Here is a 54660-nt window from a genome sequence, read left to right as displayed (position 1 = left end):
TTAGGCGGAGCATATGGTGGAGCTGCTAGCGGTTTATTCTCGGCAATAGGTAGAGGCGCTTTTGTTAACTCATCTACAGAACTATACTCTCAACTTAAAGATAGATCAAAAGATGTGGATAAAGATAGAGTGTTTAGTAAATTATTTTTAGGTGGAGCTTTTGGTGCATTCGGCAATATAGCAGGAAATTTTGGTAAAACCATAAAAGTTGGTGATGGAAATTTGCAGACTGAGGCTGAAAGTATAGTATCAGTTGTTACAGGAACGGGTCAAGCAGTAGCCGATAGTATAAAAAGCAAAAATGACAAAGATAAAAAAGATAACAAAAAATGAAAAAATTTCTAATTATTTTTTTTGGTAGCATATTATGTCTCGGCTTTATAGTAATCCTAAAACTTCTCTTTGGAGAATACTACGGTGACGTTATTTTTGCTGGAATAATCTTGACCAATATATATTACATAATTAAAAACGGCATAAAAAAGAGTGACTTTCGGAAAAAGAATTTTAAAACAATGGACGTCACAATAGGTGGCGTCTCTTTGGTGCAGGCTATATTTGTATTTATAATGTGGGTTGGTTACAATGCCACAAGGGGATAAACATAAAAGTTGGTATAGTATCTTGTTGCAGGAACGGGTCAAGTAGTAGCCGATAGTATAAAAAGCAAAAATGACAAAAGACAAAAATGAAGAAATTCTTTAAAAAACTATTTTTTACACTTGTTGTCGCTATAATATTCGGTCTTGTTCTAAATGGCTTTTTGCATATATTAAAATACTTTTTCGGAGAAATTTATTATATAGATGCGATATATGCTATGTGTATATGCGTATCTTTATTTTTTATAGCAAAAAACGGTATCAAAAAAAGTGATCTCACTAGCGATAACATTAAACACATGGAGATAAAGTACGGTAGCGTAGCTTTATTCTACGCAGTTATCGAGTCTATCTTATGGATATTATTAATATACTTAAGAAAATAAATTTACAAGGCAAATTTGGTACATATATGGTAATAGGTGCTGGTAATTTACTATCAGCAATAGGTAGAGGCGCCTTTGTTAACTCATCTACAGAACTATATTCTCAGCTTAAAGATAGATCAAAAGATGTAGACGCAGAGAGAGTGGTCGGAAAAGGTTTTGCTGGTGGATTTTATGGACTGTTTGGTAGCATTGCGGGAGCAGGCGGCAAAACCATAAAAGTTGGCAATGGGGATTTGCAGACCGCAGCTGAAGCTGTGGCAAGTATATTTACTGGAATAGCTCAGGCAGCAGCCGATAGTATGAATAGTAAGGATAGTAAAAACAACAAAGACGATAAAAAATGAAAAATGGTTTTCTTCAATTTTTAATAATAATTGCTGGTGTGGCATTTTTGCTTATCTGCTTAAGAATATTAGTTTACTTCTTTGGAGAACACTATATTGATGCCATGGCTGTGTTGCTAATATTTGCCAATGTGTGTTTTATGATTAAAAACGGTATAAAAAAGAGCGATTTTAAAAAAGAATATATACAAAAAATGGAAATAAAAAGAGGCGGTATCGCTTTAATTCACTCTTTTTTAGTTTTTGTATTTTGGCTTCTTTACAATGCCACAATGAGATAAACATAAAAGTTGGTATAGTATCTTGTTGCAGGAACGGGTCAAGTAGTAGCCGATAGTATAAAAAGCAAAAATGACAAAAGACAAAAATGAAGAAATTCTTTAAAAAACTATTTTTTACACTTGTTGTCGCTATAATATTCGGTCTTGTTCTAAATGGCTTTTTGCATATATTAAAATACTTTTTCGGAGAAATTTATTATATAGATGCGATATATGCTATGTGTATATGCGTATCTTTATTTTTTATAGCAAAAAACGGTATCAAAAAAAGTGATCTCACTAGCGATAACATTAAACACATGGAGATAAAGTATGGTAGCGTAGCTTTATTCTATGCAGTTATCGAGTCTATCTTATGGATATTATTAATATACTTAAGAAAATAAATTTATAAGGCAAATTTGGTACAGATATGGTAATAGGTGCTGGTAATTTACTATTAGCAATAGGCAGAGGCGCTTTTGCTAACTCATCTACTGAGCTATACTCTCAACTTAAAGATAGGTCAAAAGATGTGGATAAAGATAGAGTGTTTAGTAAATTATTTTTAGGTGGAGCTTTTGGTGCATTCGGCAATATAGCAGGAAATTTTGGTAAAACTATAAAAGTTGGTGATGGGGATTTACAGACCGCAGCTGAAGCAGGAACAAATTTTCTTACTACAATCGGACAAGCTATTGCAGATAGTGTAGAAAGCAAAAAAGATAAAGCTAAAAAAGCAGAGAAGCAATGAAAAAGAATTGGATTGTATTTTTTGGATCAATAGCATTTTTTATAGTAGGTGCTATTTGCATAATAATCCTAAAACTTCTCTTTGGAGAACACTATATTGATGCCATGGCTGTATTGCTAATATTTGCCAATGTATGTTTTATAATAAAAAATGGTATAAAAAAGAGCGATATTAAAAAAGAATATATACAAAAAATGGAAATAAAAAGAGGTGGAGTCGCTTTAATCCACTCTTTTTTAGTTTTTGTATTTTGGCTGCTTTACAATGCAACAAGAGGATAAACATAAAAGTTGGCGTTTTGGATAAAACAACGTTTAAATCTGTTAAATTTAAGCAAGAGTTGAATGCAAAAATCCAAATGACATCAACAAAGCTAAACCTAAATTCTTTAGAATTTCTGGATTAAAAAGCCATAGGGAGAAATTTAGAGAATGGATATGATAGTAAATAAAAATAATAAGCAGCACCGTCTAACAAATGGGCGTTTTGTGCAAAAAGTGTGAAACAAATGAACTATTTAATAGGTTTTATTATTTTTGCCGGAGGGCTGTCTATACTCATAGATCCAACTCCACCGATAAATATTTTTGGTCTGCCAAAAGGAGATGTTATCCCTTATGGTCTAAATATACCAGTCGGATTGGTCATGGCGATGCTTGGCTTGCTTTTTATATATAGGGAGTTAAAAAAGTAGTTGAGGAACTGTAAATTTGACCCTTGTTGGCTTAAAGGCAATGAAAAATGAGTAATTTCTTTATATCTATTGGACTTTTAATAACTGCTATTCAAATTTTTACTAGCAAGAAAATAGCAAGAGCATATGATAGTACCGACTACTCTTTGATGGGAGATTTCTACTTGCTTTCTGGTGTGACGGCATTAGCGGGCGCCATATTATTTTTTTGGCTTGGATATAGGTCTATTAAATTTAAAAATATCAAGAAAGAATTTGAAGACAAATGGTGTAATAGCTGTGGCAAAGTCATTAAAGTCAGCAAAGATGTCTCTTGGTGCCCAGATTGTGGCAAGTCACTAACTAAATTTAACGACAAGCACGGTAAAAAAGCATCTAAAAAATAGCGTCATCTTATCAACCATGCAAATTTCATATAAATTCATTTAAAATTTAGGCGATATTGCCAAGATAAGAAGTAGAGCAGAGTTTATACTTGCCGATCAGTTTGGTCGAAAAAAGGAAGTTTGGTTGGGTAGATTTTGGGATGTTTTCATAAATGGCTTAATTGAAATAACAATAAAAAGTGGATCGCCACTATTATATTTGGTGTTGTTTGATGTGGTTGGTCTAGCTTCTTTTAGCATTTTTTTGAGCATGATTGTGTTTGATCTGTGTTGTTTTATTAAGCATGGATCTATTGAGTACTTTAATAAAAACACAATAATATCTTCTATTTTTGTATCTGCTATTTTTTGTGTGTTTTGTTTTTTGTATATTAATTATAGCTATGGGACATTGTTATATGTAGCAAATTTTTCACTTTTTCTAGCTGGAGCGGTTCTTGTTCTGACTATCTATAAGGAAGTAAAAGCAATGTCAATGAATTATGACAACACCACCAGAGCCAAACCCAAATTCTTTAGAATGTCTCGATCAAAAAGGCGTAAAGAAAATTTGAAAAATAATGCTAGAAAGTAGAAAATATGTTTAATCGCATAGGTGGCTTTTTTATAGGATTTATGTGCTTACTTTACTGTATCTCTATGCTAGCTAACAAAAATGTAAAAGTAGGTGAGAAGTTTTTTAAATTTGACGATGCTGGTTATTTATACTTACTACCAGCACTTGGATTTTTACTGTTAAGCATTTATGGTTTTTGGATGGCTTTTAGAAAAGAGCCGCCAGTCGTGCAAAGGCTAGAGGGCATGTGGTGCCCTGACTGCATGAAATTTTATAATATAGGTGAAACCACATGTGAAAAGTGCGGACAAGAGCTACTAAAATGCTATAACACACACTATGAAACAAGATCAAAACCAAAGAACGAGCCGCTGTTTAGGTCAAAATCTAGAAATAAAAAGCGAAAGTTAAAGAGATAGGAAAGCAATAGCGATCGAGAGGATGTTATAACAAAGTGAAAGAGAACAGATGAAATTTAGAAATTTTATATTATTTATAATCACTCTGGTTGGATACAGTGGTTGTTACTTTAAAACCGCAACTTACGAGATTTTTAAATACAAAAGAGATGGCGAGCTTTATGAGTGGAATAACCAAAATATCCCAAAATATCACAGTGAGCGTAGGGAAATATACGATGACAATAGATATATCTATAAATTTAATGGCGAAGATCCAAGATGTGTTTATGGTTATCTCACAAATAGAAATGACAAGATTGAGAAGGTTGTAGGGTGGGTTATATTGTCTGGAAAAGAGTATTGCAAAGAAACACCAGGAGTAGGGATGTGGATGTAGATAAGACTAACGACTTATGGAAAAATATATGAAATTTAGAAATTTTATATTATTTGCAGTCACTATAATCGGATTTGATGGCTGCTATATAGGCGAGCCAAGCTATGAGGTGTTTAAAGAAACATTGACGGCTAATATCGGAAATCCAAATATTTTACTTGCACAAAACAATAAAAGTGTTTATAACGAAGATAGGTATATATACGAATTTGAAAGACCAAAAGGATGTCACTACGGCTATCTAACCAACAAAGACGACAAACCAGAGAGAGTTTTAGACTGGGTTATATTATCTGGCAAGGAATTTTGCAAAGAAAGACGAGCTTGGGCTTTGTCTTTTTGATCTACTTTAGCGTTCTAGCTATCACCGTCCACTCATTTGTAAGCCTTTCAAGGCTAAATTTAGCATTTGCAGGGCTGGTTGATGGTAGTTTTATAACTTCATTTTTTGTCGCTTTTATGATCTCGCCCTCTAAGTATTTTTTGCAAATTTCGTAAGCCTTGCCGCCATTTGCATAGACTTGTGTGATCTTTGCCTCTTTAAATATCGGCTTTAAATTTGCAGGCACGATCTGGCTCATCTTAGCGTCGCTTGAGCCCTCTATCTCGCATGATATCGCAGCATCATATATCGCGATGTGGTGAGAGAGTAGAAATTTTATCTTTTCATCCGTGCTTTCTGGCACATCAGCATTTAAAATCCTAGCCAACACACGCCAAAAGCGGTTTTGCGGATTTGTATAATAAAAGCCAAATTTACGAGAGATGACAGAGGGAAATGAGCCTAGGATCAAAATTTTAGAGTTTTTATCAAAAATGGGCTTAAAAGGGTGCGTTTGGCTCATATTTTTGCCTTTTAAATTTATGAATAATTTTAGATAATGATATATAAAATTTGCTTTAGAAGTTAAATTTAAGGAGCCGCAGTGCCTTGGCGCAAGATGAGGTTTTTCGATAAGAGCTGGGTAAATGGCGATCTGGACGATGATAAGTTTGAAAAGAGGATAGAGGATTATGGCTCATATATAAGGTCTTTTTATGGCGAGCTAAAGATGCTTGAGAGAATTTTTGTAGATCTAAATTTTAGTGACGCAAAGATAGTATCTTTTGCCTTTATGAAAAGCGGCGCTAGGGTTAAATTTTATATCGGAGACTTGCAAAATGGCTACTGCGAGCTAAGCGTCATTTTTAAAAATTTTCATATAGATGATAGCGCTCTTGGAGAGATCATAGCCAGTGAAGTGGCTTTTGCGGAGAAGAAATTTTATTTTTCATATATGATGGACGATCTTAATGAGCGTCATTTTGTCTTTGATGAGATATGCAATATTAAATTTAAAAAAATTTCAAGCAAGATATATTCTAACTGCTAGAGTAAATTTTAGGTGCAAAGCACCTAAAATTTAATTGATTTCGTCGCTAAAGTCGGCTAGGCTTAGGCGTTTTAGCTGGCGGTAGCGTCTTTGCGCGTCGGCTTTATTTTTAGCTAGTAGCTCGTCTGCGTGCTCAGGGTTGGTCTTCTTAAGCGAGTTGTAGCGAACCTCATTTAGCAAAAACTCTTCATAAAGCGACCAATCAGGCTCTTTTGATGTGATTTTGAGCGGATTTTGTCCCTCTTTTAAAAGGCGCGGATCGTATAGGTATGTCGGCCAGTATCCGCATTTTGTGGCGAGTTCGCCTTGGCCACCAGACTGCGACAAGCCACCTTTGATGCCGTGAGCGATGCACGGAGAGTAGGCGATGATGAGGCTTGGGCCATCATACGCTTCGGCCGCTGCGATCGCTTTTATCACGTTTGCTTGGCTCGCGTTTGAGTTGATCTGCGCTACGAAAATGTTGCCGTAAGTCATCGCGATGTAGCCAAGGTCCTTTTTCTGAGCTGGCTTGCCGCTAGCTGTAAATTGCGCTATCGAGCCTGCGCGGCTTGATTTTGAGCTTTGGCCGCCAGTGTTTGAATAAACTTCGGTGTCAAGCACTAGCGCATTTACGTTCTCGCCGCTTGCTAGCACGTGGTCAAGTCCGCCAAAGCCGATGTCATACGCCCAGCCGTCGCCGCCGATGATCCATTGCGACTTTTTGACGAGAAATTTCTTAAGCTCTAAAATTTCTTTAACGCCTGGCGCGCTTAAATTTTGCTCTAAAATAGGCAATAAATTTTTCGTGATCTCTTGAGTTTTAACGCCATCATTTTTGAAATTTATCCAGTCGTTGTAAAGCGCTGAAAGTGCGTTTGGCACGCTATCTATGTTGTTTCTCATTATATCTTCGATGCGGTGGCGCATAGTCTCCATCGCTACGTTCATACCCATGCCAAATTCTGCATTATCTTCAAATAGCGAGTTTGCCCACGCAACGCCTTTGCCTTCGTCATTTGTGGTGTATGGAGTAGATGGAGCTGAGCCGCCATATATCGAGCTACAACCAGTTGCGTTTGCAACGATCATGCGCTCGCCAAAGAGCCTTGTTATAAGCGTGATATACGGAGTTTCGCCACATCCTGGGCAAGCGCCGTGGAATTCAAAGAGCGGCTTAGCAAAGCCAACGCCCTTAACGCTCTCTTTGTTCATGAGATCGTCTTTATAAGCGACCTTTTTAAATAGATAATCAGCATTTTCTTGCTCGTTTTTGCCTAACTCTTCTTCAAGCGGCACCATGACGAGCGATTTTTCTTTGCTTGGGCAGTTTTGCGCGCATAGCTCGCAGCCGGTGCAGTCTAGCGGGCTTACTTGGATTTTATATTTTAGTCCCTTGACCTCTTTGCCTTTTGCCTCTAGGTTGTGCTCTTTTACGCCATCTGGGGCTGCGCTAAGCTCGTTTTCGTCTATCAAAAATGGCCTGATGACAGCGTGCGGGCAGACAAATGCGCACTGGTTGCACTGGATGCAGTTTTGCTCGATCCATTTTGGCACCATGACGCCAACGCCGCGCTTCTCGTAAGCCGTCGTGCCAGCTTCAAAGTGGCCGTCTTCGTAGCCTATGAAAGCTGAGACTGGCAGGCTGTCACCGCGAGCCGCATTTATCGGTTTTACGACGTTTTCGATGAAGCTGTTGCCAATATATTTTTCATCTTTTTGATCATCATTTGCTAAATTTGCCCACGCAGGATCGACTGGCACTTTTATGAGGCCGTTTGCGCCAACGTCGATAGCGTTGTAGTTCATCTGCACGATCGCCTCGCCTTTTTTAGCGTAGGCTTTGTGCGCGTACTCTTTCATATATTTTTGCGCATCTTCAAATGGTATGATGTCTGCAAGCTTGAAAAATGCCGACTGCATTATGGTGTTTGTGCGGTTTTTAAGGCCGATGTCGTGTGCTAGCTTTGTTGCGTTTATGATGTAGAAATTTATATTTTTGCTAGCTAAAATTTTCTTAACTTTATTTGGCAGTTTGGCGATCGTCTGCTCTGTGTCCCAGATAGAGTTTAGTAAAAATGTGCCGTTTTCTCTGATGCCATCAATGACGTCGTAAATTTCAAGATATGCTGCGACTGAGCATGCTACAAAGTGCGGGTTTGAGACGAGATAGGTAGAGCGGATAGGCTTTTTGCCAAAGCGAAGATGCGAGCGCGTGTAACCGCCTGATTTTTTACTATCGTAGGCAAAATATGCCTGCGCGTAAAGATCAGTCTTATCGCCGATGATCTTAATAGAATTTTTGTTTGCGCCCACGGTACCATCAGCGCCAAGACCGTAAAATAAGCACTCTTTAACGCTCTCATCGCTTAGTGAAATTTTCTCTCCAGTCGGTAGCGACGTAAAAGTTACGTCATCAACGATACCAACTGTAAAGCCATCTTTTGGCTCGCTTTGGCTTAAATTTTCAAATACAGCTAGCATTTGCGCAGGATCGACGTCCTTTGAGCTTAGGCCGTATCTGCCGCCAACGATCACTGGAGCGTCCTTTTGGCCGTAAAATGCAGCTTTTATATCAAGATATAGCGGCTCACCAAGACTGCCAGGCTCTTTTGTACGGTCAAGGACGGCTATTTTTTTCACGCTCTTTGGCATCACGTCAAAGAGATACTTCGTGCTAAATGGGCGGTACAAATGCACATTGATGATGCCCACCTTTTCGCCTTTTGCGTTTAGATAATCAACGACCTCTTCAAGGGTCTGCGTCACTGAGCCCATAGCTACGATGACGCGCGTAGCCTCAGGGTCGCCGTAGTAGTTAAATGGCTTGTAGTCACGGCCGGTGATCTTTGAAATTTCAGCTAGATACTCTGCTACGATATCTGGCACTGCGTCATAGAAGCGGTTGCTTAGCTCTCTTGTTTGAAAGTAGATATCATCATTTTGCGCTGTGCCTCTTGTTTTTGGGCTCTCTGGATTTAGTGCATTGTCTCTAAATTTCTGTAGCGCCTCGCGGTCAAGAAGCCTGTCAAAGTGCGCGTAGTCAAGCACCTCGACCTTTTGAATTTCATGGCTCGTTCTAAAGCCGTCAAAGAAGTGTAAAAATGGCACTCTGCCCTTAATCGCTGCTAAATGCGCTACGCCAGCGATATCCATCACCTCTTGCACTGAGCCGCTTGCTAGCATAGCAAAGCCGGTTTGGCGACAGGCATATATGTCTTGGTGGTCGCCAAATATTGAAAGAGCCTGTGCCGCGAGCGAGCGAGCTGAGACGTGGATGACGCCAGGTAGGAGCTGTCCTGCGATCTTATACATATTTGGAATTTTTAAAAGTAGGCCTTGAGAAGCTGTGTAGGTCGTAGTTAGCGCACCAACTTGTAGCGAGCCATGCACCGTGCCAGCTGCTCCGCCCTCGCTTTGCATCTCGACTACTTTTACTGGCATACCAAATAAATTTTTCTTGCCCTGCGCTGCCCAAAGGTCAGTGTAGTCAGCCATAGGCGAGCTAGGAGTGATAGGGTAAATTCCAGCTACTTCGGTAAATGCGTACGATGCGTAAGCTGCGGCCTCGTTTCCGTCCATAGTTTTCATTATTTTTGACATATTTCCGCCTTAAAATTATCTTAAAAATGGCTTTATTATAAGGAAATAATCCAAAATTTGTCATTAATCTCTATCATTAAAAAATTAAAATTTATAAATAACTAAGATGTAAGTCAAATTTTAATATTGTAGAGGCAAAGTAAAAAGGATAAAATTTTGATAAATATTCATAAAATAGCCTATCTAAGGGTTATCGCGCTAGCTTTTGCAGCTTTTATATTTAATACAACTGAGTTCGTGCCAGTGCCGCTTTTAAGCGACATAGCAAAGGATTTTGGCATGAGTACGGCTGATACTGGGCTCATCATTACGATATATGCGTGGAGTGTGACGATACTCTCGCTACCATTTATGCTTTTAACTGCAAATTTAGAGAGAAGGTCGCTACTTTTAAAGGTTTTTATCATCTTTGTCGCTTCTCACGCACTTTGCGCGGTCGCTTGGAATTTCACGGTTTTAGTCATAGCTCGTGTGCTAATAGCCATCTCACACGCCATATTTTGGTCGATCACCGCCTCGCTTGCTGTTAGAGTTGCCCCTATCAATAAAAGCTCGCAAGCCCTTGGACTGCTGGCTCTTGGAACATCGATGGCGATGATACTTGGCTTGCCGCTTGGTAGGATTTTAGGCGATAGCTTGGGCTGGCGTGTCACATTTGGGCTGATAGGGATATTTGCTGTGGGCGTTGGCGCTTGGCTATATAAAATTTTGCCACTTTTGCCTAGCAAAAACTCAGGCTCGCTAAAGAGTTTGCCAGAGTTAGCAAGAAATGGCTTTTTGATGGTGATATTTTTGCTAACTGCTATCGTTATCAGCGCGCATTTTAGCACCTATAGCTACATCGAGCCGTTTGCTAAAGATATTAGTGGCTTTGATGGTAAATTTATCACTATATTTTTGCTTTTGTTTGGCGTCGCTGGTATCGTAGCAAGCGCGCTTTTCTCTAAATTTTATAAGCTCATACCAAATGCTTTTACAGCTATCTCAATAGCGATCATTTTAGCCTGCTTGCTTGCGTTAAATTTGATCGCTACAAATGAGACTTTGATGCTTGTGCTTGCCTTTATCTGGGGGCTTGGCATAGCTGGGATAAATATGAGCTTTCAGATAAAGGTGCTAAGCTTAGCCTCAAACGCCACGGACGCTGCGATGGCGATATACTCAGCTATTTATAATATCGGCATAGGAGCTGGCGCGCTCATCGGACATCAGACGATAGTCCGCCTTGGCGAGCAAAATATCGGCAACGTTGGTAGCCTTTTTGCAGTGGTTGGGCTTGTCATCTTTCTTGTTGCGGCGGCTAAATTTAAAAAGGCTGAGTAAATTTAGCCTCTTTAAACAACCAAAAACGTTACAAATTTCTACAAATAAGTGATAATAAATATCATAACTAAGAATAATTTTAGCTAAGCTTTTTTATAATCGTTATCAGAAAAACAAATAAAAATTAGGAGCTTGTTATGTCAGTTTTAGTTATCGGAGCAGATGAGATCACGCCTATTAAGGCTGTTTTGCATGATTTGGGGGCTGAGAAGATAGAGCACTGGGACGCTAGAAATGAAAACCGCGTAAATCGCAAGCCGATCCCGCAAGACACCGAGTGCGTGGTGATGCTAACTAGCTTTTTAAATCACAACACGATGAAGACCATTAAAACTCAAGCAAAAAAGAGAAATATCCCTATCGTTTGTGCGAAAAGAAGCGTTAGTTGCGTATTTTGCGAGTATTGTAAGGTCTTTGGCCTAGATAAGGAATTTGGATGCAAAGAATAATCGATGAAGTTCGGGTTTTTATTAGATATTGGCGAAATAACTCCAAGTATTTTTGCAAAGCTTGACAAGCTTTCGCGTGCGAAAATTTTTATCGCACTTTATAATGTTGGCGTTGAAAACGAACTAAAGATCCCGCTTTCTTACGCTAAATTTCTAAATTTCAAAGACATTTTTGAGGCTAGGATAAATTTCTTACTGCGTGATAAATTTTTAAATTTCAAACCAGTTGATAGCTTTTGCATACCTTCAAACGTCGTTATAAATGCTTATTTGAAAAATGATTTTAAAGGGCAAAGATTTGTAGCAAAAGAGCCAAAGATGGCAGCTGCAAAGATGATAAAGATGCTTTATAGAAGCGGGGAATTTGAGTTTTTCATTGACGCGGCGCAGATGTTTTGCCAGTTTGTTTATGATAAAATACGCCTCCGCCATCAGGACAAAGAGGTCGTGCTAAATGGCGGTGTCATCTCGGTCAAAAAAGATGGCAAAAATTTACTCAGCGTCATGCCAAGCTTTAAAAAAGTGAGCTTTGATGATATGAGAAATTTAAACGACGACATCGATGCAGCCGTTTGCGCGCTTGGTCACGAGTGCGAGATGGTCTATATCGTTTGCCCTAGAAATGAGGAATTTAGGCGGCACGTTGAGGTTAGGCACTGCTTTGCAAGAGGGTGCATAAAGCTCGTGCCTTATACGATTATTAGTAAAATTTTTTAAAAAGGATAGAAATGATAGGTATAGTTTATGGAAGCAGCATGGGAAATACCGAAGATGCAGCAAAACTTATAAGCGAGGGCTTGGGACTTGAAAACGAGCTTTTAAACGTCTCTGACGTGGATGCACCGAAGCTAAATGGTTTTGATAAGCTCATCCTTGGCACATCGACTTGGGGTAGCGGCGATCTTCAAGATGACTGGGATGCGTTTGATTTTAAAGCGTTAAATTTAAGCGGTAAAACGGTCGCAGTTTTTGGCATGGGCGATAGCGAGAGCTACTCTGATGAGTACTGTAATGGCATGGCAAAGCTTTACGATGAGGTCGTAAAAGCAGGTGCAAAAGTAGTTGGCGAAGTTAGCACTGATGGATATACATTTGATGGTTCTGATGCCGTAAGAAATGGTAAATTTGTAGGTCTAGCACTTGATGCTGATAACCAGAGCGACAAAACTGAGGGTAGAATTTCAGCTTGGATCGAGCAGATAAAACCATACTTTGCGTAATTAATTTAGCTAGATATTCTAGCTAAATTTATATATCCATAGCCGAGATGAAGCTTTTTATCCTCTCATTTTGGCTGTTAAAAAACTCATCTACCAAGCCATCAAAGGCGATCACACCTTTATCTAAAAACAAAATTCTATCAGCTATCTTTCTAGCAAAATTCATATTATGAGTGACGATGATCATAGATTTTTTCTCTTTTGCAAGAGATAAGATGACCTTTAAAACTTCAGCCTCAAGTTCCGGATCAAGCGCACTTGTAGGCTCGTCAAGTAGCAAAAAGTATGGATTTACAGCTAGCGCTCTAGCTATGGCTACGCGCTGTGCTTGTCCGCCTGAGAGCCTGTTTGGATAGGTGTCTTCTTTATGGCTAAGTCCAACTTTAGCTAAAAGCTCTTTTGCCTCTTTTATCGCTTCGTTTTTATCCTTTTTTTGAACGTAGATCGGAGCTTCGGTGACATTTTGAAGCGCTGTTAGGTGCGGGAAGAGGTTAAAGCTTTGAAAGACCATGCCTGTTTTTTTACGAATTTCTAAAAGCTCTTTTGAGCTAAGCTTCTCTTTAAAATTTACACTCCTGTCATCTACCTCTAAAGTGCCACTTTGCGGGATCTCAAGTAAATTTATGCATCTAAGAAGTGTTGATTTGCCACAACCAGATGAGCCAACGATCACAGTCGTTTGCCCCTCTTTGAAGCTTGTATTTATGTTATCTAGCACCAAATGATCGCCGTAAGATTTGCTTATATTTTTAAAATTTATAGCCATTAGACATACCTTGAGACAGCTTTTTCAAGCCTTGATTGAAGATAGGTTAAAAGTGTGCAAACCACTAGATAGATGAGCGCTGCTAGGATGTAGAGGATGAGTGGCTCAAAGGTCCTTGCTGCGATCCTTTGAGCGACCATAAACATATCTACCATCGTTATAGAAGCTGCTAGTGAAGTGTCTTTAACAAGGCCTATAAATGTGTTTGAAAGCGGAGGGAGCGAGATCCTCACTGCTTGAGGTGCGATGATGCGCTTTAAAATTTGATAGTGTGTCATGCCAAGCGATGTGGCTGCCTCCCACTGACCTTTTGGCACAGAAAGTATGGCAGCCCTTACAGACTCAGACGCATAAGCGCCCACGTTTAGGCTAAATGCGATAGTGGCCGCACTCCAAGTATCAAGCGTGACACCGATGCTAGGAAGCCCGTAAAATACGATGAAAAGCTGCACAAGAAGCGGTGTGCCACGAAATATCCAAACGTAGGTGGCAAATATAAATTTTAAAATTTTTATATTTGAAAGCCTCGCTACTGCTGTGATAATTGCGATGACAAGCCCTAGCGAAAACGAGAGCAAAGTAAGTGGGATCGTCACTTTTAAAAGTGCGATGATCATCGGTAGCGTCGAGCTTGAAACAAGCTCGATCACTCTATCTAAATTTTCCATTTTTGCCTTGTTGGTTTATAAATTTATTTTGAGACGTCTTTGCCAAAGTAGCTTTTAGAGATAGCTTCTAGTTTGCCCTCTTTTGAAAGCTCATTTAAAGCATTTGAAATTTGCTCTGCAAGCTCGGCGTTGTCTTTCTTAACAGCTGCTGCTGTGTAGTCTTTCTCATCAAGTGAGGCAGCTATCTTTACAGGTGCATTTGGACGCTCTTTTATGAAGTCGTAAAATACGATGTTATCTCTTACAACAGCATCTACACGTCTTGATATAAGAAGCTCCATGCTTTTAGCAAAACTGTCTGTTACGACGTGCTCAGCACCGTATTTTACGGCTACTTTCGCCCAGTTGCTAGTTGCTGAGTCGGCATCTTTTTTGCCTTTTAGATCAGCAAAGCTTTTTATGTCGTTATTATCTTTTCTAGTGATGATAGCGCCAAATGTCACAGTATAAGGCATTGAAAAAGCATACTTTTTCTTTCTCTCATCAGTTATGCTTACTTGGTTAAACACAACGTCTGCTTTGCCAGCATCAAATGCCGCTAGCATCGCGTCCCATGGAGCTGTTAGAAACTCAACTTTTAAATTTAGCTTTTGCGCTACAGCTCTTGCGATATCTACGTCGTATCCTACTAGCTCATTTTTGTCATTATAAAATGTAAAAGGCGCGTAAGTGCCTTCTGTTGCTACTGTTAGCACGCCATCTTTTATAGTTTTTGCTTGCAAATTTAGAGCCATTGCAAGCACTGCTACTACTTTTAATAAATTTGTAAATTTCATTTTGATCCTTTATTTTGAAATATCTTTCCCAAAATATTTCATCGAAATTTCGCTTATCTTGCCTTCGGCTTTTAGCTCATCAAGCGCTTTGTTTATCGCTTCTAGTAGCTCGGTGTTGCCTTTTTTAAGAAGTGCAGCTGTTGGCAACGGCTCATTGCTAGTATATGCGATCTTTAGCGGTGCATTTGGGCGTTGTTTGATGTAGTCAAAAAATGTGACGTTGTCATTTATCGTATCGTCAGCTCTTTTTGAGATGATAAGCTCCACGCCTTTGCTAAAGCCATCAGCCACGACCACTGTTGCGCCGTTTTTCTCAGCTATCGCTGCCCAGTTGCTAGTTGCAGAGTGCACACTTTTTTTGCCCTTTAGATCAGCAAAACTTTTGATGTCGTTATTATCTTTATGCACGACTATTACTGGATATGGCATGGTGTAAGGCACGCTCATATCATACTTTTTCTTTCTATCTTCGTTTATGCTAACTTGATTAAACACAACGTCTGCTTTGCCAGCGTCAAATGCCGCTAACATCGCATCCCATGGGGCTGTTAGAAATTCTATCTTTAAATTTAGCTTCTTTGCAACAGCTTTTGCGATATCTACGTCATAACCTACTAGCTCGCCCTTTTCGTCATAAAATGAGTAAGGTGAGTAAGTGCCTTCAGTTGCAACTATGAGCTCGCCTTTTTTGATAGTTGAAGCATTTAAATTTAAAGCTAAAAAAGCACCTGCGATAAAGCCAAAAATGGGCTTAAAATTCATTGATTCTCCTTATTTAGAAATGTCTTTGCCGAAGTATTTAAGCGAAATTTCGCTTAAAACTCCTTCTTTGCTAAGCTCATTTAGGGCATTATTTATCTTATTTAGTAGCTCTTTGTTACCTTTTTTAACAATCGCAGCCGTATACATAGGCTCATCACCAGCTTCGATGATCTTTATAGGGGCATTTGGATGTTGTTTGATGTAGTCATAAAACATCACCGCATCATCTATCGTATCATCTGCTCTTTTTGTGATGATCAAATTTATCTGATCGCTCAAACTATCGGCCACAACTAGCTTGGCGCCATACTTTTCAACGGTTGGTATCCACATGCTATTTACTGAATGCACGCTTCTTTTGCCTTTTAGATCAGCAAAGCTTTTGATGTCGTTATTGTCTTTATGCACGACGATGGCTGAGTAAGAGAGCATATATGGCACGCTGTAGTCATACTTTTTCTTTCGCTCATCGGTTATGCTAACTTGGTTAAATACCACGTCAGCCTTGCCAGCATCAAATGCCGCAAGCATCGCATCCCATGAAGCTTCGATAAATTTTGGCTTTACGCCTAGTTTTTCAGCCACAGCTCTTGCTATCTCCACGTCATAGCCCATTAACTCATCTTTTTCATTGTGAAATGAAAATGGCGAATAAACACCCTCGGTCGCTATCCTTATGACGCCATCTTTCTTGATCTGCTCGTAAGAATTTGCCAAGGCAGAATTTAAAGAGAGCAAGCAGGTAACTACGAAGGTTGCACCAAATTTAAAAGCACTAGAAAATTTCATACAAAACTCCTTATTAAGAAAAATAAAATCAATAATGGAATTTGCAAAAAAAGAAAATTTTTTAAGATTTATGCAAATGTCAGTCGCAACTGCAACCTATGTGATATTTTGGCGCTATTTTATCACAAAAATAAAAGAGCGGCGCCTCACTCCGCTAAAAGTGAGACCGCTAGAGCTTTAACGCCCTTAAAATCAACCTTGCCGCTTGCAAGCGTTGGGATATCATCAACGATAAATATATAGCTTGGCATCATTATCGGAGCTAAGTTGCTCTCTTTTAAAATTTGCTCTATATTTTCAGGCTCTGTGCCACTTTTTACTAAAAGTGCGATCGCTTCACCCTTTTTGCTATCTGGCACGTTTGCACTGCTAAAGACTACGTCTCCCCCAAGCACCTTTGTAAGCTCTTCTTCGACGCTTCCAAGGCTTATCATCTCGCCGCCTATCTTGGCAAATCTTGAGTATCTATCTACGATAAATACAAAGCCGTTTTCATCGATGTGGCCTTTATCGCCAGTTTTATAGTATCTTACGCCATCAATGTGCGTGATGACCTCGCTTGTTTTGGCCTCGTCGTTTAGATAGCCCTTCATCACCTGCGATCCGCCGATCACGATGAGGCCGTCTGTGCCAGTTTCTAGCTCTTCAAGCGTCTCTGGATCGATTATCTTGATGATAGTGCCAGGCAGAGGCATGCCAACGCTGCCAGGTCTATTAAATGTAAGCTCTTTTAGGCTCTCTTTTTCTAGGATATTTGGCATATTTACAGCAGCTACTGGCGCCGTTTCGGTCGCGCCATATCCTTCATAAATTTCTATGCCAAATTTGAGCCTAAACTCGTCTTTTATCTCAGGTTTTAGCTTTTCAGCCCCAGCTACGACCATTCTGGCACTTTGAAACATCAGTGGATGAAGCTTTTTGTTTCTGGTGTAGAGCCTAAAGAACGTTGAGGTGCCAAAGATGATGCTAGCGCTGTGTCTTGCAGCCATTTTGCCGATAGTCGCTCCGTCTGTTGGGTCAGGCACACTTACCATTTTTATGCCCTCGCAAAGCGGCATAAGAGTGGTGACTGTTAGTCCAAATGAGTGAAAAACAGGGAGTGGGTTTAAGATCACGTCATCTTTTTTGAAATTTAGAAGTTCGCTTATTTGCTTAATGTTTGCAAGTAAATTTTTGTGGCTTAGCTCGATGCCTTTTGGCTCGCCTTCGCTGCCGCTACTAAATAAAATAGTAGCCGTATCCTCTAAGCTCACTGGCCTAAAATAGCAAAGCTTGATGAGCCAAGTTGGAGCAAAAAATGCCGTTAAAAGCGCTAAAAATTTCTCTTTTTTTGAGACGCTGGCTGAGAGATCTTCTGCAAATTTAGCCTTGCTGCTCATCGCATCTTTTAGATCAAAGCCTTTAAGTGCGAGCTTTTCAAGAAATTTGCTAGAGGTGATCACTGTGTTTATATTTGCCTTTCTTAGGGCGTGATTTAGCGAGGTCTCATTTAGTGTGTAGTTTAAATTTACGCTCACTTTGCCCATGGCAAGAAGCGCCATATTGACGATAGCTGCGATACTTGAGCTAGGTAGCAAGATGCCTATATTTTTCTCATCTTTTAGCTCGCGCTTGAAAATTTTAATAAAGACTAAAACGGCGGTTATAAATTTCAAGTTGCTTAAATTTAGCCCAGTACTATCGCTCACGCACTCTTTAAATTTATCCTCTTTTGCGTTATTTAGCCACTCGCTTGTTAGTGGTTTTTGCCTTGAGATAAAGCTCTCCCACGATGAAAAGCTAAGCTCAAGCACCTTTTGCTTCATCTTTGCAGCGTTTATAAATGTAGTTATTGGCTTGCCAAAGGCGACGATGATGTCGCGTCTGCCGTTTTTAGAAGTGAGGTCTTTGTAAAATTTACTAGCCCTTGAAAAGCTTGAGCCCCAAAGGCCACGAAGGTAAAATGGCACGATGCAAATTTCTTCTAGATCTCTTATGATAAGCTCAAAGCCCTTTTGAAACTCATTTATCTGGCCGTTGTAGCTGATGTGCCCCTCTGGGAAAAGTGCGACCACTTCGCCATTTTTTAGGCACTCACGCACAAGCTCGATCGACTCTTTGCTAGCCCCTGCGCCTATCGGGATCACTTTGAAAAATTTAAAAATTTGCTTTAGATACCATTTGTTATAGATCGTTCTATACATGACAAATCTTATGCCCCTAGGGCTTGCAGCTTGAAGCACGAGCCAGTCGATCCAGCTGATGTGATTGCCAAGAAGCAGCGCACCGCCACTTTGCGGTAAATTTTGAAGCCCTTCAACGAAAAAGCGGTACTTTGTCTTTAAAAATGGCAGTAAAAGTAGCCTTGTAAAAAGGTGTGGAAGCTGCAAAATGGCGCAAAAACTGCCGATTAAGCAAACAAGCGCTGTAAAGACAAAGAGCCCAGTGGTTGAAATTTCAAAATATACTAAGCCTATGCCAATAGCCAAAAATAGCAGCATTGAGACGTTTTGCAAGAAGTTGTTTGCTGCCATTATCTTGCCAGTCGTCTTTTGCGGAGCAAAGTACTGGATCATCGCATTTAGTGGCACTATGAAAATTCCGCCAAAAAAGCCAAATGCAAATGAGCTAAGGCTCACTACGCCGATATTTGAGCCAAAAGCGAAAAATAAAAGTGAGAAAAATATACCAATAGCGCCCATCGGCACGATACCAAGCTCGATGTGAAGCTTTGACATAGAGCCAGCCACGTATGAGCCAAATGCTATGCCTATGGCACTTACTGCAAGGATTGCCTGCACTGCTAGAGAGCTGTCGTCGTTAAAAACTGCCTTGTAGTGAGCTGGGAAGGCTGCGATGATGATCTGAGAGATACCCCAAAATATGCTAAGACCAGCGATGCTTAGCCAGATATTTTTATCTGATCTTACCTCTTTTAAATTTTCTCTCAAGTAGCTAAGGCTGATGTATTTTTTAAGCTCAAATTCTCCGCTTTGTTCGTTCGTTTCGCTGATATAAGGTAGCTTGTAGGCAAAAAATGCTTCAAGCGCGCTAAATACAACTAAAAAGATGCCGATAGGATAGACACTTTTTAAAATTTCTTCTGAGTTTTCGCCTTGGATGTATAAATTTTCAAATATAAATGAAAACAAAAATGAGCTAACAAGTATCGCTACTATGGTGAGTGCTTGGATGACGCCGTTTGCTGTGCCAAGTCGCTCAGTGCCGACGAGGGCTTTGATGATGCCGTATTTTGCTGGCGAGTAGATCGCGCTTTGAGCAGCTAGTATGAGAGTGAGTGCAAATGCCACGCCAAAAGCGCCCAAAAGGTAGCTAATAAGCACCGCAACACTGATAACAACGCCAAAGACGGCGCAAATTCTAATAACCTTTGTCTTTGCAAATTTGTCATTTATAAAGCTTGAAGGCGAAAATAAAAATATAAATGGAAGCAAGATCATCGCATTTATAACGGCTGTTAGGATAAAAAGCGTGTCGCCTGAGTAGGTCTTTAAAAGGACGTTTTGGATAGTGATTTTGTGTGCTAGATCGACGCTTGCGTTTAAAAATGCGATCGCAAGGTAGGGCAAAAAGCCAGTGACTTTTAATAAATTCCTCATGAATAAAGCCTTTTTGGATTTAAAATTTTGTAAATCTAACAGCAAAATATTTAAAATATCATTAATAAAAAACTCTAGTCATAAATTTATGGTGAAATTTCTTTGAAAAAATTTAAATTTTATATGCTTTTTGATAAAATCCGCCTATCAAAAAACAAGGAAAAATTTATCATGAACTATGAAATCATCGTCGTTGGCGGCGGACATGCAGGCATTGAGGCAAGTCTTGCGGCTGCTAGAATGGGTAAAAAAACTTTACTTATCACGATATTAGCCGAGCAAATAGGCGCTGCAAGCTGTAATCCAGCCATCGGAGGCCTTGCAAAAGGACACCTTGTAAAAGAGATCGACGCGCTTGGTGGCCAAATGGGGCTTACAACTGACGCTGTTGGTATCCAGTTTCGCGTGCTAAATGAGAGCAAAGGCCCAGCAGTACGTGGTAGCCGCGCTCAGATCGATATGGATAGATATAGAGTTTATATGAGAAATTTACTTTTAAACACTCCAAATTTAGAAATTTCTCAAGAGATCGCCACTGAAATTTTAAGCGAAAATGGCGAGGTAACTGGCGTTAAAACCCACCTAAATAACATCTATAACGCAAAAAAAGTGATAATTACGACTGGCACATTTTTAAACGGGCTAATTCACGTTGGATTTAACAAACTTGAAGCTGGCCGTGTGGGCGAGCTAAGCGCAAAGGATCTAAGCTCTAGCCTAAGGGAGCTTGGGCTAAATTTAGGTAGGCTAAAGACTGGAACATGCCCAAGGATAGACGCAAAAACGATAAATTTTGAAATTTTAGAGAAGCAAGATGGCGACGCAAAACCAGTTGCGTTTAGCTTTAGAACTAAAAATTTCTCCCCAACGCAGCTGCCATGCTACATCGCCTATACAAACGAAACCACCCATGAGATAATCCGCTCAAATTTTGACAAAGCACCACTTTTTACAGGTCAGATCGAGGGTATCGGACCAAGATACTGCCCTAGTATCGAGGATAAGATAAACCGCTTTGGCGACCGCGATAGACACCACCTTTTCATCGAGCCTCAGACCCTTGAAGCGACAGAGTACTACATAAACGGCTTTTCAACGAGCCTGCCTTATGAGGTGCAAGTGCAGATGCTCCGCTCTGTAAAGGGCTTTGAAAACGCCAAAATCGTAAGGCACGGATACGCTATCGAGTACGACTACGTCGAGCCAACACAGCTAAAACACAGCCTTGAGACTAAAAAAGTAAAAGGGCTATACTTGGCTGGGCAGATAAACGGCACGACTGGATACGAGGAGGCCGGCGCTCAGGGGCTAATGGCTGGTATAAATGCAGCGCTTTCGCTGGACAACAAAGAGCCGCTTATATTGCGCCGTGATGAGGCGTATATTGGCGTTTTGATAGATGACCTTGTGACAAAGGGGACAAAAGAGCCATATAGGATGTTTACGAGCAGGGCGGAGTATCGCTTACTTTTGCGTGAGGAAAATGCCATTTTAAGGCTTGGCGGATATGGGCATGAGCTTGGACTGCTTGATGATGAGACTTTTAACGAGATAGAAAATATAAGAAGAAATTTAAAAGATGGGCTGGAGTTTTTAAACGAGACTCAAATCACGCCAAGTAAGGCAAATTTAGAACTTTTAGCAAGTCTTGATGAAGAGCCGATCAGCCAAAACGTGAGCCTTCAAAAGATAGTCGCACGCAAGAGCTTCACGGCTGAGAAACTAAGAAGGCTTGATGAGAGATTTGTAAATTTAGACGATGCGAGCATGGATCAAATTTTAACCGAGTGCAAGTATCAGCACTACATCAGCGAGCAAAAAAATCAGATAGAAAAAATGAAAGATATGATGGATGTGAAAATCCCTGAAAATTTCAACTTTAGAAGCATAAGCGGACTTAGTAATGAAGTGGTCGAAAAGCTTGAGAAATTTGCCCCACCAACGCTATTTGCGGCGAGTGAAATTTCAGGTATCACGCCAGCAGCGATCGATATCTTACATATCTACATAAAGATGAGCGAGAAAAAGGCTTAAATTTAAGCCTTTTATGGTTTTAAAGTTTAACTAGCATTTAAAATTTAAAACAAAGTCTCTCGTTTTTAGTAGTTGCTATTTATAATTTTTTAAGTTTAATAAATTTTATTATTAAAATTTTCTATTTTACAAGCTCTAAAATAGAAAATTTTTTTATCTTAACGTTTAGACATTAAATCAAATTTCTCTTTTATAAAAAGCTTAAAGTCACGATATATAGGTATTTTTAGATAAATTTATCTCAAATTTTGGTGTAAAAAAAGCTTAAATTCACTTTATTTTTACAAACTATATTGTGAGATTATAGTTTTTTAATTTTTTGAGAGTATAATCGTTTAAATTTTATTTATAGAAAGGAAATTAATGTCAGTAAAGCAAGAAAGACGAAGCTTTATCGGCCTTGCGTTTGGTGCAGTGGCAGCTGTGGGTGGCGCTATGTCACTAGTTGCCATGAAAAAGACCTGGGATCCGCTCCCTAGCGTAAAAGCTGCTGGTTTTACAACCGTCGATCTAAGTCCGATCAAAGATGGCGAGATGAGACAGGTTGAGTGGCGTAAAAAGCCTATTTTTATCCTCAAAAAAAGTCCAGATATGGCTAAAAACGACAAGAGAGATGTTGTCGTTGGAGATGCGAGATATGTAGTTCTTATCGGACTTTGCACACACTTAGGATGTATCCCTGAGTACAAGTCTAGCAAGCAAATTTTTGTCTGTGCCTGTCATGGCGGCGAATTTAACGTCGATGGCATACAGACATACGGACCTCCACCAAGACCGCTTGATATCCCACCATTTAAGATAGATGGAACCAAGCTAGTTCTAGGCGAAACAAGCCCAGAATATGAAAAATTAGTAGCTAAAGCTTAGGAGGTTAGCGATGTCTTTATCTCATAAATCAACTGGCGTTATTGACTGGCTTGACCAGCGCCTAGCTTTTACAAAACTTATGAAGGTTCTAGTTAGCGAATACTGGATCCCAAAAAATATAAATTTCCTTTGGGCGATGGGCGTTATCCTAACGACACTTTTCTTACTTTTGATCATCACTGGCTTTTTGCTTATGATGTATTACAAACCAGACATACATTTAGCCTTTGATAGCGTAAATTACACTATCATGCAAGAGGTCGAGTACGGCTGGCTGTGGCGTCATATCCACGCGATTTCAGCATCGACTATCTTTCTTATCATGTATATCCACTTGCTTACTGGACTTTACTATGGCTCATACAAAAGAGGCAGAGAGGTCATTTGGGTAAGTGGTATGGTGCTATTTATCTGCTTTTCAGCAGAGGCATTTAGTGGCTATATGCTCCCATGGGGTCAGATGAGCTACTGGGCGGCTACTGTTATCACTCAGCTCTTTGGTGGTGTGCCAGTTATCGGCGATGCTTTGGTTGAGTGGATCAGGGGCGATTATGCAGTTGGCGACTCGACACTTACAAGATTTTTCATGCTTCACGTATGCTTGCTTCCACTTGTGACTATCGTTGTTTTGGTTATCCACTTCTACTCATTAAGAGTTCCGCACGTAAATAACCTAACAAGCGAAGATATCGACTTTGACGTAGAGGCTGAGGTTTATCTACACGGTGACAGAGCAAAAGCTAAGGTTATACCATTTTGGCCAGGATTTTTGGCAAAAGACTTCATGTATGTATCATTTTTTATGATATTTGTTATGTATCTTGTTTGCTATCATTTTGGCTTTGCGATGGATCCTATCAACTTTGAGCCAGCAAATCCACTAAAAACTCCACCACACATCTATCCAGAGTGGTATTTCTTGTGGCAATATGAAATTTTGCGTGGCTTCTTCTTTGATATAGCAGGAATTTCAGCTTATAACATCGGTCTTATCGCGTTTGCCTTTGCGGGTGTGGCATTTATGCTTATACCACTCTTTGATAGAAGCGACCTTGTAGCACCAGCTCACAAAAGACCACTATTTTTCGTATGGTTTTGGGTGCTAGTTGCTGACCTTATCGTTTTATCTATATATGGCAAGCTCCCAACAGGCGGTATCAACGACTGGATAGGATTTTATGCGTCACTGCTATTTTTAGTGCTATTTATAATCGCACTTCCAGTTATCACAATACTTGAAAGAAAAAGGGGCTAATCATGAAAGAGCTTAAAATTTTTGCCATCGTTGTTATCCTTTCAGGTATTTTATACTGGGGTATCGAGCCTTACGCTCACACAAAGCTTCATCCGCACACTGCAAATGCTGAGTATAACTTCTCAAAAGAAGATACTGACTATGCTAAACACTTTTTAGAGCAGAAAAAAGAGGCGCTTGAGGCTGCAAAAGCTAGCGGCAACAAAGCTAGCATCGATGCAGCTACAAAAGATGTAGAGACGGCACAAAAAATTCTTGATGACTACACAGCTTTTTGGGCTGATATAAATTCGATCGACCTTGCAAAGGGTGATGCTGTAAAGGGTGCTGAAACGTTTGGGGCAGCTGGATGTACAGGATGTCACGGCATCGAAGCAGCTGGCATGCCAGCTAGTATGGATGCTGAGACAGCTAGCCAAAGCTTTGGCGTAGTGCCACCAGATCTTAGCACAGCTGGTAAAATTTATGACGAGAGATTTTTAGCTGCACTTATCAAAAATCCAACTATGGCTGTAAAACTATCTCATAAATTTAACGACGAGCATCCTTATCCGATGACTGCATTTATGGGTGCTGGCGGCGATATAAACGCTGAGATCGCTGACATAGTTGCTTACCTTAAAAAGGTATCAGCTGACGCAGATGCAAAGAGCAAGATCACTGAAGAAAAGGTCTTTGCTGACGCATGTCAAAGATGCCACGATATGAAGTATGATAAAAAATATACTCTTGGCAACAAAGTAAGCCTCGCAGCTTATATGGGTTCAAACCCACCTGATCTATCTATGATGATCCGCTCAAAAGGTGCAGACTACTTGCATAAATTTATAAACGATACTCAAAAGATGCTTCCAGGCACTGCGATGCCTAGAGTTGGCTTAAACAAAGCCGCTGAAGATGACATAGTATCTTACATCCAAAAAGTAGGCGACAGTAAAAAGGCTGAGCGCGAGAGCACTGGCATTTACGTGATGATCTACTTCTTTATCTTAGGAATTTTCGCTTGGCTTTGGAAACGCAAAGTCTGGAGCGAACTCCACTAAAATTTAAGAGCCTTTTTGGCTCTTAAATTCTCTCTAGCAAATTTACATATATAAATAGGTAATCTTTAAAATTATTCTTTTATAAATTTAATCAAGCTGTTTTGAAAATTTTAAAATTTGCTCGAAATTTATTTGATGATGAACTGCATGCGGTGCTTTAGCACCATTGCATGCCCCTCTAACGTGCGAGGGGATTGTGGGTTCTAAAGGGAGATAAGGGGACGGCTTCGTAATTCAAGTCCCCTTGTCTTCCTTTTGAAAAAAAGAGTCTATAAATTTAAAGCCGTGATATGCTCGTTCATAAATTTTAAAATTTGCCTGACACTTACCAGATAATAAACCGCATACGACGCAAAGCGCTATCGCATGCCCCTTGAACGTGTGAGGGGTTTGGGGGATTTAAAAAGGGGGATAAGGGGACGGCCTCGTAACTCGAGTCCCCTTGTCTCCCTTTTGAATAAAAAGAAATTTACAAATTTAATAAAGCTGTCTTTGCAAATTTTAAAATTCCACTCACTCGCAAGAATTGGCTACTAAAATTTGGCTTTGCTTACAGCTTAGCTCAAATTTTAGAGCCGAAATTACTCGTTTATGAAATTTTAAAATTTGCCTTTATTGATTGACTAGCTTTAAATTTAGAGGCTAAAAACATTTGAGAAATTTGCTGGGATTTTGTGCATATGATATACCGATGCTGTCATACACGCCCAGTGTGCAACAGGTGCTTAACAAAAGATGCGGCAAATGTGAGGACATTAACAGCCGCCAAGCAAGTAGGTAAATTCATATTTTTTAGCAAATTTACTCAGCAAAAAACCACATAAATTTACGCAAAATAGCCAAATTTGGCTCGCCGTAAAGCCACACTAAACGGCTAAATTTCTTTAGCGATCTTGCTCATTTTGTTTATCAGCTCTTCGCGTTCGCTTGATTTTAGGTTGCCGTATTGAAGCTTTGTCATCATCTGCATAAAGTCAAACTGCTTAAACATCTGCGCGTCGCTCTTTAGCTCTTTTTCGAGCTTTTCGTAGATCTTTTCTGTCTCTTTGTTGGCTTTTTCTAAATTTTGCAAAAAGCTTCCGGTCGCGCTTGCATCAAGGTCGTTTTTTGCCGCCTTGTCGATGGCATTTTTTAAATTTGATAAATTTTCAGAAATTTTCATCTGCACTTCCTTTTGGATTTTAAAATTTAGAGCAAATTTTATTCCTAAATTTCATCCCACCACTTTTTGCTAGGTGGATTTTGCGCGGTGAAAACCTCTCCGATCATAGGCGTGGCGTAGTTTAACTCAAGTTTTGTCGCTGCCTTTATAAATCGCTTGATCGGCTCATCCCAAGCGTGATAAGAAAGATCAAATTTGCCCCAATGCACCGGCACGCCAAGCCTTGCGCCAAGATCTTTTAGCGCTTGCGCCGACTCTTCTGGCCGCATATGCACGTAGGGCCAGCCGTCGCTGTAAGCGCCATTTTCTATGAAAACTAGATCAAATCCGCTAAATTTCTCATTTATCATCTTAAAATGCTCGCCGTATCCGCCATCTCCGCTAAAATAAAAGCTAAAGCCAGCCTCTTTAATCGCCCAGCCGCCCCAAAGCGTGCCGTTTCTTTTAAATTTGCGCCCGCTAAAGTGCCTTGAAGGGCAAAAAGTGAAGTTTAAATTTTCTATTTTCTGATCACCAAACCAGTCAAATTCGTAAATTTTATCTTCACCTACGCCCCATTTTACGAGGTGTGCTTTTATGCCAAGTGGCACTAGAAATTTGGCTATTCTATCCTTTAGCTCAAGGATCGTTTTATAGTCAAGATGGTCGTAGTGATCGTGCGAGATGAGGGCGATGTCGATCACCTTTGGGTAGTCGCTAGCTGTGATAGCATGCTCGTAGGTAAAGGGCTTGCCGCCAACTGGCAGCGGAAATGCTCGGTGCAAAACTGGGTCCGTGATGATGGTTTTGCCATCAAGCTTGCAGATGAGGCTAACGTGCCCTAGCCAGATAAACTCGCCGTTTTTGAGGGCATTTGCGTCAAATTTTAAATTTGGCAAAGGCTTAGTTGGTAGCTTGCCCTTTGGTGGAAAGAGCGCTTGCGGAATGTAATTTAACATAGACGCTTGCGGATTTTTCTTTACCATATCAATCGTTGGCTCTAAATTTACAAAAACTTTGCCGTTAAAATTTGGCGAAGCCTCTATCAGTTTTTGGCTTTTGGCATCTGGTGTGCTACCAAAAACAGGGGCAAATTTCATAAAAGCAAAAACTGAAGCGATAAACAAAACTATGACTATAAAAATTTCCATCAATAACCCTTTTAAATTTAAAGGTTGGATTATATTTTAGTTTTTTAAATTTCAGTTTCATTTAATTAACCCAAGCTTAAAAAACTAATTTTTAAGTTTAAACTTAATTAAGATAATTTTACTCTTTTTACTAATTATCTGTTATGAAATATTAATCTTTTTTGATTAATCACACGAAAACAACGCCTTTTGATAGCATATCTTAAACTAATATAAAATAAAAATTTAATTTCAAAAATACAAAATTTGTCAGATAGCTGACGGAATTTAATCGCCAGAAGTTATAGAATTGTTTCAAAAATTTCAGGAAGGAGCGTTTGAGATGTTAAATAAAAATTTAACTATCTCTATTCATGTGATTAACAATCACTCTATTAGTGAGCAGGGCGGTCTTGCCTTGTTTTTTAGGAGGAATTTATGAAAAAACATAAATTTGTGATTGCCGATTCTAAACGCTGCATAGGATGTGCGACCTGTATGGCTGCATGTTTTAAAAGTGCTTATGAACGCGGCAAACTATCACGTGCAAGGCTAAGCGTCTTAAGAGAAGCTAGCGGTGTTATGCCGACTCAGTGCAGACAATGCGACGATGGCCCTTGCGCAAATGTATGCCCAACTGGAGCGTTGCGATTTAACGATAATTGCATCGAGCTTCACGAGGAAATTTGTATAGGTTGCAAGATGTGCACGATCGCTTGCCCTTATGGTGCGATAAGCTCAAGTGCAGAGCTTATGCCTTCGGTAAATTACGCTGTCGAGCCAAAATACTATCTTGAGGTAGAGTCTCAATCAGGCGCAAAAAACATCGCAGTAAAATGTGATATGTGCTTTGGCCGTGAAAATGGACCAGCTTGCGTTGATGTATGCCCAACAAGCGCTCTTATAATGGTTGATCCAGAAGAGGGCAAACATAAGCTTGGCAAGAGGATAGACTACGATGCAGCGAATAAATTTGCTACTAAAATTTTAAACGGACAAGGAGCATAAGATGACTACGGTTTATATGCTATTTCTTGTAAGTGCCGTCGTTAGTATCTTGCTCTACTGCGCTCCAAAAGCCGCTGTTAAAGTTGGTTTTGGACTAAGTGCTATAAGCTGCTTTTATGCGATGTGTCACTTCGTTGCAAATATGGGAGTAAGTGATAGCTTTGCTCTTATGGATGGCTTTTTGTATTCGCCAAAATTTGCACTAAATCCACTTGGAAATTTCTTCAGCTTTGTCGTTGTTTTCATCGGATTTGCAAGTAGTGTTTATGGTATGAGCTATGCAGAAGAGTACATAAAAAAAGCAAATGTTGGTGTGTTTGCATGTTTGTTTAACACATTCATCCTTTCAATGCTTCTAGTAATCAGCGCTGATAATGTATTTTGCTTTGTTGTTTTATGGGAGCTTATGACTCTTGTATCATCATTTCTTATCATCGTCAATGACGGTAAAAATACACTTAAAGCGGTTATGGTATATCTTGGCATCGCACAAATTGGTGCATTTTGTATAACCTGTGGATTGCTTATCACAGCTTACTATGCAGGAAGCTTTGAATTTAGCGCATTTATGGGTGTTAAGATGCCATTTGGTGCTTCTGCTGCTGTATTTATACTATTCTTGGTCGGCTTTGGTAGTAAAGCTGGTATGTGGCCATTCCACGTTTGGCTTCCACAAGCTCACCCAGCAGCACCATCAAATGTTTCAGCCCTTATGTCAGGCGTTATGATTAAAGTTGCTCTATTTACTCTAGTTAAATTTACACTTTACCTACCACTTAGCACATATTTTGGTCTTACAATACTCGCTCTTGGTGCAGCTAGCTCACTATTTGGTGTTTTATACGCTCTTTGCCAACACGACTTCAAAGCTTTGCTTGCTTACCACTCAGTTGAGAACATAGGCATCATCTTGCTAGGTCTTGGTACTGGCATCTACGGCGTTGCAGCTGGAAATTTAACACTTGCAGCAGTAGGTTTTCTAGCAGGTTGCTACCACGTAGTTAACCACGCTATATTTAAAGGTCTGCTTTTCCTTTGCGCTGGTTCAGTTATCCACGCTACTCATACACAAAATATGGACATCCTTGGTGGTCTTGCTAAAAAAATGCCATGGACAAGTCTTGGTATGTTTATAGGTATCATGGGTATCGCAGCTTTACCTCCAGTAAATGGCTTTGTTTCAGAGTGGTTTACATATCAAGGTATGCTTCAAGGTGCGATGGGAGAAGGAACATTAGTTAGATATGCATTTACACTTGGCGTCGTAGCTCTTGCGCTAACAGGCGTTTTGGTTGGTATGCACCTTAAACTTTACGCTGTTATCTTTGCAGGTACTCCAAGAGATCAAAAAATTTGGGAAAATGCTAAAGAGAGTCCGATAGGCATGGTTCTTGGTATGATCATCCTAATGATAGGCTGCGTTGGCTTTGGTCTTGGCGCAAACTACATAGTTGATTACATCATGCAAGCTGTAAATTCTATCGCTATAAGCGACTATAAAGCTAGCCTTGGTGCTATAAATGTAACTTCACCTATGGGTAGCATGATCTCAACTCCACTTATCGCTTTAGTCCTATGTGCAACTATGATTTTGCCATTTATCATCCTTGCTGTTATGAAAGCAAACAGAGATAAACCACGCGAAACTGATCCTTGGGCTTGTGGCTTTAAATATAGCTCACGTATGCAAATGACAGGTGGTCCATTCACTGGCGACCTTAGAAAAATTATGCAATGGCTATTTAGAGCTGATAAAAAAGTAGTTACTAGAAATTATTTTGACGCGGTTGAGTATCACAACCATCCAAAAGATATTTGGTGGGGAATGTTTTATGAGCCAGTCATTAAATGGTGTGTGAAATTTGCTGATAAGCTAGGTATCGTTCAGAGTGGTTATACAAATGTATATGCACTTTATATCTTGCTATATCTTTGTGTCATACTTGCTGTGGGCTACTTTTTAGTTTAGGAGACGAAAATGCAAACTATACTTTTAATGATATTTCAAGTAGTCGTTATCGTTTTGGTAGCTCCTTTGTTTGATGGTATGGCAAGAAAACTTAGAGCTAAACTTCAATCAAAACAAGGTAGCGATTTCTTTCAAACATATCGCGACATTATAAAGCTTTTTAGAAGAGGAAGAACCGTCCCTGAGTGCTCTCACTGGGTATTTAGATGGGCTCCATTTTTCCTTTTTGCAACTTCAGCTGCAGTGCTAGCTGCTATACCTATCACTTATAGCAAAGATACTGTATTTGGAGCATATTCAGATATATTTGTTATCCTCTATCTTGGTGCGCTACTTAGATTTGTATTTGGTGCAGCTTCAATGGATAGCGGCAACCCATTTGCGGCAACAGGCGGCGGCAGGGAGCAAATGCTTGGTGTTTATGTTGAGCCAGTTATGATTATGTGCTTAATCGTAGTTATGCTTGCAGCTAAAACATCAAATTTAGTTGAGATCCAAGAGATGGTAAGAACTGGCGTTATCGGATATCAAATTCCAAGTTTTGCCGTTGCTTCTATCGCATTTTTGTGGTGTATGTATGTTGAGACTGGTAGAAAGCCATTTGACTTAGCTGAAGCAGAACAAGAGCTTCAAGAGGGTGTTCTTGGTGAGTATGCTGGTAGCGACCTTGGCTTAGTTCAAGCATCACTTATATTAAAACAGTTTGCTATGATAGGACTTTTCCTAAGCATATTTGAGCCATGGAATTTTAGCAATCCTTTCTTAGCTATTATCGTTTTTGTGATAAAAACTGGAGTATTTTACGTCGCAGCTGTATTTATAGACAACTTTGGACCACGCTTTAAAATGACTTCATCTTTACGCAAAAATGCTCTTGGTGCACTTGCTATTTCGTTTGTTGCACTAACACTTTATGTAGTAGGAGCGTGAGATGCAAACACTAGATATATTAGCCATTTGCATGATCGTAACTTCGCTTGCGGTTTTTGGCCTTAGAAGCTTGAAACTCTCAATCATCGCTTATGCGATAGAGACACTACTTTTAGTTAGTATATTTTTCTTGCTATCTGAGAAATTTAACGCTGAGCAGCTAAAAACTTGGGCGATCGTTGCGTTTTTTACCAAAGTTCTTTTCGTGCCAGGAATTTTGTTCTGGCTTATCAAAAAACTTGGCGTAGTTAGCGAAGATGAGCCAGTTGGTGGATTTTTTGTAAGTCCTGTTATTGCTATGGGATTTTCTCTAGCTCTTTCAATGAGTATCCACCCTATATTTTTAAAATTCTCTCTTATCAAAGAAGAGATTATGTTAATCGCTGCTGGAACAGTCTTTATGATGGGAATTTTTGGCTTTATGTTAAGAAACTCATTTATAAAACAAATTCTAGCTTACTGCTTGTTTGAAAACGGTATCCACCTAAGCCTTGCTCTAATGGCTTACAACTCACATGAGCTAGTTGAGCTTGGAATTCTAACAGATGCGATATTTGCTGTTATTATCATGAGCGTTCTAGCGATTAGATTTTATAAAGCTTATGATAGCTTAGATACTTCTAAAGCTTCAAATTTAAGGGGTTAGAGATGGATAGTTTAGCTTTAATACTTATCATACCGCTCCTTGGTGCTTTGATCTTGTTTTTAAGTCCTAAAAACTATGCAGTACTTAGCGGACTTCATGTCTTGTTTTCTGCTGCGACATCAGTGGCTTTACTTAACAATGTTCTTAAAGTTTTAAGTGGCGGAACTTTTTATAGTTTTGATAAATTTTTATTCTTAGATAGCTTAGGCTGTGTTTTCTTAGTGCTTATCGCCGTAACTGGATTTATAGTAAATTTCTACTCTATCCACTATATGAGATGGGAACTTGAAGATGGACACATTCATTTAAGTGATCTTAAAAAATACTACGCACTAAGCCATGTATTTATCTTTACAATGACTTTAAGTGTTATTTGCAACAACGTTGCGTTTATGTGGGCAGCTATCGAGGCTACTACACTAGCTTCTGTATTTTTGGTTGCTATCCACAAAGATCAAAAATCAACAGAGAGTGGTTATAAATACATCGTTCTTTGCTCAATTGGTCTAGCATTTGCTCTTTATGCAACCGTTCTTCTATACTCAGCTACATATAGCACTTTAGGAGATGGTGAGGCTTCTATGCAGTTTTCAAGCATAATGGAAAATGCTAAAAACCTAAATCCAGATGCTGCAAAACTTATCTTTGTATTTGCGCTAATTGGTTTTGGTACAAAAGCTGGTCTTGCTCCAACTCACACTTGGTTGCCAGACGTTCACGCTGAAGGTCCAGCACCTATCTCAGCATTGCTATCAGGTGTACTTTTAAAATGTGCGATGCTTGCACTTTTAAGATACTACGCTATCGCAGCTCAAGCAGTTGGATTTAGCTTTGTTGAAGGTATAATGATCGTATCAGGAACCATCACACTTTTTGTAGCAGGATTTTTCCTAATAAGACAACACAACGTAAAAAGAATGTTTGCATACCACTCAATCGTTCACATGGGTGTTATCGCATTTGCACTTGGTGTTGGCGGTAAATTTGGTCTATTTGCAGCGATATTCCACTGCTTAGCTCACAGCTTTACAAAAGCTTTGGCTTTCTGCACAACAGGCAATATAGCAAGAATTTACGGTCACAAAGATATGAGTAAGATGGGTGGCATGATTAAGATCGCACCTATTACAACTATTTTGTTTGGTGCAGCTGTATGCTCACTAGTTGGTGTTCCAGCATTTGCTATATTTGTTAGCGAATATAACGTCTTCGTTGGAGCTATCACAAGTGGTCAATATATCGCAGTTGCGCTATTTGCTATTGCACTTGCAGTTATTTTCATAGCTGACTTTGCGCACTTTAATATGGCAAGCTTTGGCGAGCCAAAAGGTGTGGTTGTTCATAATAAAGAGATGAGTTTGTTTGAAAATTTACCTCTTATAGCACTTTGTGTCCTTATCATAATCTTTGGTGTATGGAAAGTAGATAGTTTTTATACGCTAGTAAATAACGGTGTTAATATAATGATGGGAGCTTTAAAATGAGAGGCGATAAATTTGTTGAAATCCTAAAAACAAAGGTAAAAATTTTAGAAGTAACTCGTCAAGCAGACGATCAGATCACAGTTTTGGTTGATAGAAACGATCTTCCACTAGCTGTTAAGACACTTTATTATGATATCGGTGGCTTTATAAGCACTATGATACCAAACGACGAGCGCCAGATAAATGGCTGCTATGCGCTTTACTATGCTATCTCAATGGAAGGTAGCAAGATGACTGAGGCCGATGACTTTGCAGCTGAGGATAAGTGCTTTATCACAGTTAAAACCCTTATCCCAGGAAGCGATCCGACATTTCCATCAGTTACTCCACTTGTACCAGCTTGTGTCTGGTATGAAAGAGAAGCTTATGATATGTTTGGCCTAGTAGCCGAGGGACTACCTGATAAAAGACGTCTAGTTTTAAGTGATGACTGGCCAGATGGACTTCATCCACTTAGAAAAGATGCTATGGACTACCGCTACCGCCCTGATCCAGTAGATCACAGAGATGAGCCTGATGCGGAGTTTTTATTCCCAACAGGTGACGCAGTAGTCGATGTGCCACTTGGACCACTACACGTTACATCTGATGAGCCAGGTCACTTTAGACTTTTCTGCGACGGCGATGAGATCATCGACGCTGACTACCGCTTGTTTTATCAACACCGCGGTATGGAGAAGCTAGCTGAAAACAGAATGAACTATGATCAAATGGGCTATCTTGCAGAGCGTGTTTGCGGAATTTGCGGTTATGCTCACGCTATAGCTTGTATAGAAGCAGCAGAAAAAGCTATAAAGCTTGAAATCCCACTAAGAGCTCAAGCTATACGCGTCATCTGTCTTGAGATCGAGCGTCTTCACAGCCACCTTTTAAATATCGGTCTAGCTTGTGAGGTTACTGGTAACTACAATGCTTTTATGCATATCTTTAGGGTTCGTGAGTACTCTATGGAGCTAGCTCAACTTGTAACTGGCGGACGTAAAACATACGGCAACGTTGTTATGGGTGGCTTAAGACGTGATATGACAAACCATGAGATCAAAAAAGGCTTAGAGATCATCAACAAACTTGACATTCAAATTTCAGAAATTTGGGATGCAGTTTTGGAAGATAAACGCCAAATCGGACGCTGGAAAGGTGTAGGTATCCTAGACCGCCAAATAGCACGTGACTTTAGCCCAGTTGGTCCAAATATGAGAGGCTCTGGCTTTAAACGTGATAACCGCTACGATCATCCATACGACTTCTTCAAACAGATAGAATTTGAAGTAGCAGTTGAGCATGGTTGCGACGTTTTTGCTCGTGAGATGGTTAGATATAAAGAGCTAAAAAGCTCTATCCACATCATCCGCCAATGCTTTGAGATGATGCCTCAAACTCCGATTATGATCGATCCTGTGACTATGATCAAGCCTGAGAATTTCGCACTTGGTCACGACGAAGCACCACGTGGTGAGAACGTCCACTGGATCATGCAAGGTAGCGCTCAAAAAGTATATCGCTGGAGATGTAGGGCTGCGACATATAACAACTGGCCAAGCCTAAGGTATCAATTTAGAGGAAACAATATAAGTGACGCTGCACTTATCGTTTGCTCACTTGACCCTTGCTACTCATGCACCGAGCGTGTTACTTTGGTTGATGTAAGGACTAAAAAAAGTAAAATTTTAACAGAAAAAGACCTTAAAAAATTCTGTCAAGATGGCGGGGTTAGTAAGAAGGATTTAAGATGATGAAGTTATTTGACATCACAGAAAAATATGGAAAGGCGACATACGCCTATCCATTTGAGCCATATATTGTGCCTGAGAATTTCCGCGGTCAGCCAGACTATACATACGATCTTTGTGTAGGTTGTGCAGCTTGCGGTGTCGCTTGCCCTAGTAACGCAATAGAGCTTAAGATGAACGATGAGCAAACAAGGCTTGTTTGGCAGTTTGACTGTGGTCGCTGCATATTCTGCGGTCGCTGCGATGAGGTTTGCCCAACTGGAGCCGTAAGACTTAGCGATAGCTTTGAGCTTGCGGTTAAATTTGACAAGAGCGCTCTTATCCAAAGAGGCGAGCTTGAGATGCAAACTTGCAAATGCTGCGGCAAGCCATTTACGCCAAAAAGGCTTATAAATTTCACCCTTGAAAAGCTTGGCACAGCAAATTTACTCCCAGGCAGACTTGAAGAGGCAAAAGAGTATCTTTTCATCTGCCCAGAGTGCAAGAAAAATCAATCTGCTGAGAGGCTAACAAAAGGCGTTGAGGAGGCTATAAAATGAGTCTATATCAAGTCCCAGAGGACATAAAAACAGCAAATGACCTAACTGCAAAGCTAGAGCATTTAAAAAATATCAAAAGAAGCTTTAGCGTTTATAGGATCGACTGCGGAAGCTGCAACGGTTGTGAAATCGAAATTTTCGCTGCTATCACACCGATGTGGGACCCTGAGCGCTTTGGCTTTAAACTTGTAGCAAACCCAAGACACGCTGATATCTTGCTTTGCTCAGGACCGGTCACAAGACAGATGTATTACCCACTACTTCGTGCTTATGAAGCAGCTCCAGATCCTAAGATCGTAGTTGCTTTTGGTGCTTGTGGAAGTACGGGCGGAATTTTCCACGACGCTTACAGCGTTTGGGGCGGTATAGATAAGATCATACCAGTTGATGTCTATATCCCAGGATGCCCTCCACACCCAGCAAGCGTTATCTATGGTCTTGGCATGGCTCTTGGCATCATCGATCAAAAGCTTCAGAAAAAAAGCTACGAAAATGATAGCACTACGCCTCCTTCAGTTAAAAAGTCAGTAATGGGTGATATCTTGTTTGAACGTGACTTGCATGCTGAAAGTAAAAGGCTAATGAGTTATATCTTTGGTAGAACACTATTTGAAAAATATATGGACGCTATCAAAGCCTCAAGTGATATCCACAACCCAGAGCTTGCACGTGAAGCGGTTATAGCAGCTATCAAAAAAGAAGATGATCCTAGATATGCTGAGTGCATGGCACTTTTACACAACGATGTCTATCTAAAATATGCAAAAGCTAGTAAAAATTTTGCGATTGATGTTGATAGTGAGGTTTGGAGTAAAAGATGATACAAGTTTATAAGCTTACAAAAAGGCATATGGACGACAACGAAAAGCTTCCACGCGAGCTAAAGGAGATAAAAATTTTCTCCACTTGCGTGGGACACGGCGTTGGTACGATTGATTTTAGCGAGAAGATCTTAGAGCTAAGCGATGAGGAATTTGACGAGATGATCAAAAACTCAGGCGAATATGTGAAATTTAAGATCGGAAATTTAAGCAAGTATTTTGAAGTTGAAATTTTTGCTGAGCATATCGCTAGACTCTTGCCACAGCTTTGTGAGTGTAAGCTTAAAGAAATTTTGGCAAATTTAAAAGAGGGATATATCGTGCTTAGGAAGGACTTTTGATGAAAAAGGCCATCCTTTGCATCGGTAATCCTATGCGTGGTGATGATGATGTGGGCAATGAAGTAGGCCGTATCGTAGAGCAGGAGCTAAAAGAGTGGAAGGTATTTTTTGGGCAAGATGTGCCTGAGAATGAATTTTCAGCTATTAGAGAATTTGCGCCCGACATTTTGATAGTAGTCGATGCAATGAGCGGTTTTGATGAGGATAAGATAGAGTTTTTTGACCTAAGTGACGATAGAGACTACATCTACTCAACCCACAACCTCCCAACACCAGTGCTTTTAAGCTATTTGCGTAAAATTTGTCCAAAGACGCTTTTTCTTGGCATTAGCGTCTTACTTGAAAATGTCCTTGATTTTGAAGAGGGACTAAGCGAGCAGGCTAAAAAAAGTGCCAGAAAAGCTTTTTTAAGAATTGTAGAGATTGATAAAAATTTAGTTGGTTAAATTTAGCAAGAGCTAAATTTAATCTGGGGTTTGCTAAAGATAAATTTGATCGTTTTGGATTTGAAATTTAGTGTAAAAACAAGCTTTAGACATTAAATTTTGACGCTAAAATCTCTATCTTTGGCACTGCTTCCTTGCTTTTATTTCTTATAGATCAAAGAAGGTCAAATAAAAAGGAGACGTGATGTTAAATCCGGCAGAAACCGCTCAAGCGGTCTCAAATTCAATGGAACATAAAGCTCATACGCCACTTGTAAGCATTATATTTCTTGCTATCATGGCTGGAGCTGCTATTGCAATGGGTGATATTTTCTGGGCTCACTCAACAGTTGGTATGGCTGAAAAACAGTCTATCGGTCTTTCAAACTTCATCGGTGGTATCACATTTAGCTGCGGCCTCATGATGGTTGTATTTTATGGTGGTCACCTATTTACTAGCTCTGTTTTAAGTGGTGTTAGTGCGTATGATGGCAAATTGCCACTTGGCAAAACCATAAGCTACTGGGTAATTGTTTGGATATTTAACTTCGTTGGTGGAGCATTGATCGCTTATATGTACTACTACTCTGGTTTGCCACTAAAATACGACGGCTACATCTTGCAACACTTCGTACCAGCAGCTATTGGCAAGATCACAGCACCATTTCATGAGCTATTTCTTCGTGGTATCTTTTGTAACGTCTTTGTTTGTATGTCTATCTGGACTGCGACAAGCGAGAGCAACCTATCTGGTAAATTCTTTGCAATTATGTGGATGATCGGCGCATTCGTTGCTTGCTCAATGGAACACTGCGTTGCAAATATGTTCATCATCACCGAAGCTATCATTTCTAAAGCTCACTATATAGCAGCAAGTGGTGGCGATATCAACGCTGCAGCAGCTTTACTTCACACTACAGCTGATAAGCTAGATGTCATCAACTGGACAAATTTCTTAAGCAAAAACTTGCTTCCAGTTACACTTGGTAACATCTGCGGTGGTCTTTTCTTTGTTGGTCTTGTTGGCTTCATGGCTAATAAATTTGATATGAAGAAAAAAGCTTAAAACCAATTTTAGTCTTTGCTTTTATGGCAAAGGCTAAATTTTAAATCTCTCTCTTTTTTACCTCAAAAGTTTCAAAAAAATCTCTTATTTTTCATCTAAAAAATGTCACACTCATCTTAAATTTATCGTTTTAACTCCCACATTATTTGAAAATTTGTGACATTTTGGAGTTTAAAATGTCTTAGTTAATAAATTTAGAGCAATAATAAAGCTAAAATTTAATATAATCCCACGAAAAAAGGAAGGCTTATGAAAATTTTTAATGCATTTTTTACTGGCATTATATTTGTTCTTGCTCCTATTTTTACGCTATTTGTTGGAATTTACAACAACTACTTTTCATTTTATGGCATAAATGAGTATTTCAATGTGATTTTTGTGGATAATGTGCCTTTTTTGTGGCTTTTACCTGTGTTTTTTATATTTGGATATTGTTTCTTTTACGCGCCATTTAGGAAAATTTTTAGAGCCTTTTATCTACTCCTGCTCCTGCTTTGCGCACTCAGTTGGTATCCTGATTTTGGACGAAGCTTGGGCGAGGCTTATTTTATGAGTAAGCCACTTGAGATGGATCTATCTTCAAATTTACAAAGCGAGCAAAAAACAAGCGGCAAAGTCCTTTATGACGGACGAAGAGAAATTTATTTTCTAAGAAGTGACAATGATAAAGTCGTTAAAATTTCAAAGTAAAGTTTTACCTTTATTTAGTTACAATGGCATAAAAATTTAAAGGTTTAAAATGCGTATAAAACTTCCACACGTACCTTATGTCTCACATAAAATAGCAATAGATCTTTTAAACTGTGGTTTTGTAAAGTTAAACAAAGGTATCGAGCCAATCGTAGCAAAAGCAAGTGAAATTTTAACTACTGATGTTCAAAAAGAAAGAGCGCTAGACGAGCGAGTAAATGAGCTTTTAGAGAAAAACGAGGACGAGATGCAAACTATGCAAATTGACCGCAAAAATATGTTTTGGCTTGTTAAAAAGAAACTTGCTGGCGAATTTGACGTCATTTTAACTCATGAAGATAGATTTAGCAATGTCGCTCACAAGATACTTGAAGCTATCTGGAAGAGCGATTTGGTCGAGTATAACGTATCAGAAAACCGCGTGAAAAATGTCATTTATAGCTCGATAGATGAGTATCTAAAAAGCTATGAGAAGATAGAAGATAGCGTCTATGAGATGATGCAAAACTACAAACGCAAACTTATCCCTGGAACTGACGAATACGACCTGATTTTTGAGCGTTTGTATCAAGATGAGCTTAAAAAAAGAGGAATGCTTTAATGAAAGCTTATATCTACATTGAAAACGGCGTTTTTTTAGAGGCAAAGGCCTTTGGTGCTCACGGCGAGTGTGCAGGCGAGCTCGTTTTTAATACCTCAATGACTGGCTATGAGGAGATCATGAGCGATCCAAGCTATGCTGGTCAGTTTATCGTCTTTACTATGCCAGAGATCGGCATCGTTGGCATAAACGAAGATGATATGGAGAGCCTTAGAATTCACGCAAGTGGCGTCATAATGAGAAACTACAATGAAATTCCTTCAAACTACCGCTCGCAAAAATCTTTAGGCAAATTTTTCGAAGAGCAGGGCAAATTTGGCGTTTATGACGTTGATACTAGATATTTGACAAAGATGCTACGTGACGAGGGCGCTTTGATGGCATATATCTCAACGCAGATAAGCGATAAAGATGAGCTAAAACGCAGGCTTGAAAGTAGCGGACGCATAGAAAATATAAACTACGTAAAAACAGTCAGCGCAATGGATGAGTACGAGCACAAAAAAGGCGCTTGGGATAGAAATTTAAAGTCATATAAGCCACTAAAAAGTATCGGCAAAAAGATAGCTGTTTTTGACTTTGGCGTAAAGAGAAATATCCTAAATGAGCTATGCGAAACTGGTCTTGAGGTCATCGTCGTGCCACACGATACTAAGGCTGAAGTTTTGATAGATAAATTTAAAAATGGCGAGATAAACGGGGTATTTTTATCAAATGGTCCAGGCGAGCCAAAGAATTTAAAGGCTGAAATCGCCGAGATAAAAAAGATGATAGAGGCAAAAATCCCGATATTTGGTATCTGCCTTGGTCACCAGCTACTTTCAAATGCCTTTGGATACGAGACATATAAACTTAAATTTGGTCAGCACGGAGCAAATCATCCAGTCTTAAATTTAGAGACAAAAGCGATCGAGATAACAACGCAAAATCACAACTACAACGTGCCAGAGAACATCGCAGAAGTGGCGGTTGTGACACATAGAAATTTGTTTGATAACACGATCGAGGGCGTAAGATACAAGGACTATCCGATCTTCTCGGTGCAACATCACCCAGAAGCAAGCAGCGGTCCTAACGAAAGCAAATATATATTTAAGCAGTTTTTAGAAATTTTATAATATGCAAAACATAAGCCTTTACATGATTATCTCAGTTGCGATTTTGAGCAGCTTTAGTCATTGCATCGGCATGTGTAGCGGGTTTTTGAGCTTGCAAGCTCTATTTTTTAAAGGCAAAAGCAAGAGTGAAATTTTAATGCTAAGCACGCTTTATAACCTAGCTAGAATTTTTGCTTATGTGGCTTTGGGGGCTTTGTTTGGGGCTTTTGGGGCAGCCATTAGTTTTGGTATGCAAGCAAGAGGCGTGATATTTTTCATAGTTGGCTTAGTGATCGCATTTATCGGTATCGCCTTGCTTTTTAGGGGCGAGCTTTTAAAATTTGTAGAGAGCGAAAAAGCACTTAAATTTATAGTAAAAATGGCAAAAACAAGCGTGCAAAAGAGAAATTTGACAAATTTCTTACTGCTTGGCTTTTTAAATGGGCTTTTGCCTTGCGGTGTGGTCTATTATTTCTTAGCGCTTGGAATTTTAAGTGCAAATGTGGCTGACGCATCTTTAATAATGCTTATCTTTGGACTTTGCACCTTACCAGCGATGCTGCTAGCTAGCTTTGTCTTTGGCTTACTAAGAGAGAAATTTAAAGAGATCATGTTTAAGCTCTCAGCTTGCATAATGATCTTAAACGGACTTTATCTATCATTTTTAGGATATAGAGCAAATGCCTAGTTTAAATTTAGATGAAAATTTTTTATCAAATAGCGAGGGTATGAGGCTTGCTAAGCTTGCGATGATGGGCGAGATGATGGCAAATATAACTCACCAGTGGAAGCAGCCGCTAAATGAGTTAAGCCTAGTTTTATATAAGATGAAAAAGCTCGCAGGTAGCGAAGATGGCGAATTTATCGGCTCTTATGAGAGGGCTATGCAGATCATCAAATATATGTCAGAAACGACTGATGAGTTTAGCTCGTTTTTAAATCCAAACACACTTTCTCAAGAATTTAGCCTAGCAGACGCAGCTAGAGCATCGATACAGATCGTAAAAGGCGTGATGAAAAAAGAGGGTATTCATATAGAGCTTGAGGTGTTAGGCGACTCTAAAATTTATGGTCACAAAAATAGGCTCATGCAAGTCATCATAAATTTACTAAATAATGCAAAAGACGCACTAAATTTAAAAAAGATAGAAGAAAAAAATATAAAAATAAAGATTGATAGCGATGAAAAATTTGCTTACCTAAGCGTAGAAGATAATGGCGGTGGCATAGATAAAAATGTGATAGATGAGATCTTTAAGCCATATTTTACCACCAAAGAAGATGCCAAAGGCACTGGCTTAGGACTTTATATGTCAAAGCAAATAATCGATCAATTTAACGCAGAAATAACAGCGGGCAACAGCGATAATGGGGCCTGTTTTTTAATAAAGTTACCACACAAAGGAGAGATAGATGAATAAAATTTTAAAGAACCTAACGGTTTTGCTTGTCGAAGATGATAGCGATAGCAAAAAGATCATGCACGATGTGCTAAGCGACAATTTTGAGAAAGTTTTTACTGCTCAAAATGGCGATGAAGGTTTGAAAAAATTTAAAAAATACAACCCAAATATGGTAATTACAGATGTATTTATGCCAATTAGTGATGGACTTGATATGACAAGATATATCAAAGAAATTTCTAAAGACACACCTGTCATCGTCCTAAGTGCGCATAGCGAAAAAGAGACTTTGTTAAAGGCGATCGATGTTGGTGTTGATAAGTATCTTATAAAACCTATCATGGCAGATGATCTTTTAAAAACCATAGAAAATGTCGCAAAAAGCAAGATAGAAACTGCAAATATCATCCAAGTTGCAAACGGATATAGCTTTAATAAGATCAAGCGCGTACTTATCAGAGATGGTGTTGAAATTTCGCTTACTAAAAAAGAGCTAGCATTTATCTCACTTTTGATAAAAAGACTTGGTACGCTTGTGCTTCATGATGAGATCAAAAGCGTCGTTTGGGTTGGCGAGAGCGTTACTGAAGCAGCTATTAGAACCTTTGTTAAGCGTGTTAGAGACAAAGTTGGCAACAACTTTATAAAAAATGTCCCAGGACTTGGTTACAAAATAGACAGAAGACTTTCTTAGTTAATGAGAATTTATATTAATTAAGTTTTTTTATAGTCCTTATACTCTAAAATAACAAATCATTAATATAAATTTAACTAGGAGGATATTTTATGCGACCATCTCAGCTACTGCACTATGATTATAGTGTAGCAAAGCTATTTATGTTTGCCACGATACTCTTTGGTATCATAGGCATGGTTGTTGGCGTAGTTATAGCTTTTCAAATGGCCTGTCCAGAGCTTAACTACATAGCTGGCGAATATTCGGCGTTTGGGAGGTTGCGTCCTCTTCATACTAATGGCATCATTTTTGGCTTCATGCTCTCAGGCATCTTTGCCACTTGGTACTACATCGGACAGCGTGTTTTAAAGGTCTCGATGAGCGAGTCGCCATTTTTGATGTTTATCGGCAAGCTTCACTTTTGGCTATATATGCTTGTTATGGTTTTGGCTGTTGTTACACTTTTTATGGGCGAGAGCACAGCGAAAGAATACGCCGAGCTTGAGTGGCCACTAGATATCGCAGTGGTTGTTGTTTGGGTGCTTTGGGGTGTTAGTATATTTGGCCTCATCGGTATCCGCCGCGAAAAGACGCTTTACATCTCAGTTTGGTACTACATCGCTACATTTCTTGGCGTTGCGATGCTATATCTATTTAACAACATGGAAGTTCCGACAAGACTTGTTAGCGGATATGGCTCATGGCTACACTCTGTATCTATGTACGCTGGCTCAAACGACGCTTTGGTTCAGTGGTGGTACGGTCACAACGCGGTTGCATTCGTCTTTACAGTGGCGATCATTGCTCAAATTTATTATTTCTTACCAAAAGAGAGCGGTCAGCCGATATTTTCATATAAATTATCGCTATTTTCATTTTGGGGTCTGATGTTTATCTACCTTTGGGCTGGCGGACACCACCTCATTTACTCTGCTACGCCTGATTGGATGCAGACTATGGGCTCAGTCTTTTCTATCGTTTTGATCCTGCCTTCATGGGGCTCAGCGATAAACATCCTTCTTACGATGAAGGGCGAGTGGGCGCAGCTTAGAGAGAGTCCGCTTATTAAATTTATGGTTCTAGCTTCGACATTTTATATGTTCTCAACACTTGAAGGCCCGATACTTTCTATCAAGTCTGTAAATGCCCTAGCGCACTTTACTGACTGGGTACCAGGACACGTTCACGACGGCGCTCTTGGCTGGGTTGGTTTTATGATCATGGCGGCACTTTATCACATGACACCGCGCGTATTTAAGCGTGAAATTTACTCAAAATCGCTAATGGAAGCTCAGTTTTGGATACAAACAACAGGTATCGTCTTATACTTTGCCTCTATGTGGATCGCTGGTATCACGCAAGGTATGATGTGGAGAGCGACTGATAGCTACGGAAATTTACTCTACTCGTTTATAGATACGGTGGTTGTACTTATCCCATACTACTATATAAGGGCTATTGGCGGACTTCTTTATCTAGTTGGCTTCTTGATGTTTGCTTATAACATCTACAAATCAACTTCTGCTAAAGCTATCTTAGCAGAGCCAAAAAGCGCTTCGCCAATGGGCGGCGGGGCAAAAGCTAGTGCGGAGGTGATGTGATGTTTGCTTGGTTAGAAAAAAATCCATTCTTTTTTGCAGTTTGCGTCTTTATAGTCATCGCTTACGCTGGCATTATAGAAATTTTACCAGACTTTGCAAACAGAGCTAGACCGCTTGAGGGCACAAAGCCTTACACCGTTTTAGAGCTAGCTGGCAAAAACATCTATATGCAAAATGGCTGCAACACTTGCCACTCTCAAATGATCCGTCCGTTTAAAGCTGAGACTGATAGATACGGCATGTATTCACTAAGTGGCGAGTTTGCTTATGATCGTCCGCACCTTTGGGGCTCAAAAAGAACAGGTCCAGATCTTATGCGTGTGGGCAACTATAGAACGACTGACTGGCATGAAAATCACATGCTAAATCCAGCCTCAGTAGTGCCAGGCTCGATCATGCCAGCATATCCATTTTTATTTAAGAAAAATGCTGATATCGAGACTGCTTACGCTGAAGCTCTAACGGTTAAAAAGGTCTTTAACACGCCTTATGACGAAAAGGATATGCCAGCTCTTGGCACGCTAGAGCAGACAAATGCTAACGTAAAGGCTGAGGCTGCAGCTATCGTTGAAAATATGAAAGATGAGCAGGTAAAAAGTGCTTTTGCAAAAGGTGAAATTCGTCAGATCGTAGCACTCATTGCTTATCTAAATAGCCTAAAGTAGGAGCGTAAGATGGAGAACATTAGAGAGTTTCAGGCTTATGGCTATTTTTTCTTGACAGCATTTTTGGCGATCACTTTGTACGCCTACTTTTTTCATCTTTATAAGAGCGAAAAAACTGGCAGAAGAAATTATGAGAAGTACTCAAAACTAGCGCTTAACGATGAGATCGGTGGCGAAATTTTAGAGCGTAAGGCTACAAAGGAGAGCGTATGCAATGGCTAAATTTAGAAGATAATGTAAATTTACTAGCTCTTATAGGAGCGGCTCTAATCATCGTGCTTACCATCGTTGTAGCTGGCAGGTACGTGGGGCAGATGAAGGTTAAAAAAGATGAGAGCGTTGAGCTTAGCGAGCACAACTGGGACGGCATAGGAGAATACAAAAACCCTGTCCCACTTGGCTGGGCGGTCGTCTTTTTACTAGCGCTAGTTTGGGCGATCTGGTACTATTTGCTAGGCTACCCACTAAATTCTTACTCGCAAATCGGCGAGTATAATAAAGAGGTCAAGGAGGCAAACGCCAAATTTGAAAAAGAGTATGCAAATCCAAGCAAAGAGACGCTTCACGCTATGGGCGAGAGCATATATCTTGTGCAGTGCTCAGCATGTCACGGCATCACAGGCGATGGCATAGGTGGCAAGGCTGCAAATTTACAAATTTGGGGCAGTGAAAAAGGCATAGTTGAGACCATACTAAATGGCTCAAAAGGGCTTGATTACCCTATGGGTGAGATGCCAGCAGGCTTAGCTGACGCTGATGGCGCAAAGGCGATCGCAGCTTACGTGGCTAAAGAGATAAGTGCTATAAAAAGCACTAAAAATGAAAATTTAGTAGCAACTGGCAAAGAGCTTTACGCTGCTTGTGCGTCGTGCCACGGCGAAGATGGCAAGGGTATGGATGGTATGTCGGTTGATCTTAGCAAATATGGCTCGGCTAGCTTTGTGGCTGACGTGCTAAATCGTGGTAAAAAAGGATCGATCGGCACTATGCCTAAATTTAATGATGGCAGGCTAAACGAGATCCAGCAAAAAGCAGTTGGCGAGTACGTCATATCGCTATCAAAGGGCGAATAATGGAAAATAAAAATAGAAACATCTTTGCCTTAAATGGCATTAGCGGATTTTTAATAGCGGTGGTGCTTTTGCTCTCTATCCTAGCGGTGCTTACATACGTTGGCATCGGCTTACAAAAAGAGGTCGCAACCAAACCTTACTCACTAAAAGATGCAGCTAGCATCGAGATGAAGAGCGTAGATAACGCTAAACACGTCATTGTAAAGGAGTAGCGATGCTAGGCATAATAGAAAAAGCCATTATCCTGCTAATAGTCGTCGCAGGCGCCATTTGTGCCTGGTCAGTACTTACGCCAAATCACCTATTTGTAGGTTAAGCTTGAAGAAATTTGCACTCATTTTTATCATTTTGCTCTGGCAAAATTTGGCTTGGGGTGCAAATTTTGTTATCAATGATGATGGAATTTTAAGCCAAAAAGTGAGCCAAAAACTAAATGAGATAGGAGACGAGCTTTATCAAAAAAGCGGCATAAATTTAGTAGTTGGTGTCTATAAAGATGGCGAGCTAAGCGAGCTTTTTAAGGAGCAAAATTTAAGCTCGCCTTTTGTCTTTTTAGCGCTCATAAAAGATAAGCAAAAGGTTGAAATTTTTAGCGATACAAACACTTCAAAACTCTTTAACAAAGAGCAAATTCTAAGTGTAAATCCAGAATCAGGCACCATTATCCCCATTTTGGTCTCAAAAAACGGCAAAGATGTCTATAACGCCGCTATCTTAAACGGCTACGCTGATATCGCCGAGCAGATCGCTGAGAGCTTAAATTTAAAGCTAGAAAGCGGCATCGGCAACTCAAACAAAACGACCTTAAATTTCTTGCGAATTTTCATCTACGGCTTGATCGCATTTTTCGTGCTCATCATCTTTTATAAAAAGGTAAAAAATGGCTAAAAAGAGCTTTTGGCCTTATGGCATCGTGCTTAGCATAGTTGCTATCATCTTGGCTTGTGCCGCAACCATCGTTGTTGCGATCAATAACCCAGTCGAGATGGATAGTGCTTATATGCAAAGTCACCAAAGTGTCGATGAAAACATCACATTTATAAAAGAGAGCGAGACGAGATTTGATGAGAAATTTGGCCTTAAATTTGAGCCAGAATTTAAAGGTTTGCAGGGTAAGTTTAAATTTATCATAACGCCAAAAAATGGTGAAATTTCAAGACTTAGCTATGAAATTTTACTAACTCGCCCGCAAACAAACAAAGATAACAAAACATTAAGCGCCTCATGGCAAGAAAATGAGCTTGTAAGTGATAGTGTTGGCCTAAAAGAGGGCAGGTGGCAGCTGCTTTTAAGGCTAAGCGACAAGCAAGATACGAGATATTATAAATTTGATTTTAACGCTACAAGATAGGCTAAATTTGCATCTAAAATCTCTTTTAGCCAAAACCAAATAAATTTACCTGAAAATTCGCCAAATGCTAGATCAAACCTCTTTAAAGCCAAAATTTAATCCCAAACGCTTGCCAGTTTTAACGTATTCTTTAAATTTATAGATTAGAGGCGACCAATTTTTAGTATCTAGCTTTTCATCTTTTAGTAAATTTTCATCCACAAATATGCCAACTATCCTGCAACTAACGATGCAAAACCACTCTTTTATCTCGCACTTTTCTACGATCGTTTCTATCTGTATCTTGCACTCTTTTATGCGCGCGCTTTAGTTTTTGGTGCTAAATTTAAGCAATATAAACCCCGCGGCACCCGAAACTACCGAACCTAGCAAGATAGCGAGCTTGTCGGTGTAGGCAAAGGCGTCCGTGTCGTTGTAGGCTAGGCCGTTAACGAAAAGGCTCATCGTAAATCCTACGCCGCAAAGCACAGCGATGCCGTAAAGCTGGATGAAATTTGACCCCTCGGGCAGCTTGGCTAGCTTAAATTTGATCGCTAAAAAGCTAAAAGAAAATACCCCGACTTGCTTGCCGATGAAAAGCCCCAGCGCCGTGCCTAGCGCGACCGGAGACAAAATCTCGTCCAGTCCGACGCCTCGCAACGAGATGCCTGCGTTTACGAAGGCAAATATCGGCAGCACGCCAAACGCCACCCAGCCGTGCAGGTCGTGCTCGATGCTTTTTAGCATAGATTTGCCCGGCTCGTCTTTAAAGCTAAGCGGTATGAAAAAGGCCGCCACGACGCCGGCAAGCGTGGCGTGAACGCCTGATTTTAGCACCGCTACCCACATCACCGCGCCTACGATTAGATAGGCCGCCTTGCTCTTTACGCCGAGTCTGTTTAGCACGAAAAGTGCGGCTAGGCAAACGCTCGCGACCGCAAGCATTTGGACGCTAAGCTCTCTCGTGTAAAATAGCGCGATAATCACGATCGCGCAAAGGTCGTCTACGATCGCTAGCGTCATGAGGAAAATTTTTAAACTAGTCGGTACGCGAGGCCCGAGTAAGCTCAAAATCCCCAGAGCAAACGCGATATCCGTCGCCGTCGGTATCGCCCAGCCGCCAAGCGCAAAGGAGTCGTGCTTCGTAAAAAGATAGAAGATAACCGCGGGCACTATCAGGCCGCCTGCCGCGCCGATCGCTGGCAGCGCGATTTGCGACGGATTTTTTAGCTCGCCCTCCAGCACCTCGCGCTTTAGCTCAAGTCCGATGAGAAAGAAAAATACCGCCATCAACCCGTCGTTCACCCACAAGATCAGGGGTTTGCTTAGTCCGTATTCGCCGAAGCTCATGGTAAATTTGGTATTTAAAAATTCGTTGTAAAAATCGCTCAAAAACGTATTTTGACACAGTAGCGCCGCGACCGTAGCGATCATCAGCAAAATCCCGCCGCTGGCTTCGTGTTTTAAAAACTCTTTTATTCCGCCCATTTTGCTTCCTTTTTATAAAATTTGGCGATTATAGCGTATTTTTACGCTCGCATAAAATTCGGACGAATTTGGCTATAATCAAGTCAAATTTAAAGGTAAATTTAGTAGACGCGTCGCTAAAATTTGCCATGCCGCGCTTGCGGGAGCGGGACGCTTGCGCACGGTTTTTATAGATTAAGGAGCGAAAATGAATGAAATTTTAGATATATGTAAGCGTGCAAAGGCTGTTTGCGGCGAGCTTTTGAGACTTGATAGCAGGGCTAAATTTGCATCCAAAAGTTTTTAGCCAAGGTCAAAATCAAATTTAAATTTTCGCTTTCTAGCCAGCCAAAACGCTTACTCAAACCTCTTTAAAGCCAAAATTTAAGCCCAAACGCTTGCCAGTTTTAACGTACTCTTTAAATTTATAGATGAGTGGCGAGTATTTTTGCGTATCGATTTTTTCATCTTTTAACAAATTTTCATCCACAAAGATGCCAACTATCTTGCAAGTAACGATGCAAAACCACTCCTTTATCTCGCACTTTTCTACGATCGTTTCTATCTGTATCTTGCACTCTTTTATGCGCGCACTTTTTGCCTTGACGCCAGGCTCTTTGTGCAAATTTGCCACCTTAAATTTATCACTTTCGTAGCTGTATCCAAGGGCTCTTTTCTCCTCTGGCACGTCCTCGTCGCCTGTTAGTTTTTCTATCTTTTTTATAGCTTCAAGCAAGCTCTCATCGCATAAATTTAGCGTGATATCTGAGCCATTTTGGATATTTTTATAGCCTTTGTTATCAACTCCGATGCCAAGCACCACGCTATCTCCTAGCGTCCAGGACGACGAAAGCACGGTGATATCATCGCGCCCTTTTTGATCTTTTGTGGTGGCAAGCAGGACGGGAAAGCCGTAGTAAAAGCCAGATCTGTTTAACTCTTTATGCATTTTTGCTCCTTTTTGAAATTGTATCCCCCAGCACTTTAAGGCTTAAATTTTTAAAGAATTTAGAAAAATTTTCAAAGCTTAGCTTAAGTGAGAAAAAGCGCTCTTTTATCAGCTTTTGGCTATCATTTTTTAAAAATTTAAGAGAGTAAAATGCGCAATCTAAATCAACTTTTCGTCTTTACAAACTCGCGTAAAATCAGGGAATTTAACGCTGGTTTTAATGACGAGCTAATCCCAAAAAGCCTAAGCATCGCTGAGTTTTATAAAAAGGCCGTTTTTGTAAATGGCCGTTTTGAGTGCGATAGCACCTACGCTTTGGTGCTTATGAACAGAGCCTGTGCCAGCGTCAAAGAGGCAAACTCGGTGCTTAAAATCCCAACTGAGTTTTTTGAGTTTTTGAAAAACAACGACTATCTTTTTTCGTTTTTTAAAGAGCTTGCCATCAGTAAAAAGAGCATTAAAGAGATAAAATTTAACGACATTTATGCTGATTTTGAGGAGCATCTAAGCATACTTGAAGCGGTTTTAAAAGAGTATGAGAGTTTGCTTGATAAAGAAGATCTTTATGATGATATAACCTTGCCAAAAATTTACTCGATAAATGAAGCTTACATAAAAAGTTTTAGTGAAATTTCACTGCATATTGATGGCATTTTAAGCGAGTTTGAGTGGGAAATTTTAGAGAAAATTTCAAAACTAACAACGCTAAAGATCATCTTTCAAACTAGCGTTTTTAATAAAAAACTAATCGAAAAGATAAGGCAAATTTCAGCCATTAGCGAGTTTGAAAACTATAAAAAATATGAGCTAAATTTAAACACAAACGAGCTAGTCTGCTTAGAAAATATCACAAAATTTGAGCCAGTTTTAGTAAGAAATTTCGCCACAAGAAGCTTGCAGTGCGCCTATGCTATGGCAAAGGTGAGCCAGTTTGTGCGTGATGGCATAAAGCCTGAAAATATCGCTGTCATCTTGCCAGATGAGGGCTTTAGTGAGATTTTAAGGCTTCATGATAGTGCTAAAATTTTCAACTACGCCATGGGCGAGAGCTTTAAAAATACAAAATTTTATGAGGCGCTTTACTACATCACAAGGGCAATCAATGAAGAGGCAAGCCCAGTTTTTGATCAAAGCAAATGTGAGAGCTACGAGGAGCTTGGCTTTATTTTAAGCGAATTTGGCGTGAGCGAGCAGCTTTTTGAGAAATTTAGGGCTAGCTATTTTGAGGCGTGTGAATTTGCTAAATTTAAAGAGCTAATAGATGAGCTTTTGGTGCTTGAAAATGAGCCAAAATGCGAAGAAAAGCTCGCACTTGAGCTTTTTAGGATGGAGAATTTATGCAGGTATTTTAGCTTTAGTCTAAAGCAGTTAAGTGAGATTTTCTTGCTAAATATCTCGCGCCTAAGCATCGATGACGTGGGCGGCGGAAAGATCAGCGTCATGGGCATGCTAGAGAGCCGCGGGATGAAATTTGATGGCGTTATCATAGTTGATTTTAACGATAGTTTTATCCCGGCTAGAAGCGCAAACGAGATGTTTTTAAACTCAAAAGTGAGGCAAAAAGCTGGGCTTATAAGCTATATTGAGCGTGAAAATTTGCAGAGATTTTACTACGAAAGCCTCATAAATAACGCCAAAAAAGTGGCGATAAGTTGCTGTGTAAATGAGGAGAGCATACCTTCAAGATTTTTAAAAAATTTCAAAACGATAAAAGATGAAAAAATTAGCGACGAGGCCTATTTGAAGCTATTTTTAAAAGGAGTTGCGAGCTTAAATTTAAGTGACGATGAGGTTATTTTGGAGCATGATTTTTTCACAAATCCACTCTCGTTTTTGACACTAAATTTATTTCTAACCTGCCCAAGAAAATACTACTACACAAAGATAGCTCACATAGATGCGCCAAAAGGTGTAGCAAGTGAGCTTGGCACAAAGCAAGGAAATAGCGTTCATAGCGCACTTTTTGAATATTACACGAGTGAATTTTATAAACAAAATAACACCTTTGATCTAGCCGTTTTTAAAGAGATGCTAGCAAAGCAAAATCTTACGCCACTTGAGTTTGAAATTTGGACGCATAAATTTAAAGAGTATGAAATTTACGAAAACGAGCGTTTAAGGGCTGGTTTTAGGGTGCTTGAGTGCGAAAAAGAGGTGCAAAGCGAGTTTTGTGGCGTGCAGATAAAGGGATTTATCGATAGGGTCGATGCGGACGCAAACGGCGACGTGCTTATACTTGATTATAAAACGGGCGAGGCAAATGTAAATTCGCTCCAACTTGCATTTTACGAAGCGCTTTATGGCGGCAAGGTGCGAAGTGCCTACTATGCCCTAAAAAACGAGCCTAGCTTAGTTAGCTCTAAAAAAAGCGTAGAGGATCTAAGCGGCGAGATAGAAAAGCTAAAAACCATAAACAAAACCAAGATAAATTTTGAAAGAAAGAGCGGTACTTGCGCATTTTGCGAATACGTCACACTTTGTAGGAGAGAGTTATGAAAAATTTTTTAGCCCTAAAAGCAAGCGCTGGAAGCGGTAAGACCTTTGCACTAAGCGTTCGCTACATCGCTTTGGTGCTTCGAGGTGAAAATATAAACGAGATCGTCGCTCTAACTTTTACAAAAAAAGCAGCAAACGAGATGAAAGAGCGCATAATCGCCACTTTTTTGGACTTGCAAAACAAAAAAGGCGAGCTTGAAGCGGTGTGTGCGGAGCTTGATATAAGCCAAGATGAGGCGATAAAAAGGCGAGATGAGAGGCTTAGCGTCTTTTTGCAAAGTGAGCTAAAAATTTATACATTTGATGCATTTTTCTCTGGTATTTTGAAGAAATTTAGCCAAAATTTAGGCATTAGCCCTGATTACAGCGTGCAAGATAGCTTGCAAGATCTGGCGTGGAAAAAATTTGTAAAAGAGGCGAGCAAGGATAAAAAAATTCTTAGTGAGCTAGCCTTAATGATGATCATCTCAAGCCAAAAAGAGGCTAGCTTTTCGCAGACTTTGGCGAAATTTTATGAGAGCTTTGGCGGCGAGCTAAAAGATAGTGGCGCAAGCTATCCAGATGATAGCAAAGTAAGGGCGGCTCAAAGGGCGATAAATGAGCATATAGCCTTGCAAAATGGCGCTAGCGATGTAGCTAAAAAGACATTTGGCGAGCAGAATTTATTTGAGCTATTTAAAAGTAAGGTTTTTGCGCGTGAGAGCCTAGACTACCGCACTTTTAGCAAAATTTATACTCCTGAGCTTGATAGGCTCTTTTTTGAGCTAAAAGAGGCAGCGAAAAACTACATTTTAGAGGTCGAAAAGTATAGGCTAAGTGGCTTTAGTAAGCTTTTAAAGCTTTATAAGGCGTCAAATTTAGAGCTAAACAAGGAGATAAATGCGCTAAGTTTTGCTGATATAAACAAGCTGGTTTTTAAGCTTTTGGTGCAAAATTTGGATAAAGAGGCGCTTTATTTTAGGCTTGATGGCAGGATAAATCACCTCTTAGTCGATGAGTTTCAAGATACAAACGTGATCCAGTATGAGATCATCTTGCCGCTCATCGCTGAAATCGTCTCTGGATACGGACAAAACGGGCTTGGAAGCTTCTTTTACGTGGGCGACACGAAGCAGAGCATCTATAAATTTAGGGGCGGCAAAAAAGAGCTTTTTGACAAGCTTGGAGATGATTTTACTCAGATAGATATAGAAAATTTGCCAAGCAACTACCGAAGTTTAAAGGCTTTGGTGAAATTTAATAACGCCGTTTTTGAAGAAATTTATCAAAGATATGGGCTTAGTTTTGAGCCACAAGAGCCCGCTAAAAAAGATGAGACGCTAAGCTATGAGGTAAGCGGCGAGTGTGCGTATTTTGAAGTAGAAAAAGATGACTACGGCTACTTGCGTGTGCTAAGCGATGAAGATATCGCAGGTGCGGTCGTTTCGCAGGCAAGTGAGCTTTTAAAAGCTGGCGTAAATGCAAGCGATATAACCGTGCTTTGCTGGAAAAATAGCGACATTAGCCTCATCTCAGAAGTGCTTAGTAGCGCAGGGATAAAAAGCGTCAATGAAGGCACTTTGGAGCTAAAAAGAACGCCACTTGTCGCTGCGATCATCGAGTATGCGAAATTTTGCCTATTTAAAGAAGAAATTTATGAAAAAAATGTAAAAGCGCTAGTAAATGCAAATGTCAAAAAACTAAGCATAAAGCCAGAAGTGAGTGCTACAAATAGCCTATTTTACCTAGCTAAAAATTTAGGCATAAGCATGGCAGACGTTGATATCTTAAGGCTATTTGAGCTAAGCGCGGGGTATAAAAATTTAAGTGATTTTATATTTAACCTTGAAAACTTTAGCTCTAAAATCAGCCCAAAAAGTAGCGATGGCGTGAGAGTGATGACCGTGCATAAGTCAAAGGGGCTTGAGTTTGCTCACGTCATAGTTTGCGACATGATGGGCAAGGGCAGGGGCGATGACTCAAATTTCATCACCGAATACAGCGAAAAGGGCGAGTGGATCGTAAAGAGTAAAATTTCAGGTAGAGAAAATTTTGATAGCGACTATGCAAGTGTTTTAGAGCAGATGAAAGAGCTTGAAAAGCAAGAAAATATC

General features: G+C 39.9%; 59 protein-coding genes (1 of these 59 cut by a window edge). 46 read left to right on the top strand and 13 right to left on the bottom strand.

Annotation, left to right across the window (positions count from 1 at the left end; all coding sequences use genetic code 11):
• The 11 genes from CVT14_RS03020 to CVT14_RS02955 form a co-directional block, all read left to right on the top strand.
• Positions 1 to 333 (top strand): hypothetical protein (locus tag CVT14_RS03020; protein WP_159071744.1); only part of this gene is annotated, 333 nt, incomplete at its 5' end.
• Between the two features lie 624 nt (positions 334 to 957).
• Positions 958 to 1335 carry a hypothetical protein gene (locus tag CVT14_RS03005; RefSeq protein ID WP_107849654.1) on the top strand — a complete coding sequence of 126 codons (378 nt, stop codon included), beginning with the start codon at positions 958 to 960 and terminating at the stop codon, positions 1333 to 1335.
• Positions 1332 to 1616: a hypothetical protein gene (locus CVT14_RS03000; RefSeq protein ID WP_103633710.1), complete on the top strand. Its 285-nt coding sequence runs from the start codon at positions 1332 to 1334 to the stop codon at positions 1614 to 1616. Before CVT14_RS03005 ends, CVT14_RS03000 begins: the two co-directional genes overlap by 4 nt.
• A 412-nt stretch (positions 1617 to 2028) precedes the next feature.
• Positions 2029 to 2349 (top strand): hypothetical protein, encoded by a 321-nt coding sequence (locus CVT14_RS02990; RefSeq protein ID WP_021089362.1) that lies wholly within the window; start codon positions 2029 to 2031, stop codon positions 2347 to 2349.
• Entirely contained in the window at positions 2346 to 2630 is a 285-nt protein-coding gene (locus CVT14_RS02985; RefSeq protein WP_021089410.1) for a hypothetical protein, read from the top strand. Before CVT14_RS02990 ends, CVT14_RS02985 begins: the two co-directional genes overlap by 4 nt.
• Positions 2631 to 2857: 227 nt before the next feature.
• Complete coding sequence (locus CVT14_RS02980; RefSeq protein ID WP_035170010.1) at positions 2858 to 3043, top strand: hypothetical protein; 186 nt, start codon at positions 2858 to 2860, stop codon at positions 3041 to 3043.
• 47 nt (positions 3044 to 3090) lie between these two features.
• Positions 3091 to 3429, top strand: a complete 339-nt coding sequence (locus tag CVT14_RS02975; protein ID WP_021089417.1) for a DUF2614 family zinc ribbon-containing protein — start codon at positions 3091 to 3093, stop codon at positions 3427 to 3429.
• A 124-nt stretch (positions 3430 to 3553) separates the two neighbouring features.
• Positions 3554 to 4003 carry a hypothetical protein gene (locus CVT14_RS02970; protein ID WP_035170012.1) on the top strand — a complete coding sequence of 150 codons (450 nt, stop codon included), beginning with the start codon at positions 3554 to 3556 and terminating at the stop codon, positions 4001 to 4003.
• A gap of 5 nt (positions 4004 to 4008) precedes the next feature.
• Positions 4009 to 4404, top strand: a complete 396-nt coding sequence (locus tag CVT14_RS02965; protein ID WP_021089406.1) for a hypothetical protein — start codon at positions 4009 to 4011, stop codon at positions 4402 to 4404.
• A gap of 49 nt (positions 4405 to 4453) precedes the next feature.
• Entirely contained in the window at positions 4454 to 4783 is a 330-nt protein-coding gene (locus tag CVT14_RS02960; RefSeq protein ID WP_035170014.1) for a hypothetical protein, read from the top strand.
• Positions 4784 to 4811: 28 nt separating this feature from the next.
• Positions 4812 to 5126 (top strand): hypothetical protein, encoded by a 315-nt coding sequence (locus CVT14_RS02955; protein ID WP_107849653.1) that lies wholly within the window; start codon positions 4812 to 4814, stop codon positions 5124 to 5126.
• 1 nt (position 5127) lies between these two features.
• On the opposite strand, the gene CVT14_RS02950 is transcribed toward CVT14_RS02955, so the two are convergent.
• A complete protein-coding gene (locus tag CVT14_RS02950) occupies positions 5128 to 5628 on the bottom strand; it encodes a DNA-deoxyinosine glycosylase (RefSeq protein ID WP_021089364.1) in 501 nt (166 codons plus the stop codon).
• Between the two features lie 96 nt (positions 5629 to 5724).
• Here CVT14_RS02950 and CVT14_RS02945 point away from each other — a divergent pair, with 96 nt between their 5' ends.
• Complete coding sequence (locus CVT14_RS02945) at positions 5725 to 6156, top strand: hypothetical protein (RefSeq protein WP_187153564.1); 432 nt, start codon at positions 5725 to 5727, stop codon at positions 6154 to 6156.
• A gap of 30 nt (positions 6157 to 6186) precedes the next feature.
• On the opposite strand, the gene nifJ is transcribed toward CVT14_RS02945, so the two are convergent.
• Positions 6187 to 9738, bottom strand: a complete 3552-nt coding sequence (gene nifJ, locus CVT14_RS02940) for a pyruvate:ferredoxin (flavodoxin) oxidoreductase (RefSeq protein WP_107849652.1) — start codon at positions 9736 to 9738, stop codon at positions 6187 to 6189.
• A gap of 156 nt (positions 9739 to 9894) precedes the next feature.
• On the opposite strand from nifJ, the gene CVT14_RS02935 reads away from it, so the two are divergent.
• The 4 genes from CVT14_RS02935 (at position 9895) to fldA (ending at position 12730) form a co-directional block, all read left to right on the top strand.
• Positions 9895 to 11061, top strand: coding sequence for a sugar transporter (locus CVT14_RS02935; RefSeq protein WP_107849651.1), 1167 nt, complete (start codon positions 9895 to 9897; stop codon positions 11059 to 11061).
• 137 nt (positions 11062 to 11198) lie between these two features.
• Positions 11199 to 11510, top strand: a complete 312-nt coding sequence (locus tag CVT14_RS02930) for a DUF2325 domain-containing protein (RefSeq protein ID WP_002939277.1) — start codon at positions 11199 to 11201, stop codon at positions 11508 to 11510.
• 3 nt (positions 11511 to 11513) lie between these two features.
• Positions 11514 to 12227 carry a UDP-N-acetylmuramate--alanine ligase gene (locus tag CVT14_RS02925; RefSeq protein WP_107849650.1) on the top strand — a complete coding sequence of 238 codons (714 nt, stop codon included), beginning with the start codon at positions 11514 to 11516 and terminating at the stop codon, positions 12225 to 12227.
• A gap of 11 nt (positions 12228 to 12238) precedes the next feature.
• A complete protein-coding gene (gene fldA / locus CVT14_RS02920) occupies positions 12239 to 12730 on the top strand; it encodes a flavodoxin FldA (protein WP_021089424.1) in 492 nt (163 codons plus the stop codon).
• Between the two features lie 28 nt (positions 12731 to 12758).
• On the opposite strand, the gene CVT14_RS02915 is transcribed toward fldA, so the two are convergent.
• The 6 genes from CVT14_RS02915 to CVT14_RS02890 all read right to left on the bottom strand — a co-directional run bounded on the left by CVT14_RS02915 (position 12759) and on the right by CVT14_RS02890 (position 20090).
• Positions 12759 to 13496: an amino acid ABC transporter ATP-binding protein gene (locus CVT14_RS02915; protein WP_021089416.1), complete on the bottom strand. Its 738-nt coding sequence runs from the start codon at positions 13494 to 13496 to the stop codon at positions 12759 to 12761.
• Positions 13496 to 14164 carry an amino acid ABC transporter permease gene (locus CVT14_RS02910; RefSeq protein ID WP_021089366.1) on the bottom strand — a complete coding sequence of 223 codons (669 nt, stop codon included), beginning with the start codon at positions 14162 to 14164 and terminating at the stop codon, positions 13496 to 13498. Before CVT14_RS02910 ends, CVT14_RS02915 begins: the two co-directional genes overlap by 1 nt.
• A gap of 23 nt (positions 14165 to 14187) precedes the next feature.
• Entirely contained in the window at positions 14188 to 14940 is a 753-nt protein-coding gene (locus CVT14_RS02905; protein ID WP_107849649.1) for an amino acid ABC transporter substrate-binding protein, read from the bottom strand.
• A 9-nt stretch (positions 14941 to 14949) separates the two neighbouring features.
• Entirely contained in the window at positions 14950 to 15702 is a 753-nt protein-coding gene (locus tag CVT14_RS02900; protein ID WP_107849648.1) for an amino acid ABC transporter substrate-binding protein, read from the bottom strand.
• 9 nt (positions 15703 to 15711) lie between these two features.
• The gene (locus tag CVT14_RS02895; protein ID WP_107849647.1) at positions 15712 to 16491 is read right to left on the bottom strand and encodes an amino acid ABC transporter substrate-binding protein; all 780 of its coding nucleotides are present in this window, start codon (positions 16489 to 16491) and stop codon (positions 15712 to 15714) included.
• Between the two features lie 146 nt (positions 16492 to 16637).
• Positions 16638 to 20090 (bottom strand): acyl-[ACP]--phospholipid O-acyltransferase, encoded by a 3453-nt coding sequence (locus CVT14_RS02890; RefSeq protein WP_107849646.1) that lies wholly within the window; start codon positions 20088 to 20090, stop codon positions 16638 to 16640.
• Between the two features lie 171 nt (positions 20091 to 20261).
• Between CVT14_RS02890 and mnmG the strand changes: the two genes are divergently transcribed.
• The 4 genes from mnmG to CVT14_RS02870 all read left to right on the top strand — a co-directional run bounded on the left by mnmG (position 20262) and on the right by CVT14_RS02870 (position 25289).
• A complete protein-coding gene (gene mnmG, locus CVT14_RS02885) occupies positions 20262 to 22124 on the top strand; it encodes a tRNA uridine-5-carboxymethylaminomethyl(34) synthesis enzyme MnmG (RefSeq protein WP_107849656.1) in 1863 nt (620 codons plus the stop codon).
• Between the two features lie 363 nt (positions 22125 to 22487).
• Positions 22488 to 22991 carry a ubiquinol-cytochrome c reductase iron-sulfur subunit gene (gene petA, locus CVT14_RS02880; RefSeq protein WP_103567972.1) on the top strand — a complete coding sequence of 168 codons (504 nt, stop codon included), beginning with the start codon at positions 22488 to 22490 and terminating at the stop codon, positions 22989 to 22991.
• A gap of 10 nt (positions 22992 to 23001) precedes the next feature.
• Positions 23002 to 24246 (top strand): cytochrome b, encoded by a 1245-nt coding sequence (locus tag CVT14_RS02875; RefSeq protein WP_103630182.1) that lies wholly within the window; start codon positions 23002 to 23004, stop codon positions 24244 to 24246.
• 2 nt (positions 24247 to 24248) lie between these two features.
• Positions 24249 to 25289 (top strand): c-type cytochrome, encoded by a 1041-nt coding sequence (locus CVT14_RS02870; protein ID WP_107849645.1) that lies wholly within the window; start codon positions 24249 to 24251, stop codon positions 25287 to 25289.
• Positions 25290 to 26163: 874 nt separating this feature from the next.
• Here the strand turns inward: CVT14_RS02870 and CVT14_RS02865 are convergent.
• Entirely contained in the window at positions 26164 to 26451 is a 288-nt protein-coding gene (locus tag CVT14_RS02865; protein ID WP_087581727.1) for a hypothetical protein, read from the bottom strand.
• A gap of 44 nt (positions 26452 to 26495) precedes the next feature.
• Positions 26496 to 27581 (bottom strand): MBL fold metallo-hydrolase, encoded by a 1086-nt coding sequence (locus tag CVT14_RS02860; RefSeq protein WP_107849644.1) that lies wholly within the window; start codon positions 27579 to 27581, stop codon positions 26496 to 26498.
• Between the two features lie 417 nt (positions 27582 to 27998).
• On the opposite strand from CVT14_RS02860, the gene CVT14_RS02855 reads away from it, so the two are divergent.
• The 24 genes from CVT14_RS02855 to CVT14_RS02740 all read left to right on the top strand — a co-directional run bounded on the left by CVT14_RS02855 (position 27999) and on the right by CVT14_RS02740 (position 47676).
• Positions 27999 to 28568 carry a 4Fe-4S dicluster domain-containing protein gene (locus tag CVT14_RS02855; RefSeq protein ID WP_009294859.1) on the top strand — a complete coding sequence of 190 codons (570 nt, stop codon included), beginning with the start codon at positions 27999 to 28001 and terminating at the stop codon, positions 28566 to 28568.
• A gap of 1 nt (position 28569) precedes the next feature.
• Positions 28570 to 30537, top strand: coding sequence for a proton-conducting transporter membrane subunit (locus CVT14_RS02850; RefSeq protein WP_009294858.1), 1968 nt, complete (start codon positions 28570 to 28572; stop codon positions 30535 to 30537).
• Positions 30538 to 30546: 9 nt separating this feature from the next.
• On the top strand, positions 30547 to 31467 hold the full coding sequence (locus CVT14_RS02845) for a respiratory chain complex I subunit 1 family protein (protein ID WP_002939300.1): 921 nt from the start codon (positions 30547 to 30549) through the stop codon (positions 31465 to 31467).
• A gap of 1 nt (position 31468) precedes the next feature.
• On the top strand, positions 31469 to 32113 hold the full coding sequence (gene hyfE / locus CVT14_RS02840; protein WP_012001181.1) for a hydrogenase 4 membrane subunit: 645 nt from the start codon (positions 31469 to 31471) through the stop codon (positions 32111 to 32113).
• A 2-nt stretch (positions 32114 to 32115) separates the two neighbouring features.
• Entirely contained in the window at positions 32116 to 33597 is a 1482-nt protein-coding gene (locus tag CVT14_RS02835) for a hydrogenase 4 subunit F (protein ID WP_103574023.1), read from the top strand.
• Positions 33594 to 35330, top strand: coding sequence for an NADH-quinone oxidoreductase subunit C (locus CVT14_RS02830; RefSeq protein WP_009294856.1), 1737 nt, complete (start codon positions 33594 to 33596; stop codon positions 35328 to 35330). Before CVT14_RS02835 ends, CVT14_RS02830 begins: the two co-directional genes overlap by 4 nt.
• The gene (locus CVT14_RS02825; RefSeq protein WP_103646020.1) at positions 35327 to 35866 is read left to right on the top strand and encodes a formate hydrogenlyase complex iron-sulfur subunit; all 540 of its coding nucleotides are present in this window, start codon (positions 35327 to 35329) and stop codon (positions 35864 to 35866) included. Before CVT14_RS02830 ends, CVT14_RS02825 begins: the two co-directional genes overlap by 4 nt.
• Positions 35863 to 36687, top strand: coding sequence for an NADH-quinone oxidoreductase subunit B family protein (locus CVT14_RS02820; RefSeq protein WP_107849643.1), 825 nt, complete (start codon positions 35863 to 35865; stop codon positions 36685 to 36687). Before CVT14_RS02825 ends, CVT14_RS02820 begins: the two co-directional genes overlap by 4 nt.
• On the top strand, positions 36684 to 37028 hold the full coding sequence (locus CVT14_RS02815; protein ID WP_002939326.1) for a formate hydrogenlyase maturation HycH family protein: 345 nt from the start codon (positions 36684 to 36686) through the stop codon (positions 37026 to 37028). Before CVT14_RS02820 ends, CVT14_RS02815 begins: the two co-directional genes overlap by 4 nt.
• Entirely contained in the window at positions 37028 to 37474 is a 447-nt protein-coding gene (locus tag CVT14_RS02810) for a hydrogenase 3 maturation endopeptidase HyCI (protein ID WP_021085388.1), read from the top strand. Before CVT14_RS02815 ends, CVT14_RS02810 begins: the two co-directional genes overlap by 1 nt.
• Positions 37475 to 37658: 184 nt before the next feature.
• Positions 37659 to 38519 carry a formate/nitrite transporter family protein gene (locus CVT14_RS02805; RefSeq protein WP_021089427.1) on the top strand — a complete coding sequence of 287 codons (861 nt, stop codon included), beginning with the start codon at positions 37659 to 37661 and terminating at the stop codon, positions 38517 to 38519.
• A 249-nt stretch (positions 38520 to 38768) separates the two neighbouring features.
• Positions 38769 to 39209: a hypothetical protein gene (locus CVT14_RS02800; RefSeq protein WP_021089386.1), complete on the top strand. Its 441-nt coding sequence runs from the start codon at positions 38769 to 38771 to the stop codon at positions 39207 to 39209.
• Between the two features lie 49 nt (positions 39210 to 39258).
• Positions 39259 to 39810, top strand: coding sequence for a DUF507 family protein (locus CVT14_RS02795; protein ID WP_002939254.1), 552 nt, complete (start codon positions 39259 to 39261; stop codon positions 39808 to 39810).
• Entirely contained in the window at positions 39810 to 40928 is a 1119-nt protein-coding gene (gene carA, locus CVT14_RS02790; protein WP_021089353.1) for a glutamine-hydrolyzing carbamoyl-phosphate synthase small subunit, read from the top strand. Before CVT14_RS02795 ends, carA begins: the two co-directional genes overlap by 1 nt.
• Before the next feature lie 22 nt (positions 40929 to 40950).
• A complete protein-coding gene (locus CVT14_RS02785; protein WP_035170031.1) occupies positions 40951 to 41595 on the top strand; it encodes a sulfite exporter TauE/SafE family protein in 645 nt (214 codons plus the stop codon).
• Positions 41588 to 42328 carry a sensor histidine kinase gene (locus CVT14_RS02780; RefSeq protein ID WP_021089390.1) on the top strand — a complete coding sequence of 247 codons (741 nt, stop codon included), beginning with the start codon at positions 41588 to 41590 and terminating at the stop codon, positions 42326 to 42328. Before CVT14_RS02785 ends, CVT14_RS02780 begins: the two co-directional genes overlap by 8 nt.
• Positions 42321 to 43004: a response regulator transcription factor gene (locus tag CVT14_RS02775; RefSeq protein WP_012001191.1), complete on the top strand. Its 684-nt coding sequence runs from the start codon at positions 42321 to 42323 to the stop codon at positions 43002 to 43004. The genes CVT14_RS02780 and CVT14_RS02775 overlap by 8 nt, the downstream gene beginning before the upstream one ends.
• Positions 43005 to 43096: 92 nt before the next feature.
• Positions 43097 to 44587 (top strand): cytochrome-c oxidase, cbb3-type subunit I, encoded by a 1491-nt coding sequence (gene ccoN, locus CVT14_RS02770; RefSeq protein ID WP_021084787.1) that lies wholly within the window; start codon positions 43097 to 43099, stop codon positions 44585 to 44587.
• Complete coding sequence (gene ccoO, locus CVT14_RS02765; RefSeq protein ID WP_021089408.1) at positions 44587 to 45252, top strand: cytochrome-c oxidase, cbb3-type subunit II; 666 nt, start codon at positions 44587 to 44589, stop codon at positions 45250 to 45252. Before ccoN ends, ccoO begins: the two co-directional genes overlap by 1 nt.
• Positions 45253 to 45261: 9 nt before the next feature.
• A complete protein-coding gene (locus CVT14_RS02760) occupies positions 45262 to 45474 on the top strand; it encodes a cytochrome c oxidase, cbb3-type, CcoQ subunit (protein ID WP_002939259.1) in 213 nt (70 codons plus the stop codon).
• A complete protein-coding gene (locus tag CVT14_RS02755) occupies positions 45462 to 46325 on the top strand; it encodes a cbb3-type cytochrome c oxidase N-terminal domain-containing protein (protein WP_021089392.1) in 864 nt (287 codons plus the stop codon). The genes CVT14_RS02760 and CVT14_RS02755 overlap by 13 nt, the downstream gene beginning before the upstream one ends.
• Complete coding sequence (locus CVT14_RS02750) at positions 46325 to 46537, top strand: DUF4006 family protein (RefSeq protein ID WP_021084770.1); 213 nt, start codon at positions 46325 to 46327, stop codon at positions 46535 to 46537. Before CVT14_RS02755 ends, CVT14_RS02750 begins: the two co-directional genes overlap by 1 nt.
• Positions 46538 to 46643: 106 nt before the next feature.
• A complete protein-coding gene (locus tag CVT14_RS02745; RefSeq protein ID WP_021089428.1) occupies positions 46644 to 47213 on the top strand; it encodes a hypothetical protein in 570 nt (189 codons plus the stop codon).
• On the top strand, positions 47206 to 47676 hold the full coding sequence (locus CVT14_RS02740; protein WP_021089351.1) for a FixH family protein: 471 nt from the start codon (positions 47206 to 47208) through the stop codon (positions 47674 to 47676). The genes CVT14_RS02745 and CVT14_RS02740 overlap by 8 nt, the downstream gene beginning before the upstream one ends.
• A gap of 72 nt (positions 47677 to 47748) precedes the next feature.
• Here the strand turns inward: CVT14_RS02740 and CVT14_RS10940 are convergent, their stop codons facing one another.
• The 3 genes from CVT14_RS10940 to CVT14_RS02720 all read right to left on the bottom strand — a co-directional run bounded on the left by CVT14_RS10940 (position 47749) and on the right by CVT14_RS02720 (position 50071).
• Positions 47749 to 47877 (bottom strand): hypothetical protein, encoded by a 129-nt coding sequence (locus tag CVT14_RS10940; protein ID WP_021089356.1) that lies wholly within the window; start codon positions 47875 to 47877, stop codon positions 47749 to 47751.
• A 105-nt stretch (positions 47878 to 47982) separates the two neighbouring features.
• On the bottom strand, positions 47983 to 49143 hold the full coding sequence (nhaA, locus tag CVT14_RS02730) for a Na+/H+ antiporter NhaA (protein WP_021089409.1): 1161 nt from the start codon (positions 49141 to 49143) through the stop codon (positions 47983 to 47985).
• A gap of 340 nt (positions 49144 to 49483) precedes the next feature.
• Positions 49484 to 50071 carry a flavin reductase gene (locus CVT14_RS02720; protein ID WP_021089349.1) on the bottom strand — a complete coding sequence of 196 codons (588 nt, stop codon included), beginning with the start codon at positions 50069 to 50071 and terminating at the stop codon, positions 49484 to 49486.
• A gap of 150 nt (positions 50072 to 50221) precedes the next feature.
• Between CVT14_RS02720 and CVT14_RS02715 the strand changes: the two genes are divergently transcribed.
• Positions 50222 to 52567 carry a PD-(D/E)XK nuclease family protein gene (locus CVT14_RS02715; RefSeq protein WP_021089374.1) on the top strand — a complete coding sequence of 782 codons (2346 nt, stop codon included), beginning with the start codon at positions 50222 to 50224 and terminating at the stop codon, positions 52565 to 52567.
• Positions 52564 to 54660, top strand: partial view of a RecB-like helicase gene (locus tag CVT14_RS02710; protein ID WP_107849642.1) — the 5' portion only. The gene runs 723 nt beyond the window's last position; 2097 of the gene's 2820 nt are visible here — the first part of the coding sequence; the start codon lies at positions 52564 to 52566; its stop codon lies off the right edge, out of view. Before CVT14_RS02715 ends, CVT14_RS02710 begins: the two co-directional genes overlap by 4 nt.

This window comes from Campylobacter concisus (genome assembly GCF_003048445.1).
Classification (GTDB): Bacteria; Campylobacterota; Campylobacteria; order Campylobacterales; family Campylobacteraceae; genus Campylobacter_A; species Campylobacter_A concisus_BF.
The sequence above is the reverse complement of the archived record's forward strand: the minus strand, read 5'-3'. Positions and strand labels throughout refer to the sequence as shown.

What these genes read in the sequence shown, in the direction of transcription:
- CVT14_RS02740 (WP_021089351.1), top strand. Translation starts at nt 47,206, where the DNA reads ATGGCTAAAAAGAGCTTTTGGCCTTATGGCATCGTGCTTAGCATAGTT.
- CVT14_RS02945 (WP_187153564.1), top strand. Translation starts at nt 5,725, where the DNA reads ATGAGGTTTTTCGATAAGAGCTGGGTAAATGGCGATCTGGACGATGAT.
- CVT14_RS02815 (WP_002939326.1), top strand. Translation starts at nt 36,684, where the DNA reads ATGATACAAGTTTATAAGCTTACAAAAAGGCATATGGACGACAACGAA.
- CVT14_RS02850 (WP_009294858.1), top strand. Translation starts at nt 28,570, where the DNA reads ATGACTACGGTTTATATGCTATTTCTTGTAAGTGCCGTCGTTAGTATC.
- CVT14_RS02985 (WP_021089410.1), top strand. Translation starts at nt 2,346, where the DNA reads ATGAAAAAGAATTGGATTGTATTTTTTGGATCAATAGCATTTTTTATA.
- CVT14_RS02905 (WP_107849649.1), bottom strand. Translation starts at nt 14,940, where the DNA reads ATGAAATTTACAAATTTATTAAAAGTAGTAGCAGTGCTTGCAATGGCT.
- CVT14_RS02720 (WP_021089349.1), bottom strand. Translation starts at nt 50,071, where the DNA reads ATGCATAAAGAGTTAAACAGATCTGGCTTTTACTACGGCTTTCCCGTC.
- CVT14_RS03005 (WP_107849654.1), top strand. Translation starts at nt 958, where the DNA reads ATGGATATTATTAATATACTTAAGAAAATAAATTTACAAGGCAAATTT.
- CVT14_RS02955 (WP_107849653.1), top strand. Translation starts at nt 4,812, where the DNA reads ATGAAATTTAGAAATTTTATATTATTTGCAGTCACTATAATCGGATTT.
- CVT14_RS02715 (WP_021089374.1), top strand. Translation starts at nt 50,222, where the DNA reads ATGCGCAATCTAAATCAACTTTTCGTCTTTACAAACTCGCGTAAAATC.
- CVT14_RS02980 (WP_035170010.1), top strand. Translation starts at nt 2,858, where the DNA reads ATGAACTATTTAATAGGTTTTATTATTTTTGCCGGAGGGCTGTCTATA.
- CVT14_RS02865 (WP_087581727.1), bottom strand. Translation starts at nt 26,451, where the DNA reads ATGAAAATTTCTGAAAATTTATCAAATTTAAAAAATGCCATCGACAAG.
- CVT14_RS02805 (WP_021089427.1), top strand. Translation starts at nt 37,659, where the DNA reads ATGTTAAATCCGGCAGAAACCGCTCAAGCGGTCTCAAATTCAATGGAA.
- ccoN (WP_021084787.1), top strand. Translation starts at nt 43,097, where the DNA reads ATGCGACCATCTCAGCTACTGCACTATGATTATAGTGTAGCAAAGCTA.
- CVT14_RS02930 (WP_002939277.1), top strand. Translation starts at nt 11,199, where the DNA reads ATGTCAGTTTTAGTTATCGGAGCAGATGAGATCACGCCTATTAAGGCT.
- fldA (WP_021089424.1), top strand. Translation starts at nt 12,239, where the DNA reads ATGATAGGTATAGTTTATGGAAGCAGCATGGGAAATACCGAAGATGCA.
- CVT14_RS02845 (WP_002939300.1), top strand. Translation starts at nt 30,547, where the DNA reads ATGCAAACTATACTTTTAATGATATTTCAAGTAGTCGTTATCGTTTTG.
- CVT14_RS02795 (WP_002939254.1), top strand. Translation starts at nt 39,259, where the DNA reads ATGCGTATAAAACTTCCACACGTACCTTATGTCTCACATAAAATAGCA.
- CVT14_RS02915 (WP_021089416.1), bottom strand. Translation starts at nt 13,496, where the DNA reads ATGGCTATAAATTTTAAAAATATAAGCAAATCTTACGGCGATCATTTG.
- mnmG (WP_107849656.1), top strand. Translation starts at nt 20,262, where the DNA reads ATGAACTATGAAATCATCGTCGTTGGCGGCGGACATGCAGGCATTGAG.
- nifJ (WP_107849652.1), bottom strand. Translation starts at nt 9,738, where the DNA reads ATGTCAAAAATAATGAAAACTATGGACGGAAACGAGGCCGCAGCTTAC.
- CVT14_RS02830 (WP_009294856.1), top strand. Translation starts at nt 33,594, where the DNA reads ATGAGAGGCGATAAATTTGTTGAAATCCTAAAAACAAAGGTAAAAATT.
- CVT14_RS02835 (WP_103574023.1), top strand. Translation starts at nt 32,116, where the DNA reads ATGGATAGTTTAGCTTTAATACTTATCATACCGCTCCTTGGTGCTTTG.
- CVT14_RS02990 (WP_021089362.1), top strand. Translation starts at nt 2,029, where the DNA reads ATGGTAATAGGTGCTGGTAATTTACTATTAGCAATAGGCAGAGGCGCT.
- CVT14_RS02785 (WP_035170031.1), top strand. Translation starts at nt 40,951, where the DNA reads ATGATTATCTCAGTTGCGATTTTGAGCAGCTTTAGTCATTGCATCGGC.
- ccoO (WP_021089408.1), top strand. Translation starts at nt 44,587, where the DNA reads ATGTTTGCTTGGTTAGAAAAAAATCCATTCTTTTTTGCAGTTTGCGTC.
- CVT14_RS02775 (WP_012001191.1), top strand. Translation starts at nt 42,321, where the DNA reads ATGAATAAAATTTTAAAGAACCTAACGGTTTTGCTTGTCGAAGATGAT.
- CVT14_RS02855 (WP_009294859.1), top strand. Translation starts at nt 27,999, where the DNA reads ATGAAAAAACATAAATTTGTGATTGCCGATTCTAAACGCTGCATAGGA.
- CVT14_RS02950 (WP_021089364.1), bottom strand. Translation starts at nt 5,628, where the DNA reads ATGAGCCAAACGCACCCTTTTAAGCCCATTTTTGATAAAAACTCTAAA.
- nhaA (WP_021089409.1), bottom strand. Translation starts at nt 49,143, where the DNA reads ATGGGCGGAATAAAAGAGTTTTTAAAACACGAAGCCAGCGGCGGGATT.
- CVT14_RS02760 (WP_002939259.1), top strand. Translation starts at nt 45,262, where the DNA reads ATGGAGAACATTAGAGAGTTTCAGGCTTATGGCTATTTTTTCTTGACA.
- CVT14_RS02975 (WP_021089417.1), top strand. Translation starts at nt 3,091, where the DNA reads ATGAGTAATTTCTTTATATCTATTGGACTTTTAATAACTGCTATTCAA.
- CVT14_RS02755 (WP_021089392.1), top strand. Translation starts at nt 45,462, where the DNA reads ATGCAATGGCTAAATTTAGAAGATAATGTAAATTTACTAGCTCTTATA.
- CVT14_RS02800 (WP_021089386.1), top strand. Translation starts at nt 38,769, where the DNA reads ATGAAAATTTTTAATGCATTTTTTACTGGCATTATATTTGTTCTTGCT.
- CVT14_RS02750 (WP_021084770.1), top strand. Translation starts at nt 46,325, where the DNA reads ATGGAAAATAAAAATAGAAACATCTTTGCCTTAAATGGCATTAGCGGA.
- petA (WP_103567972.1), top strand. Translation starts at nt 22,488, where the DNA reads ATGTCAGTAAAGCAAGAAAGACGAAGCTTTATCGGCCTTGCGTTTGGT.
- CVT14_RS02890 (WP_107849646.1), bottom strand. Translation starts at nt 20,090, where the DNA reads ATGAGGAATTTATTAAAAGTCACTGGCTTTTTGCCCTACCTTGCGATC.
- CVT14_RS02825 (WP_103646020.1), top strand. Translation starts at nt 35,327, where the DNA reads ATGATGAAGTTATTTGACATCACAGAAAAATATGGAAAGGCGACATAC.
- CVT14_RS03000 (WP_103633710.1), top strand. Translation starts at nt 1,332, where the DNA reads ATGAAAAATGGTTTTCTTCAATTTTTAATAATAATTGCTGGTGTGGCA.
- CVT14_RS02960 (WP_035170014.1), top strand. Translation starts at nt 4,454, where the DNA reads ATGAAATTTAGAAATTTTATATTATTTATAATCACTCTGGTTGGATAC.
- CVT14_RS02810 (WP_021085388.1), top strand. Translation starts at nt 37,028, where the DNA reads ATGAAAAAGGCCATCCTTTGCATCGGTAATCCTATGCGTGGTGATGAT.
- CVT14_RS02875 (WP_103630182.1), top strand. Translation starts at nt 23,002, where the DNA reads ATGTCTTTATCTCATAAATCAACTGGCGTTATTGACTGGCTTGACCAG.
- hyfE (WP_012001181.1), top strand. Translation starts at nt 31,469, where the DNA reads ATGCAAACACTAGATATATTAGCCATTTGCATGATCGTAACTTCGCTT.
- CVT14_RS02780 (WP_021089390.1), top strand. Translation starts at nt 41,588, where the DNA reads ATGCCTAGTTTAAATTTAGATGAAAATTTTTTATCAAATAGCGAGGGT.
- CVT14_RS02860 (WP_107849644.1), bottom strand. Translation starts at nt 27,581, where the DNA reads ATGGAAATTTTTATAGTCATAGTTTTGTTTATCGCTTCAGTTTTTGCT.
- CVT14_RS02895 (WP_107849647.1), bottom strand. Translation starts at nt 16,491, where the DNA reads ATGAAATTTTCTAGTGCTTTTAAATTTGGTGCAACCTTCGTAGTTACC.
- CVT14_RS02870 (WP_107849645.1), top strand. Translation starts at nt 24,249, where the DNA reads ATGAAAGAGCTTAAAATTTTTGCCATCGTTGTTATCCTTTCAGGTATT.
- CVT14_RS02965 (WP_021089406.1), top strand. Translation starts at nt 4,009, where the DNA reads ATGTTTAATCGCATAGGTGGCTTTTTTATAGGATTTATGTGCTTACTT.
- carA (WP_021089353.1), top strand. Translation starts at nt 39,810, where the DNA reads ATGAAAGCTTATATCTACATTGAAAACGGCGTTTTTTTAGAGGCAAAG.
- CVT14_RS02910 (WP_021089366.1), bottom strand. Translation starts at nt 14,164, where the DNA reads ATGGAAAATTTAGATAGAGTGATCGAGCTTGTTTCAAGCTCGACGCTA.
- CVT14_RS02820 (WP_107849643.1), top strand. Translation starts at nt 35,863, where the DNA reads ATGAGTCTATATCAAGTCCCAGAGGACATAAAAACAGCAAATGACCTA.
- CVT14_RS02925 (WP_107849650.1), top strand. Translation starts at nt 11,514, where the DNA reads ATGAAGTTCGGGTTTTTATTAGATATTGGCGAAATAACTCCAAGTATT.
- CVT14_RS02900 (WP_107849648.1), bottom strand. Translation starts at nt 15,702, where the DNA reads ATGAATTTTAAGCCCATTTTTGGCTTTATCGCAGGTGCTTTTTTAGCT.